This is a genomic window from Pollutimonas rozaliensis (assembly GCF_048751585.1).
GTDB lineage: Bacteria > Pseudomonadota > Gammaproteobacteria > Burkholderiales > Burkholderiaceae_B.
In genome coordinates this window covers 226,581-282,354 of the sequence record NZ_JAZHOB010000005.1, presented here as the reverse complement: position 1 = coordinate 282,354, position 55,774 = coordinate 226,581, and the positions used below count along the sequence as shown (strand labels likewise).

56 protein-coding genes (2 of these 56 only partly in view) are annotated in these 55,774 nt (G+C 60.0%); 36 read left to right on the top strand and 20 right to left on the bottom strand.

Translation table 11 applies throughout. The features are described 5' to 3' along the window. The 3 genes from V0R37_RS11495 to V0R37_RS11485 form a co-directional block, all read right to left on the bottom strand. A protein-coding gene (locus tag V0R37_RS11495) for an MFS transporter (protein WP_420374642.1) crosses the window boundary here: on the bottom strand, positions 1-458 show its start. 742 nt of this gene lie to the left of the window's left edge; only the first 458 of its 1,200 coding nucleotides appear in the window; the start codon lies at positions 456-458; its stop codon lies beyond the left edge, outside the window. Between the two features lie 78 nt (positions 459-536). Continuing rightward, positions 537-1,397, bottom strand: a complete 861-nt coding sequence (locus V0R37_RS11490; RefSeq protein ID WP_420374641.1) for an alpha/beta fold hydrolase — start codon at positions 1,395-1,397, stop codon at positions 537-539. An 18-nt stretch (positions 1,398-1,415) separates the two neighbouring features. Beyond that, positions 1,416-2,762 (bottom strand): NAD(P)/FAD-dependent oxidoreductase, encoded by a 1,347-nt coding sequence (locus tag V0R37_RS11485; RefSeq protein ID WP_420374640.1) that lies wholly within the window; start codon positions 2,760-2,762, stop codon positions 1,416-1,418. Between the two features lie 197 nt (positions 2,763-2,959). On the opposite strand from V0R37_RS11485, the gene V0R37_RS11480 reads away from it, so the two are divergent. The 4 genes from V0R37_RS11480 to V0R37_RS11465 are packed head-to-tail and all read left to right on the top strand — an operon-like array spanning position 2,960 to position 8,545. Next, positions 2,960-3,439 (top strand): TRAP transporter small permease, encoded by a 480-nt coding sequence (locus V0R37_RS11480; protein ID WP_420374639.1) that lies wholly within the window; start codon positions 2,960-2,962, stop codon positions 3,437-3,439. Positions 3,440-3,452: 13 nt separating this feature from the next. Beyond that, a complete protein-coding gene (locus tag V0R37_RS11475) occupies positions 3,453-4,742 on the top strand; it encodes a TRAP transporter large permease (protein ID WP_420374638.1) in 1,290 nt (429 codons plus the stop codon). A gap of 47 nt (positions 4,743-4,789) precedes the next feature. Beyond that, positions 4,790-6,835: a hydantoinase/oxoprolinase family protein gene (locus tag V0R37_RS11470; protein ID WP_420374637.1), complete on the top strand. Its 2,046-nt coding sequence runs from the start codon at positions 4,790-4,792 to the stop codon at positions 6,833-6,835. Between the two features lie 9 nt (positions 6,836-6,844). After that, a complete protein-coding gene (locus V0R37_RS11465; protein WP_420374636.1) occupies positions 6,845-8,545 on the top strand; it encodes a hydantoinase B/oxoprolinase family protein in 1,701 nt (566 codons plus the stop codon). On the opposite strand, the gene V0R37_RS11460 is transcribed toward V0R37_RS11465, so the two are convergent. The 4 genes from V0R37_RS11460 to V0R37_RS11445 form a co-directional block, all read right to left on the bottom strand. Next, the gene (locus tag V0R37_RS11460; protein ID WP_420374635.1) at positions 8,542-9,390 is read right to left on the bottom strand and encodes an IclR family transcriptional regulator; all 849 of its coding nucleotides are present in this window, start codon (positions 9,388-9,390) and stop codon (positions 8,542-8,544) included. The two genes, V0R37_RS11465 and V0R37_RS11460, sit on opposite strands and share 4 nt — an antisense overlap. Next, complete coding sequence (locus V0R37_RS11455; protein ID WP_420374634.1) at positions 9,391-10,635, bottom strand: amidase; 1,245 nt, start codon at positions 10,633-10,635, stop codon at positions 9,391-9,393. Positions 10,636-10,648: 13 nt separating this feature from the next. Beyond that, entirely contained in the window at positions 10,649-11,665 is a 1,017-nt protein-coding gene (locus tag V0R37_RS11450; protein WP_420374633.1) for a TRAP transporter substrate-binding protein, read from the bottom strand. Positions 11,666-12,020: 355 nt separating this feature from the next. Beyond that, positions 12,021-13,004 (bottom strand): Bug family tripartite tricarboxylate transporter substrate binding protein, encoded by a 984-nt coding sequence (locus V0R37_RS11445; protein WP_420374632.1) that lies wholly within the window; start codon positions 13,002-13,004, stop codon positions 12,021-12,023. A gap of 387 nt (positions 13,005-13,391) precedes the next feature. On the opposite strand from V0R37_RS11445, the gene V0R37_RS11440 reads away from it, so the two are divergent. The 7 genes from V0R37_RS11440 to V0R37_RS11410 are packed head-to-tail and all read left to right on the top strand — an operon-like array spanning position 13,392 to position 19,829. After that, the gene (locus tag V0R37_RS11440) at positions 13,392-14,177 is read left to right on the top strand and encodes an IclR family transcriptional regulator (protein WP_420374631.1); all 786 of its coding nucleotides are present in this window, start codon (positions 13,392-13,394) and stop codon (positions 14,175-14,177) included. 54 nt (positions 14,178-14,231) lie between these two features. After that, the gene (locus V0R37_RS11435; protein WP_420374630.1) at positions 14,232-15,518 is read left to right on the top strand and encodes a Rieske 2Fe-2S domain-containing protein; all 1,287 of its coding nucleotides are present in this window, start codon (positions 14,232-14,234) and stop codon (positions 15,516-15,518) included. Then, positions 15,515-16,291 carry an SDR family NAD(P)-dependent oxidoreductase gene (locus tag V0R37_RS11430; protein ID WP_420374629.1) on the top strand — a complete coding sequence of 259 codons (777 nt, stop codon included), beginning with the start codon at positions 15,515-15,517 and terminating at the stop codon, positions 16,289-16,291. Before V0R37_RS11435 ends, V0R37_RS11430 begins: the two co-directional genes overlap by 4 nt. Before the next feature lie 2 nt (positions 16,292-16,293). Continuing rightward, positions 16,294-17,253 carry a dioxygenase family protein gene (locus tag V0R37_RS11425; protein ID WP_420374628.1) on the top strand — a complete coding sequence of 320 codons (960 nt, stop codon included), beginning with the start codon at positions 16,294-16,296 and terminating at the stop codon, positions 17,251-17,253. Beyond that, a complete protein-coding gene (gene hpaH / locus V0R37_RS11420; protein ID WP_420374627.1) occupies positions 17,250-18,032 on the top strand; it encodes a 2-oxo-hept-4-ene-1,7-dioate hydratase in 783 nt (260 codons plus the stop codon). Before V0R37_RS11425 ends, hpaH begins: the two co-directional genes overlap by 4 nt. Before the next feature lie 27 nt (positions 18,033-18,059). Then, the gene (locus V0R37_RS11415; RefSeq protein ID WP_420374626.1) at positions 18,060-19,016 is read left to right on the top strand and encodes a PDR/VanB family oxidoreductase; all 957 of its coding nucleotides are present in this window, start codon (positions 18,060-18,062) and stop codon (positions 19,014-19,016) included. A gap of 24 nt (positions 19,017-19,040) precedes the next feature. After that, entirely contained in the window at positions 19,041-19,829 is a 789-nt protein-coding gene (locus tag V0R37_RS11410; protein ID WP_420374625.1) for an aldolase/citrate lyase family protein, read from the top strand. A 74-nt stretch (positions 19,830-19,903) separates the two neighbouring features. Here V0R37_RS11410 and V0R37_RS11405 read toward each other — a convergent pair whose 3' ends face one another. From V0R37_RS11405 to V0R37_RS11395, 3 genes are all read right to left on the bottom strand, one after another. Then, positions 19,904-20,083, bottom strand: coding sequence for a hypothetical protein (locus tag V0R37_RS11405; protein ID WP_420374624.1), 180 nt, complete (start codon positions 20,081-20,083; stop codon positions 19,904-19,906). 13 nt (positions 20,084-20,096) lie between these two features. Next, positions 20,097-21,293 (bottom strand): MFS transporter, encoded by a 1,197-nt coding sequence (locus V0R37_RS11400; protein ID WP_420374623.1) that lies wholly within the window; start codon positions 21,291-21,293, stop codon positions 20,097-20,099. 101 nt (positions 21,294-21,394) lie between these two features. Next, the gene (locus V0R37_RS11395; RefSeq protein ID WP_420374622.1) at positions 21,395-22,450 is read right to left on the bottom strand and encodes a LacI family DNA-binding transcriptional regulator; all 1,056 of its coding nucleotides are present in this window, start codon (positions 22,448-22,450) and stop codon (positions 21,395-21,397) included. 253 nt (positions 22,451-22,703) lie between these two features. Between V0R37_RS11395 and V0R37_RS11390 the strand changes: the two genes are divergently transcribed. The 7 genes from V0R37_RS11390 to V0R37_RS11360 all read left to right on the top strand — a co-directional run bounded on the left by V0R37_RS11390 (position 22,704) and on the right by V0R37_RS11360 (position 28,938). Further along, positions 22,704-23,387, top strand: a complete 684-nt coding sequence (locus tag V0R37_RS11390; RefSeq protein ID WP_420374621.1) for an amino acid ABC transporter permease — start codon at positions 22,704-22,706, stop codon at positions 23,385-23,387. A 4-nt stretch (positions 23,388-23,391) separates the two neighbouring features. Next, positions 23,392-24,063, top strand: a complete 672-nt coding sequence (locus tag V0R37_RS11385) for an amino acid ABC transporter permease (RefSeq protein WP_420374620.1) — start codon at positions 23,392-23,394, stop codon at positions 24,061-24,063. An 11-nt stretch (positions 24,064-24,074) separates the two neighbouring features. Next, on the top strand, positions 24,075-24,803 hold the full coding sequence (locus tag V0R37_RS11380; RefSeq protein WP_420374619.1) for an amino acid ABC transporter ATP-binding protein: 729 nt from the start codon (positions 24,075-24,077) through the stop codon (positions 24,801-24,803). A gap of 71 nt (positions 24,804-24,874) precedes the next feature. Further along, a complete protein-coding gene (locus tag V0R37_RS11375; protein ID WP_420374618.1) occupies positions 24,875-25,672 on the top strand; it encodes a transporter substrate-binding domain-containing protein in 798 nt (265 codons plus the stop codon). 76 nt (positions 25,673-25,748) lie between these two features. Further along, positions 25,749-26,288 (top strand): VOC family protein, encoded by a 540-nt coding sequence (locus V0R37_RS11370; protein ID WP_420374617.1) that lies wholly within the window; start codon positions 25,749-25,751, stop codon positions 26,286-26,288. A gap of 48 nt (positions 26,289-26,336) precedes the next feature. Further along, positions 26,337-27,608, top strand: coding sequence for a ribulose-bisphosphate carboxylase large subunit family protein (locus tag V0R37_RS11365; protein WP_420374616.1), 1,272 nt, complete (start codon positions 26,337-26,339; stop codon positions 27,606-27,608). Positions 27,609-27,612: 4 nt separating this feature from the next. Next, a complete protein-coding gene (locus V0R37_RS11360) occupies positions 27,613-28,938 on the top strand; it encodes a four-carbon acid sugar kinase family protein (RefSeq protein ID WP_420374615.1) in 1,326 nt (441 codons plus the stop codon). Here the strand turns inward: V0R37_RS11360 and V0R37_RS11355 are convergent. Then, positions 28,935-29,786 (bottom strand): IclR family transcriptional regulator, encoded by an 852-nt coding sequence (locus V0R37_RS11355; protein WP_420374614.1) that lies wholly within the window; start codon positions 29,784-29,786, stop codon positions 28,935-28,937. The genes V0R37_RS11360 and V0R37_RS11355 overlap by 4 nt on opposite strands. A 274-nt stretch (positions 29,787-30,060) precedes the next feature. Between V0R37_RS11355 and V0R37_RS11350 the strand changes: the two genes are divergently transcribed. From V0R37_RS11350 to V0R37_RS11330, 5 genes are all read left to right on the top strand, one after another. Further along, positions 30,061-30,744 (top strand): amino acid ABC transporter permease, encoded by a 684-nt coding sequence (locus V0R37_RS11350; RefSeq protein WP_420374613.1) that lies wholly within the window; start codon positions 30,061-30,063, stop codon positions 30,742-30,744. Between the two features lie 11 nt (positions 30,745-30,755). Beyond that, a complete protein-coding gene (locus V0R37_RS11345; protein ID WP_420374612.1) occupies positions 30,756-31,409 on the top strand; it encodes an amino acid ABC transporter permease in 654 nt (217 codons plus the stop codon). A gap of 112 nt (positions 31,410-31,521) precedes the next feature. Then, positions 31,522-32,355: a transporter substrate-binding domain-containing protein gene (locus V0R37_RS11340; protein WP_420374611.1), complete on the top strand. Its 834-nt coding sequence runs from the start codon at positions 31,522-31,524 to the stop codon at positions 32,353-32,355. 2 nt (positions 32,356-32,357) lie between these two features. Next, positions 32,358-33,104 carry an SDR family oxidoreductase gene (locus tag V0R37_RS11335; RefSeq protein WP_420374610.1) on the top strand — a complete coding sequence of 249 codons (747 nt, stop codon included), beginning with the start codon at positions 32,358-32,360 and terminating at the stop codon, positions 33,102-33,104. A 27-nt stretch (positions 33,105-33,131) separates the two neighbouring features. Beyond that, entirely contained in the window at positions 33,132-33,989 is an 858-nt protein-coding gene (locus V0R37_RS11330) for a fumarylacetoacetate hydrolase family protein (RefSeq protein ID WP_420374609.1), read from the top strand. Between the two features lie 54 nt (positions 33,990-34,043). Here the strand turns inward: V0R37_RS11330 and V0R37_RS11325 are convergent, their stop codons facing one another. From V0R37_RS11325 to V0R37_RS11295, 7 genes are read right to left on the bottom strand one after another with little or no spacing between them, the layout of a single operon-like run. Next, entirely contained in the window at positions 34,044-34,799 is a 756-nt protein-coding gene (locus tag V0R37_RS11325) for an SDR family oxidoreductase (protein WP_420374608.1), read from the bottom strand. Beyond that, positions 34,796-35,599: a FadR/GntR family transcriptional regulator gene (locus V0R37_RS11320; RefSeq protein ID WP_420374607.1), complete on the bottom strand. Its 804-nt coding sequence runs from the start codon at positions 35,597-35,599 to the stop codon at positions 34,796-34,798. The genes V0R37_RS11325 and V0R37_RS11320 overlap by 4 nt, the downstream gene beginning before the upstream one ends. 50 nt (positions 35,600-35,649) lie before the next feature. Continuing rightward, positions 35,650-36,708, bottom strand: coding sequence for an Ldh family oxidoreductase (locus V0R37_RS11315; protein WP_420374606.1), 1,059 nt, complete (start codon positions 36,706-36,708; stop codon positions 35,650-35,652). After that, positions 36,708-37,466, bottom strand: a complete 759-nt coding sequence (locus V0R37_RS11310; RefSeq protein WP_420374605.1) for an SDR family NAD(P)-dependent oxidoreductase — start codon at positions 37,464-37,466, stop codon at positions 36,708-36,710. The genes V0R37_RS11315 and V0R37_RS11310 overlap by 1 nt, the downstream gene beginning before the upstream one ends. 48 nt (positions 37,467-37,514) lie before the next feature. Then, positions 37,515-39,023: a tripartite tricarboxylate transporter permease gene (locus V0R37_RS11305; protein ID WP_420374604.1), complete on the bottom strand. Its 1,509-nt coding sequence runs from the start codon at positions 39,021-39,023 to the stop codon at positions 37,515-37,517. Positions 39,024-39,038: 15 nt separating this feature from the next. After that, a complete protein-coding gene (locus V0R37_RS11300) occupies positions 39,039-39,512 on the bottom strand; it encodes a tripartite tricarboxylate transporter TctB family protein (RefSeq protein ID WP_420374603.1) in 474 nt (157 codons plus the stop codon). Positions 39,513-39,517: 5 nt separating this feature from the next. Further along, positions 39,518-40,486, bottom strand: coding sequence for a tripartite tricarboxylate transporter substrate binding protein (locus V0R37_RS11295; RefSeq protein WP_420374602.1), 969 nt, complete (start codon positions 40,484-40,486; stop codon positions 39,518-39,520). Positions 40,487-40,772: 286 nt separating this feature from the next. Here V0R37_RS11295 and V0R37_RS11290 point away from each other — a divergent pair, with 286 nt between their 5' ends. The 7 genes from V0R37_RS11290 to V0R37_RS11260 all read left to right on the top strand — a co-directional run bounded on the left by V0R37_RS11290 (position 40,773) and on the right by V0R37_RS11260 (position 49,442). Then, on the top strand, positions 40,773-42,317 hold the full coding sequence (locus V0R37_RS11290; protein WP_420374720.1) for a UxaA family hydrolase: 1,545 nt from the start codon (positions 40,773-40,775) through the stop codon (positions 42,315-42,317). Between the two features lie 56 nt (positions 42,318-42,373). Beyond that, positions 42,374-44,101, top strand: a complete 1,728-nt coding sequence (locus V0R37_RS11285; RefSeq protein ID WP_420374601.1) for an IlvD/Edd family dehydratase — start codon at positions 42,374-42,376, stop codon at positions 44,099-44,101. Positions 44,102-44,111: 10 nt separating this feature from the next. Beyond that, a complete protein-coding gene (locus tag V0R37_RS11280; protein WP_420374600.1) occupies positions 44,112-45,077 on the top strand; it encodes a C-terminal binding protein in 966 nt (321 codons plus the stop codon). 28 nt (positions 45,078-45,105) lie between these two features. Beyond that, complete coding sequence (locus tag V0R37_RS11275; RefSeq protein ID WP_420374599.1) at positions 45,106-46,197, top strand: ABC transporter ATP-binding protein; 1,092 nt, start codon at positions 45,106-45,108, stop codon at positions 46,195-46,197. A gap of 65 nt (positions 46,198-46,262) precedes the next feature. Further along, complete coding sequence (locus V0R37_RS11270) at positions 46,263-47,576, top strand: ABC transporter substrate-binding protein (protein WP_420374598.1); 1,314 nt, start codon at positions 46,263-46,265, stop codon at positions 47,574-47,576. 91 nt (positions 47,577-47,667) lie between these two features. Next, entirely contained in the window at positions 47,668-48,567 is a 900-nt protein-coding gene (locus tag V0R37_RS11265; protein ID WP_420374597.1) for a carbohydrate ABC transporter permease, read from the top strand. Further along, complete coding sequence (locus tag V0R37_RS11260; RefSeq protein ID WP_420374596.1) at positions 48,564-49,442, top strand: carbohydrate ABC transporter permease; 879 nt, start codon at positions 48,564-48,566, stop codon at positions 49,440-49,442. The genes V0R37_RS11265 and V0R37_RS11260 overlap by 4 nt, the downstream gene beginning before the upstream one ends. A 59-nt stretch (positions 49,443-49,501) precedes the next feature. Here V0R37_RS11260 and V0R37_RS11255 read toward each other — a convergent pair whose 3' ends face one another. Both V0R37_RS11255 and V0R37_RS11250 read right to left on the bottom strand, forming a co-directional pair. Then, positions 49,502-50,215, bottom strand: coding sequence for a DUF2238 domain-containing protein (locus V0R37_RS11255; protein ID WP_420374595.1), 714 nt, complete (start codon positions 50,213-50,215; stop codon positions 49,502-49,504). A gap of 10 nt (positions 50,216-50,225) precedes the next feature. Then, positions 50,226-51,434: an MFS transporter gene (locus tag V0R37_RS11250; protein ID WP_420374594.1), complete on the bottom strand. Its 1,209-nt coding sequence runs from the start codon at positions 51,432-51,434 to the stop codon at positions 50,226-50,228. Positions 51,435-51,562: 128 nt separating this feature from the next. Between V0R37_RS11250 and V0R37_RS11245 the strand changes: the two genes are divergently transcribed. The 6 genes from V0R37_RS11245 to V0R37_RS11220 form a co-directional block, all read left to right on the top strand. After that, positions 51,563-51,988, top strand: a complete 426-nt coding sequence (locus tag V0R37_RS11245; RefSeq protein WP_420374593.1) for an ACP-like domain-containing protein — start codon at positions 51,563-51,565, stop codon at positions 51,986-51,988. A 106-nt stretch (positions 51,989-52,094) separates the two neighbouring features. After that, on the top strand, positions 52,095-52,772 hold the full coding sequence (locus V0R37_RS11240; protein WP_420374592.1) for a response regulator: 678 nt from the start codon (positions 52,095-52,097) through the stop codon (positions 52,770-52,772). Continuing rightward, the gene (locus V0R37_RS11235) at positions 52,765-54,225 is read left to right on the top strand and encodes a sensor histidine kinase (protein WP_420374591.1); all 1,461 of its coding nucleotides are present in this window, start codon (positions 52,765-52,767) and stop codon (positions 54,223-54,225) included. Before V0R37_RS11240 ends, V0R37_RS11235 begins: the two co-directional genes overlap by 8 nt. Positions 54,226-54,354: 129 nt before the next feature. Further along, positions 54,355-55,320, top strand: a complete 966-nt coding sequence (locus tag V0R37_RS11230) for a Bug family tripartite tricarboxylate transporter substrate binding protein (RefSeq protein WP_420374719.1) — start codon at positions 54,355-54,357, stop codon at positions 55,318-55,320. A gap of 3 nt (positions 55,321-55,323) precedes the next feature. Further along, positions 55,324-55,761, top strand: a complete 438-nt coding sequence (locus V0R37_RS11225; protein ID WP_420374590.1) for a tripartite tricarboxylate transporter TctB family protein — start codon at positions 55,324-55,326, stop codon at positions 55,759-55,761. Then, positions 55,758-55,774, top strand: the beginning of a protein-coding gene (locus V0R37_RS11220) for a tripartite tricarboxylate transporter permease (protein ID WP_420374589.1). 1,507 nt of this gene lie beyond the right edge of the window; only the first 17 of its 1,524 coding nucleotides appear in the window; the start codon lies at positions 55,758-55,760; its stop codon lies beyond the right edge, outside the window. The genes V0R37_RS11225 and V0R37_RS11220 overlap by 4 nt, the downstream gene beginning before the upstream one ends.

The window sequence follows — 55,774 nt, the reverse complement described above, 5'->3', positions numbered from 1 at the left end:
ATGGTGGCGACCGTAAGGCCCAGGAACATGCGGCCGACAGCCTGGTTGCGCTTGTTCAGCGGTACGAGCGATACCGCGACCAAAGCACCGACGCCGAAGTACGCCCCATGGGGCAAGCCGCTAAGGAAACGCAGGGCGAGCATCCATTCGTAGCTGGGGGCGAAAGCGCATAGGCCATTGAATAATGCGAACATGGCCATCAGCCTGATGAGCATGGTTCGGCGTGGGACGCGGGCGCCCAGTACTGTGATGATCGGCGCACCGACAACGACCCCCAACGCATACGCGCTGATGACATGTCCGGCGGTAGGGGCGTCGACGCCAAGGTCTTTGGCGAAATAGGGCAGCAGACTCATGGTGGCGAATTCTGTCGTCCCAATGGCGAATGCCCCCACGGCCAAGGCGAACAGCACCCAGCCGGGGGAGGTAGGCTTGTTTATTTTCCGGGACTCGGCCATGGTGAAGTCGGTGCGCACCGTTCAGGGTAAACCCTTATTATACGGGTGCGCGTTACCGGTGCTTCCATGGCCGATCGATTACCTCTTGCGGGCAATGAAATCCATGACGTCCGCCGCTACCCGCTCGGGCTCAAGAAATGCGATGCCATGCCCGTAGTCGGAATAGATCTTGAGCTCGCAATCGGGAATAAGGTTGCGTATGCGCTCTTGCTGCTCGACTGGGCAAATGCCGCTGCGATCGCTGCTTAAAAGCTGCACAGGGACTTTCATTCCCGGCAACTGGTCTGTCAGATCGGCCAAGGACTGCCACTTCCAGTGACCAATATAGGAATGCGTGGCGATTTTCTTTCGCTCTTCCTTCTGCCAGGCTTGGAAACGTTCGTTTCCTCGCTTGGGGTCCGTGACCCAGGTAGTCCCAATTCGCTCGTAATAATCGGCCATTCCGTATTTTTCTATTGCCGTCGCTGGATCCTTTTCTCCGGCCGCCCAGGCTTTCTCGAAGTCGGCGGGTATCTTGACCAGCGGCGCCTGTATGCAGGTCAAGGTGTGTACCCGCTCCGGGAACATGAGGGCGAAGTTGGCCCCGGTGATGCCACCGCTGGAGTCGCCTACCCAGTGGATTTTCTTGATGCCGAGATGATCCATGACGCACAGAGCGTCTCGAGCATAACGCTGCACCACGGTTACCCCATCATCCACAGGGGCGCCGGACAATGTCGAGCCGGGCGGAGGCGCCGTCGATGCTCCGCGTCCGCGTTGATCCCAGCGCAATACCCTGAATTTGCGGCCAAGGTATGGCACCATTGGAGCGTAGAATTTTTTATTCAATGTCGACCCGTGAAGCAGGCCTATGGTTTCGGCCTCGTCGTCCCATGGGTTCGTGAAGTCATCAAATTCGTAATCAATCTGTATGCCGTCATCGGTCGTTACGGTAGCCATCTTTTTTCCTCCTAGTGATTAAAGTGCTTCCAGTTTGTCCTTGAGCTTGTAATACGCCGTCCCAGCTTTTAGCAACGGCAAGCGCAGTCCTTTGAAGGGGATCGGTTTGAAGGCCCCTTCAGACATGGCGCCCAGTGAGCTTGTGTCTCCGGTAATTCTTCTAGCCAGGTATTTGCCCAGCAAATGTGTTAGTGCGACGCCTCGTCCGCCGTAGCCAATGGCGTAGAACACGCGTTTGCCGATGGCGCCAATATGTGGAAAGTTATCACGAGTGATTCCGACGACCCCCGTCCATCTGTAGTCGATTTCGATGTCGGCGAGATTCGGAAAAACATGAATCATTTCATCCCGCAATCGTTGATGGTTCTTTGGGTGATCCTGGTATGCGGGTTCGCCTCGACCGCCGAACAGCAACCTTCCGCCATCGACAAGCCGGTAGTAATTAAGCAGGTTTTTGGTATCTGTGACCAGATGGTTCTGCGGCAGTATGGTTGCGCGCAATTCGGATGGCAAAGGCGCGGTTGCCACGACAGCCACGGTAATCGGCAAGATGCGGCGTTCGATGTCCGAAGCAATGGGAAGCCCGTCCGTGTATGCATTGGTGCAAATCAGCGCATGCTTGGCGCGCACTTCTCCTTGCTCTGTGGTAACCACAACGCCTTCCGATTCGGCCACGATGTTATCGGCTGCCGTCCCTTCAAAAAAAATCACGCCTCGTTTCGCCAGCGCTGCTTTCAGGCCTTTACAGTAATTGAGTGGATGCAGGCCCGCCGACCGAGGATCAAAATAGGCGCCAGCATAGAGTTTGCTGCCGATCAGCTCGGCTGTTTGCTGCTTGCCGACAAGCTTTATCCGGGTATCTCCGATTTGGCTTTTCAACCAGCCGGCGTCAGCCTCAAGCCGCTGCATCGCACGGGCATGGTAGGCCGCCGTCAGATGCCCATAACGGGAGAATTCGCAATCTATACCGAACGAATCGACGTTCTGTTCCAGGCTGTCTACAGCTTCGTGGATGTAGCCGTATAGCTGCTTTGTGGCCGCGTTGCCGAATTGCGCGGCCATTTCGCTCCAGGATGACTTGTAGCGAAGTACCGCCATTCCTCCGTTACGGCCGCTTGCCCCCCAGCCGACGCGTCGCGCTTCCAGCACTATGCAAGACAGGCCAAGCCGCAGCGCCTCGGCGGCGGCGTTCAGCCCGGTAAACCCCGCGCCAATGATGACGACGTCGGCTATTTGCGTGCCGCTGAGGGCGGCATGGGCTTCACCCTCCAAGTTCGGCAGCGGCGTGTCTGCCCATACAGAGGCTCCATGCGTCGGTAAATCCGCATCATGGCGGTGGGCTGCAATGTTGTTTGGCGCTTTCATTAAAGAGCGCCTTTTTTGTTCTTGGGTAACGACACAGGATTGTCTCCATAAGTATTTATGTATCGATATTCAATTTGCTTGCATCGATAGTCGATAGTATGTCATACTCCATCAACAGCTGCAATACCGTTGCGACAGCAGCCTAGAAAGATCAAAAAACAACAGGAGACAAGCTTATGAATCGAATTCGGCGCATAGTGCATGCCGTCAGCTTCGGCATGGCGATATTGAGCGCAGGGGCAATTGCCGCGATGCCGCTGCTCATCGGCTATTCCACGGTCATGCGGTATTTCGTAGGCAGCGCGCTTTCCGTCACGGAAGAGCTATCAAGTTTTCTGCTGGTGTCGTGCGTTTTCCTGGGCCTGCCCTATGCGGCGCTTAAAGGAAGGCACATTGCAATTTCAGCGCTGGTCCCGCTGCTAAGTCCCGGCTTGCGCATCCTGATGACGGTGCTTGTCCACTTGACGACCCTCTTGTTTCTTGGGCTTCTTGCCAAGCTAACCTTTGATTTTCTGGTATTGGGTTATCAGCTTAATTCGCACAGTGAAACCGCATATATTTACGAGCCTCCCTGGCGAGCCGTGATGGTCGTGAGCACCGCATGGCTGGCTGTTGTCGTTGTGTATCAGCTGTGCGAGGAAATTTTCTTTCCCGCCCACGCTGACAACCAAGTTTGAACGGGGCGGCATCATGTCGACACTAGCAACCACATACCTGCTGATAATCATGGCCGGCGGCCTCTGGATGGGAGTCGGCCTGGGCATAGCCGGCCTCATCATTCTGTATTTCTTTGGCGGCGGAACGAATTCCTTCCAGATTGCCACTGTCGCAATCTGGAACATGCTGTACAGTTTCCCTTTGGTGGCCTTGCCGCTATTTATCTTGCTGGGCGAGCTGCTGGTCCAGTTCGGATTAAGCATTCGCGTGTATCGTGCGCTGACTCCTTTGTTTGAGCGCCTGCCTGGAAAGCTGCTGTTGTCCAATGTCGTGTTGTGCTCCCTGTTCGGCGCAACCAGCGGCTCGAGCATGGCCACCGCCGCGACGGTCGGTTCCGCAGCCTATCCCGAGCTGCGGGCGAAGGGCTATAACCGCTCCGCCCTGCTGGGCAGCCTGGCCGGCTCGGGAACATTGGGTATTCTCATTCCGCCCAGCATTCCCATCATCATCTACGCATCCCTGACCAATGTATCGGTCGGAGCCAGCTTCGTCGCCGCAGTCATTCCCGCCGCCATTGCAGTCTCTTTGTTTCTGGCCTTTGTCATGCTGCAGGCCAAGTTCCGGCCCGAATACACCCCCTCCGCCGGTGAAGTATTGCCATTGCGGGAAACTTTGCCGGCCCTGGTCAATCTGTTGCCCGTAGTGGCGCTGATCGGTTGTGTGATGGGGACGATTTATTTTGGGCTGGCCACGGTAACGGAGTCGGCCGCCCTTGGCGTCCTGGCGTCTGTGGCCATCGGTTTGATGTACAAGGCCTGCTCGTTCAAGCGACTTGGCCGCGCCTTGATGGGAACCAGTGTCACCTGCGCATCGATAGGCTTCGTGATGATGGGCGCGATGATCTTTTCCATGGCTCTCGCGGTGGTAGGTCTTCCCCGGGAAATAGTCGCATATGTCCAGGATCTCCAGATGTCGCCCTGGATGCTCTTGATTGCCATTTATATCTTCTACTTCATTTTCGGCATGTTCATCGGCGCAACCGAAATGCTGGTCACCACACTTCCGTTCACCTTCCCTTTGATACTCGCTTTGGGGCATGACCCCGTTTGGTTTGCTGTCGTGATCGTGATCCTGTGCGAAGTCGGCCAGATCACGCCGCCTGCGGGCTTTGTGCTGTTCATACTAAAGGGAATAGCAGGCAAGGACACTACGATGGGCGAGCTGGCGCGTGGTTCGATACCTTACATCATCCTGCTTTTGACGGTGCTGGCCTTGATCACGGTTTATCCGCAGCTTGCAACCTATTTGCCCAGCGCCATGTAGCCCATAGCTAAGGCATCAGGTCATATGTCGATTAGAGGAAAATCAGAATGATAGAAATTGGAGTGGACATCGGTGGAACGTTTACCGATATCGTGTGCAGGGATGACGGCAAACCGCTGCATGTGGCCAAGGTTCCCACATCGCGGCCCGACCCCAGCCAGGCGGTACTGACGGCGATCGAGCCGCTGTGTCAAGAGTGGGGGATTGCTCCGGAAGGCATACAGCGTTTCATTCATGGCACCACCGTCGCCACCAACGCGGTTATCGAGCGTCGCGGCCCGCGTACAGGGTTGGTCGCCACCAAGGGATTCAAAGATATCCTGGAACTGGGCCGGCAAATGAGAACCTCCGTCTATTCGGTCAGGCTGGAGCCGGAGGTTCCTTCCTTTCTTGCGCCGGGAGAACTCCGTGTCGAGGTTCCCGAAAGAATCTCCGCGCGCGGAGAGGTTATTACAGAGCTGGATGAGGCGGCATTGCTGGAAGCGGTGGCTTCCCTCGTCGATAAGGGCGTAGAAAGCATAGCCGTATGCTTTCTGTTTTCCTTCCTGAATCCTGTACATGAGCGCCGGGCGGCGGAACTGATCCGTCAGGCCTATCCAGCCGTGTATGTCTCGATATCGTCTGAAGTGGATCCAACATTTCGCGAGTACGAGCGTACGGTCGTTACGACGCTGGATGCCTACATCAAGCCTGTGGTGAATACCTATCTGTCAGACCTGGAGTCCGGATTGGCGCAGCGCGGCGTTAGCGCCCCGTTGCAGATCATGCAGTCGCGGGGCGGCATCTCACTGGCTGGCATCGCCCGTGAACGGCCGGTCCGGCTGTTTCTCTCAGGGCCGGCTGCGGGAGTCATCGGCGCCCAGCGCATGGGCACGATTGAAAAGATCGAAAGCATCATTAGTGTCGATATAGGTGGCACAAGCTCGGACATTGCATTGATCCGGGCCGGAGAGCCCTTGATTCGCTCACAGGGACTGGTGGCGGGATATCAGGTGCGGGTGCCCATGGTCGACGTAAACGCCATCGGCGCCGGCGGGGGAAGCATGGCCTGGATAGACGGGGCTGGGGGATTGCGGGTGGGACCGCGATCGGCGGGCTCCGTCCCCGGCCCGGCGTGCTATGGCCAAGGAGGAACCGAGCCCACTGTGGCGGATGCTTCCATTGTGCTGGGTTATATAGATCCGGATTACTTTGCGGGCGGCCGATTCCCATTGAAGCCCGAGCTGGCGCATTCGGTAATTGCGGAAAAGATAGCCGGGCCATTGGGAATATCCGTTCGCGAAGCGGCTCTGGGCATACATCGTGTCGTGGCTGCGCAAATGGTGGAAGGAATCCGGCTGGTTTCCATACGGCAGGGTTTCGACTCCCGCGAATTTACCTTGATGCCCCTGGGTGGCAGCGGCGGCATTCACATATGTGCATTGGCGGCTGATCTTGGTACGTCCCGGATTCTGCTGCCTCAGCATCCCGGCGTTCTTTCGGCATTGGGCATGTTGATGGCGCCGATCGAGCACGAGGTATCCATGGCCTTTCCGACGCCGCTGGCTTGTGCCGACCTTGCCGATATCCAGAAGGCCATTAGCGAACTCGATGAACAGTGCGCAACGCTGATGTCGCACGAGACCACGGACGCCGAGCGCGTGACGATTCAGTACTTCGCCGACGTGTGCTACATAGGCCAGGCGCATCACATAGAGGTGCCGTTCGAGCTCCGCGTGGATACCCTGCTGCAGTTGCGCGAAGGGTTCACGCAGGCGTATCGGCGGGTTTTCGGCCATAGTCCCGGAACAGCCGAGAAAATCGTGAATCTACGCGCGATTCATCGGCTGGAGCCCGAAACCGGCGATATGGCGCCCATGTCCTTGAAAGGCGGTTCCGACCCGGCGAAGGGGGTGCGTGAGATCTCGGTCATTGGCCATGAGGAACCCATGGCGGCCAAGGTTTTGGCCAGGCATGAGCTTGCGGTCGGAGCGAGATTCGACGGACCTGCCATCCTGGAGCAACCCGATTCGACGACGATAGTCTATCCCGGTTGGAGCGCAAGTGTGCAAGAAAGCGGAAATATCATCCTTACTAAACCTGAAGTGCAATAGGGCGGTCTCATGACACAGCAACTTGATCCCATAACTATAGAGGTCGTGCGTAATAAGCTTGAGGGCATCGCCAATGAGATGCAGATGACGCTGTTTCACTCGTCGTTCTCTCCTATTGTTAGGGAAGGCCTGGACGCATCCGCGAGCCTGTTCACCATTGATGGCGAAACCCTGGCTCAGGCTGTGGCCATTCCCATACACCTGGCAACGCTGATCCCGGTTGTGAAAAGGATTATTCAGGAATTCCCGTTGGACACCATGCGCGATGGCGACGTCTACATGATGAACGATCCCTATCTCGGCGGAACGCACCTGCCCGATATCGGTATTGTCATGCCCATATTCTGCCAGGGTGAACTCATTGCCTTCAGCGGCTCCATGACGCATCATCAGGATATCGGGGGGATGACCGCGGGATCGGTGCCCACGAACGCCACCGAGATATTCCAGGAGGGGCTAAGGCTTCCCCCGCTGCAGTTGCGTAGCGGGTCGGAGATGAACGAGAGCATTGTGAAGATCATGCGCCTGAACAGCCGGATACCGGATGTCTTCATTGGCGATATCCACGCACAAATCTCGGCATGCACTATTGGCCTTAATCGCTTGAAGGACTTATCGGAAAAATTCAGTGCCTCGCTGCTTCGAATGATATTCAGCGATTTGCTCGACCGATCCGAACGCATGACGCGCGATGCGCTTCTGGCTATCCCCGAAGGCACGTATCGCTACGTCGATTACAACGATAACGATGGCATAGAACTGGACAAGCGGATCCGGATAGAAGTGGCTGTCACGATCAAGGATGGCCAGTTTCATTGTGACTTCACGGGTTCCAATCCCCAGGTCCGCGGGCCGTTCAATGTGGTGCCTTCGGGATCCATGGCGGCAGCCTACTTTGCAAGCCGCGTTATAACGGGAAGCGACATCCCGACCAATGGGGGGTGTTTCAGGCCTGTGTCCTTGCATTTGCCGGCTGGCAGTATCGTCAATCCATCCGAGCCTGCTCCGGTGAACGCCAGGACGGCTACGATCAAGCGCATAACCGGAGTTATCCTGGGGGCGCTTCGTCAGGTCGCCCCCGAGACCATCGGAGCCGATGCCGCTGGAGAAATGCTGCTGCTTTCGTTCGGCGGCCACACGCGGGACGGCAAGGCATTTGTCGTGGGCGAGCTGATCGCCGGCGGCAGTGGCGCGGGCCATGATGGCGATGGAGTCGACGTCATCGAAACCGACGCCACAAACTGCATGAACCTGCCGGTCGAGGCGCTCGAGTCGGATGCCCCGATTCGGGTGCATCAATCCGCGCTGCAGATCGATTCGGGCGGCGCGGGCCAGCAGCGCGGCGGGTTGGGCATCGTACGCGAATACGAGATACTGGAAGGCGAAGTAAGTTTCACTCACCGAGGGGAGCGGCACTACTGTGCGGCTTCAGGGGCAAACGGCGGTTCGTCGGGTGCGATGGCGCAGACCATCATCACGCGAGCAACGGGCGCCAAAGAGATAGTCCCTTCCAAGCTGGTGACTACCTTGTTCAAGGGCGATCGTATACTGATCAAGACGGCGGGCGGCGGGGGCTATGGCGACGCCGGGCTGCGCCAGCGGCAGTCGCTTGAGGCGGACATCCGCAACGGAAAAGTCAGTGAGGAAGCCGGGGCTACGCTGTATGCACCGAATAGTTCGGGGAATCTCGCCGGCAGCGTTGACAGCTAGCCTGCGGATGGCGGCGCCTTGCCGGCGCCGATGGCAAAGGGTTCCAGTTCGGCCGGGCTAGGATCGCGAACCGATATCAGCCGGGCCGTTTCCATAACCAAAGGAGCCAATTGCCGCCTCAGGTCGGACAGGCTCCAGCGCGTTTCAGGGGCGGAGATCGACACGACGCCTATCGGCACGCCGCTGGTGTCCAGCACCGCGGCGCTGACATTCATGTCGCCGGCATAGTATTCGCCATTGGCATAGGCATAGCCCGAGTCGGCGGCTTCGTCGCACAGCTCCAGGAGCTTATCGATATCAGTCACTGTAGTGTGCGTATAAGGCACACGTTCTGATGCCGTCAATATTTCCTTGCGTTGCTGAGCCGGCAGGCGGGACAGGTATGCCCTTCCCGCGGAAGTGCAGTACATAGGAAGCCGGCGGCCCAAGGGCATATGAACCGGCGTCCTTCTGCTGGTTGGAAATCGTCCGACATACACCATGTCGCTGCGGTCGGGCTCTGAATAATTGACGGTTTCACCGCAGGTAAGGTTCAGATCCAGCAGAAAGGGATTTGCGCGTTCAACGTTCTGGTTGACCAGCAAATAGCGATACCCCAATGCAAGCGTTGAGACGCGCAGGGAATATCGCTTGTTGATCGGGTGCTTCTGTAAATAGCCCAGTGCCTCAAGGGTGTAGGTGAAGCGTTGCGCGGCGCTACGGCTGATGCCTGTAGCCTTGGCTATGTCCGACAGGTTCATGGTCCGCATGTCGGGACTGAAAGCCAAAAGAATCGCCAGGCCCTTTTCAAGCGACTGGTTGAATAAGCCATTCCCGCTGTGATCATTATTTTTTTTTGTCGACACTTAAATCCATCCGTAGGGAAAATCGGCATGTGTTTTATCATACCCCGGTGTGCGCGCTGGATCGCCAGTTACATGCATTTTCATTTTAGCAAACAACCGTTGGCTGCCCGCTTGCTGCAAACAGCATGCCAAGTCCAGCAAAGCCAGGTCGGTACCGGGCGGGCCCAGGATCGACAGCCCGAACGGGGCGTTATCGATGCTTGCCACCGGCAATGTAATTTGCGGCATTCCCCCGATGCTTGCGATGCAGTTCAACTCTATCAGGCTCTGGCGATGCTCGATTAAATTCGCTTCGGCTGAAGTTCGCCAAGGGGCGATATCATGGGTCGTAGGCAATGCAACGACCGTGTCTTGCCCAACATGGCCAAGCAGGCGGACTGCCAGGCTTTCAATACTCTTGCAGGCCGCTTGCGCCTCGTCCTTCGTGATAGAGCGGGCATACTCAATACGCTTTCTCAGGCTTTCTCCCAGAAAAGAATCCATCCCGTCCAGCATTGGTATCAAACCGCCTTTGATTTCCGCCGCCTGGTAGACGCGGAATGCGGACGCGGCATGCTGCAGGCCTTCTGGAATTGGAACTAACGGAAGCTGTTCCGTTCTGGAAATATGCTTTGCCAGCAAAGCCACCCATGGCTGGAGTGCTCGCCTGTGCCGGGTCGATATCTTTCTGAAAGCGTCTTCGGCGATAAGAAGCCGGGAGTACGTCGATTTACTTCCGGGAGGCAGTAGCGCATGCCCTATTGCGCGAAGCAAATGCGCATCCCGGGCCATGAACCCGACCGTGTCCAGGCTTGGGGCAAGAGGCATGACGCCTTCCATTGAAATGGCTCCGTGCGAGGGCCGCATTCCAAATAGCCCGGTAAAGGCAGCCGGAATGCGGACCGAGCCTCCTGTGTCGGTGCCTAGTGCGAAGTCGGCTAGTCCTTGCGCTACCACCGAGGCGGAGCCGCAAGACGAGCCGCCGGCCAGGCGATGGGGAGCGGCGGGATTGATCGGCGCTCCGTAGTGGGGGTTGTCTCCCGCGGCGCTCCAGGCGAACTCGTCTGTAATGGTTTTGCCGCGGAAAACGGCTTCTTCTTTGATCAGCCGAGATACTACCGTTGCGCTTTTACCGCTGACTTTCCGACGGCGAGCCCACTCGGGATTGCCGCAACCGGTCGGCCAACCTTCAACGTCAATGTTGTCTTTCACCGCAAAGGCAAGCCCGGAGAGGGGCTTGCCTTGCATGCTCGAATGGGTTGGCACTGCTGCGTCCCGTTTAGCCGTTGCGCAGCTTCATCAGTGCGTCTTCCATACGCTTTTGCACTTTTTCCGCCTCTCCACCGACTTGCGCGGCGCGCGCCCGCCAGGCGTCGATGGCTGCACGGCTCAGTTTCTCGCGGTCGGCATCGGAGAAGTCGGGGAGGCGTTCCACCTTATGCTCTTTGGCCCATTCCAGGTGGCGTTGTTCTTCCATGCAGTCCGTGCCTGCGTCAGCGGCCCATTTTTTCCTATGCTCGTCCGATGCCTTCCGTACAATTTCCTGCAGGTCGGCGGGCAAGGCATTAAATGCACGCTCGCTAATTCCTATGCCCTGCACGACCGGCACCGGCTGCAGCAAGGAGAAGTATTTGGCATCTTCCGCGAGCGACAAGGTTCGAAGGGCTTCGGGATAATGCACGATGGCATCGATCATGCCTGTCTTGAAGGCAAGGTATATATCGTTTTGCGGCACGACTGTGCCCACGACATCAAGGGCGCGTAGAGAATTGACTTGTTGCGCTTCCCAAACGCGCACGCGCTTCCCTTTCAGGGAATCCATGGTATTGAATTTTTCTTTGCCGATGATTGCAATATGGCAGGTGGATGTCGGCCACATGCTGGCAATATTGATGTCCCACTCCGAGTAGAGATCGGCATAGGCCGCATAGGCGGCAGGAAGGATGTCGAGAAACTCTGCGCGCGTATTGAAAACCATCTGAGGCAGGACCAATGGCAGAGCGGGTTGGGTGCGGCCATAGTAGCCAGCATATATGTAGCTGCTTTCAACCAGTCCGTTTTTCAGGGCGCCAAGCATGTCGCTTTCTTTGAAGCCAAGTGATCCGCCGGGATAGACCTTGATCTTTAGCCTGCCTTTGGAAGCTTCGTTGATCATGTTGGCCCAATCCGTTTCCAGCTTGAAGACATCGCGATCAGCGGTATGTGCCGTGTAGTAGCGCCACTCAATAGGCTTTTCCTGGGCGGGCGCGGCACTGCTTAAACCCATCGCGGCCATCGCAAGCAATAGGCTTGGCATAAAATTTTGTTTCGTAAAGCGTTTCATTGTCTGCTCCTTGTATTTATCGGTGTGTCCGACTTTTCCGCCTGAAAGACGTCTAATTTGAATGGTATGGTATATCGATTATCGGGTCAATACTATCGATATTCGATATAACCTTGAGTGAATAGGCAAAGATCGGCTTCCGGGAAGCCGCGCGGGCATGCGACCCGTCTCGCAGCCCAAGGCGGCGAGACGGGTCGGGTTGCGTGGTGAGCTTGCGGGGTGGGGGGGCGAGCGGCGTATTCGCCGGGCCGAGTGTCGGCCTTGCCTGGATGCGCTTTTCGTCAGAATCGGTTGGGGGCATGTGCGGGACACGCCCCCAACGCCGTGCTTATTGAGCGCTTATGCCGCGCGCCTTAATGAGGCGGCCGAGCGCCTCGTGTTCTTTGTTCAGGTATGCGGTGAAGTCTTCCTGCGAGCTCATTACCGGCTCCGCATTCAGTTGTTCGAGCCTGGCGAGCACCTCCGGAGCCTTTAGCGCCTTGGCAAATTCGCTATGTATACGCGCTACGACTTCCGGTGGAGTGCCGCTGGGCACGAATAGGCCCGTCCATTGTTGAGGCTTGAAGTCGGGAACTCCGGCCTCGGCGAAAGTGGGTACATCGGGCAATTGCGCCAGCCGCGTTTCACTGGTAACCGCCAGCGCCCTTAACTTGCCGGATGCCGCCTGCGGCGCCGCAAGCGTGCTGGAAATCAGCAGTGCCTGGATATGGCCGCCCAGAAGATCCGTAATCGCAGGGCCGCCACCCTTGTAAGGTACGTGCGGCACGTCCATTCCTACAATCTCCTTCAGCACCTCGAAAGACAAGTGGTTGCTGGTGCCCACGCCGGGGCTGCCGTAGCTTACGTTTTCCCCTGGCGTTTTGGCATAGGCAATGAATTCCTTTACTGTCGTTGCCGGCACCTTATTATTCACCAGCATGACGAGCGGAATACGAGCAAGCATGCTGACCGGCTTCAGATCCTTGAAGCTGTCGTACGGCAGATTTGGCATCAGATGCGGGTTGGCCGGCACGCTGTCGGCGCTTATCAGGATGGTATAGCCATCGGCGGGCGACTTGGCCAGCACTCCCTCGGCCACGGTGCCGCCTGCGCCGGGCCGGTTCTCGACCACCACCGACTGTCCGAATCCCTTCTGCAGCTCCGGTTGCAGGGCGCGTGCGATCAGGTCGGTGAGTCCGCCAGGGGCGAAACTGACCAGAACGCGGATGGGCTTGGAGGGATAGTCCTGCGCCGCGGCGGGCGAAGCGACCAGGGCGCAAAGCGTCGCGGTCGCGACGGCGCCCGCACGTCGCAGGAATCTGCGTTTGAACATAATGTCTCCTGTGGGGTGATGCCCTATCAACAAAATAAGGCATATTGTCCGTATGACGGACAGTTGTTTCTATTTTCGCGGGGTTAAGTCCACAGTGGCAACAGGGTTTTCCCGTAAATTGACTAAACTGAGGTTAAAAACCGACGGGTTGGCGGCAATACTGACGAGGTGCTCTCGGCGCATCGCTTGCTTTTGGTCAATACTTGATGTGTTTCCACCGGAAAACCTGCCGCCGGAGGCTGTGTATGTGTTCAGATTCTTCTATGATCCAGAGGCGTGATGGCTCGCAAGCTGCCCGGATAGAACCATAAAAGGGCGCGGCCCACTGCGCGATTACTGCGGAAGACCTGCCACTCCCGCGCCACTTGCAACCTACTCTGAAAGCTTATGGAACAGAAGAAAGCAAAAATCGATCAACAGGAAAAGAGCGGGGAGGGCGTGCGGGCCGTTGACCGGGCGCTGGATGTGCTTGCCGCCTTTGAGCCGGGCGACAGCGAACTGCTGGTGGCTGACCTGGTGAAGCGCGTCGGCTTGAGCCGGCCCACCCTGTACCGATTGCTGCACACCCTGGAAAACAAAGGTTTTGTCGCCTCATCGGGTGAGCCTCAGCGTTTCCGGCTTGGGCCCGCCGTGGCGCGCCTTGCCCATGTCTGGAGCAGCACTCTGGACCTTAGCGAAATTGCCCGCCCAGTAATGGCCGAGGCATGGACTTTGACGGCGGAGACCGTTGCGCTGTTTGTGCCGCGCGGGGACATGCGTCTGTGCGTTGCGGAAATGCAGAGTCCTCAGCCTATCAGCTTCCGGCGCGGAGTCGGTTACAGCGAGAAGCTGGTTCGGGGAGCCAGCGGCCGGGCCATTCTTGCCTTTACACCCTTGAAGCCGGGCCAGTTGGAGGCATACGCGGCGGGAACGAATACCGACCTGGGCTGGCTGAAGGACCAGCTAAGGGTAACGCGCGAACGCGGCTATGCCATGGGCCACAACGAATTGATACAAGGGGCGTATGCCGTTGCGGCGCCATTCTTTGACCGTAGCGGAGCAGTGGCCGGTTCGCTGGGCGTCTTTGGGCCCGACGTAAGGCTCACGGAGGCCAGAATGCACGAATTCGGCTTGGCGCTTTGCGGCATGGCGGATCAGCTTACGAAAAATCTGGGAGGCCAGCCTCCCTCTTGACCCGATTTATGTCTGTCCGTACAATGAACTCATTTATCAGACAGTGGACAGACTATGAAGGACATGATGAAGACGCTGGTACGCAGCGGTCCGGGCACGCCGACCGGCAAACTCCTGCGCCGTTTTTGGGTACCCATCCTCCTTTGCAGCGAGATCGCCGAAGCCGACTGCCCGCCGGTCCGTGTGCAGATTTTGGGTGAAAAGCTGCTTGCGTTCCGCGACACGCAGGGCCGGCCCGGCCTTATCAGCGAGTTTTGCTCGCACCGGGGCGCTTCTCTCTATTTCGGCCGCAACGAGGACAACGGCATCCGCTGCAGCTACCATGGCTTGAAGTTCGATGTCGACGGCAAATGCGTGGATGTGCCCCAGGCGCCGCAAATGTGCGAGAAGATGTCCATCACCGGCTACCCTTGCATGGAGCGAGCAGGCATTCTTTGGGCTTACCTGGGACCCAAGGACAAGCAGCCGGAAGGCCCGGGCGTCGAGTGGGCCAATCTGCCCGATAGTCATGTGTTCGTGTCCAAGCGGATGCAGGAATGCAATTACATGCAAGCCATGGAAGGCGGGATCGACACCAGCCATGTTTCCTTCGTGCACAAGTTCGAAGTCGACAATGATCCCTTCCACCAGGGCACCAAGGCCAATGAGTACATCAAGAAAGACGGCAACGTCACCTTCGAGATCGAAAGGCACGATGGCGGCCTGACGCTGTTCGGCCGCCGCAACGGAGAAGCCGATTCGTACTATTGGCGCGTCACCCAATGGATTTTCCCCTGGTACAACCTGATTCCGCCGTTCGGGGATCATGCTCTGGGCGGTCACGTGTGGGTGCCGATCGATGATCACAATTGCTGGGCGTGGAGCATCAATTTCCGTCCCGACCGGCCTCTGTCGGCCGAGGAGCGCCAGCATCTGGAAGAGGGCCGGGGCGTGCACTGCGAGTACGAGCCCGGCACCAATGTGCCCGGCGGCACATGGCGGCCCAAAGCCAACAAGGACAATGATTATCTGATCGACCGCCAGGCTCAGAAAGAGAAGCGCTCGTTCAGCGGCGTGTTCGGCTTCGCCGCTCAGGACGCTTCGCTGCAAGAAAGCATGGGGCCGATTCAGAACCACGGCGCCGAGAAGCTGCTGCCTTCGGACCGGGCGATCGTCATGGCGCGCCGGATGCTGTTCGAGGCGACCGAGGGATTGGAGCAGGGCCGGGAGCCCAGCGCTACCCAATCGCGCCCACAGGCCGTGCGTGCCGCCGGCGTACTGCTGCCGCGAGACCAGAAGCCGCAGGAATGGGCCAAGAAGCATTTGGTCTATGGCGAAAACCAGCCGGTGTACTCGATATGAGCGGCCGTCTGAAAGGCAAGGCTATCCTGATTACCGGAGCCGGGGGCGGGATAGGAGCGGCGACCTCGGCGCTTTTCTGCGCCGAAGGGGCCGCCGTGCTGCTGGTGGATCGCGACGCCCAGGCGCTGGCGCGCACTGCCGCGGCCATCCTGCAGAAAACGCCCGATGCTTCCCTTCAGACGCTGTGTGCCGAAGTCGCGGACCCAGGCGCGGCGGAACAGGCTGCGGCTCAATGCGTCCAGGCGTTCTGCGGTATCGACGTGCTGGTGAACAACGCCTCCATGCGCAATTACTCCGCCTTTGCCGATGCCACTTCGCAGGAATGGCAGGAGGTGGTGGGCGTCAACATGGTGGGCAACGCCAGTTTCTGCCGTGCCGCATTGCCTCATCTGCGCCGCTCAGGCAAGGGAGCGATCGTCAACGTGTCTTCCTGCTATGCGGTCAAGGGCCGCAAGGGCATGGCCTTGTACGACGCAACGAAAGCAGCCATGGTCGCCATGACGCGCACGCTGGCCTTCGAGGAGGCGGAGCACGGAATCCGGGTCAACGTTATATGCCCCGGTTCGACGCTGACCGACTTTCATGTCAATCGGACCAAGGCCGCCGGCAGGAGCGTCGAGGAGCTGAAGACTCAACGCCAGGAAACATCGCTGCTGGGGCGCTGGGCCGATCCCATTGAAATCGCATATCCCATCCTTTGGATGGCTTCCGACGAATCGTCGTTCATCACCGGCACTACCCTGGTGGTCGATGGCGGGTTGCATATCAAATAGCCATGATCGTAGAAAATCAGATGGATCTTACCCGGGCGGTGCTGGCCGAGGTCGACCGCACTCCGGACCCGCGCTTGCGCCGCCTGCTCGCATCGGCGGTTCGGCATCTGCACGAATTCGTGCGCGAAACCGAGCTGACCGAAGCGGAATTCCGGCAGATCTGCGGCGTGGTGGCAAAAGCTGGCCAATTGACCACCGCCTCCCACAACGAAGTGGTGCTGGCGGCCGGATCGCTTGGTGTTTCCGCGCTGGTTTGCTTGTTGAACAATGGCAAGCCGGACCAGCACGGAACCACGGCCAATTTGATGGGGCCTTTCTGGCGCAAGGGCTCCCCTGTTACGCCGCAGGGCGGTTCGATCGTGCGTTCGCCGACTCCCGGCGACCCGGTATTCGTCACGGCCTGGATACGCGATGGCAACGGACAGCCGGTGTCCGGTGCCGAGGTGGACGTCTGGCATGCATCGGCGGACGGCTACTACGAGAACCAGGACCCGGAACAGGCGGACATGAACCTTCGCGGCAAATTTCGCACGGACGCGGATGGTTGCGTGCGCTTTCGCACAGTCAAGCCTTCAGGTTATCCGATACCCGTGAACGGCCCTGTCGGCGCTTTGATCCGGGCGCAAGGCCGGCACAATATGCGTCCGGCCCACATTCACTTCCTAATCCACAAGCCGGGATACAAGACGCAGTTCTCGCAGCTCTATTCCAGCGACGATCCGCACTTGGAGACCGATGTGCAGTTTGGCGTGACCAGCGCCCTGGTGGGCGACTATCGGGCACACGAAAACACGTCCGCACCAGACCCCGACGTAGCGGGGCGATGGTATTCGCTGGAGCACACCTTCACGATAGTGCCCGGCGATGACGCGCTGCCCCCGCCGCCCATCACCGGCAAGGCGGAAGGACCGCGACCGTCGCTCGTCATGCTTGAAAGAACGAAACCAGGAGAAACCCAATGATCAGCCAGAAGGAACGGCAGCAGGCCGCGGAAGCCCTTTTTGTGGCAGGCAATACCAGCAAGCCCATCGCTCAGGTAAGCAAGACCTGGCCGCAGATGGAGATAGAAGATTCCTACGCTGTGCAGCAAATGTGGGCGGAGAAGCGTGTACAGGCCGGCGCGCGGGTGATCGGCCATAAAATCGGCTTGACCTCCCGTGCCATGCAACAGGCTTCGAAGATGACCGAGCCGGACTACGGTGTTTTGCTGGATGACATGACTTACGCGGACGGCGCGCGCATTCCCGCCTCGCGCTTTTCCGCGCCGAGGCTCGAAGTGGAGCTCGCGTTCGTGCTGGGCAAGCGGCTGGGCGGCAAGAATGTGACGATCTACGACGTGCTCGATGCCACAGCCTATGTGACGCCGGCAATGGAAATCATCGACTACCGTACGGAAGTGCCCAGGGCCATCGTCGATACCATCGCGGACAATGCCGCCGCTGCGGGCATGGTGACAGGCGGGCGGCCTGTGCGGCCCATGGATGTGGACCTGCGCTGGTGCGCGGCCACGCTGTCGAAGAACGGGATTATCGAAGAATCAGGCGTGTCGGCCGCCATCATGGGCCACCCCGCCATGGGCATCGTATGGCTGGCGAATCGGCTTGCGCGGCATGACATCATGCTTGAGCCGGGACACATTTTGCTGGCCGGGTCTTTCACACGGCCTGTGGATGTGGCCGCGGGCGATGTGATCCATGCCGACTTCGGACCACTGGGTTCGATCGGCGTGTCTTTCTGTTGATCAGTCCGTAGCGAGCGACAGAAAAGTATGTCAATGATTCAAGTGCGAGTCCGCCGCAAATTGCAGGAAGCGCAGGACATCGCCTCCTTCGAACTGGTCCGGCCGGACGGGGCGCCGCTGCCCCCTTTCAGCGCCGGCTCACATATCGATGTGCGCCTTCCCGATGGCATGGTCCGGCAATATTCGCTGTGCAATGATGATGAAGATAACGGCCATTATCGTATTGCCGTCCTTAGGGATGCGCATTCCCGGGGCGGCTCGCGCGCCATGCATGACATCATTGGGCAGGGCGATCTGATGGAAATCAGCTCGCCGCGCAACCACTTTCCACTGGTTGATGCCCGGCGAACGATTTTGCTGGCGGGCGGCATCGGCGTGACGCCATTGCTGTGCATGGCCCAGCGCCTGGCAAAGGCCCAGGCGGATTTCCAGCTTCACTATTGCGTACGGACCCCGGAGCGGACCGCGTTCCGGGAGGAGATCGCATCTTCCGGCTTTGCCTCTCGCGTGCGCTTCCACTATGACGATGGGCCGTCCGACCAGAGGCTGGATCTGGCCGCCGTCCTGGCCGATTCCGGGCCGCATGTTCACGCCTACGTTTGCGGGCCTCAGGGTTTCATCGACCATGTCACCGCCTCCGCCCGCCTGCAAGGATGGGGCGAGGAACAATTGCATGTCGAATATTTCCAGGCCGCGCCGACGGACGCTGCCGCGGACAGCGCTTTCCGTGTCCAGATCGCCAGCAGTGGGGACATCTATGAAGTCCCCGCCGGGCAGACCGTGGTGCAGGTTCTTGGGGAAAAGGGCATCGAGATTCCGGTGTCTTGCGAGCAGGGAATCTGCGGCACATGCATCACGCGCGTGCTGGAAGGCCAGTGCGATCACCGCGATCTTTATTTCACCGACGAGGAAAAAGAGCGCAATGACCAGTTCACGCCTTGCTGTTCGCGAGCCAAGAGCCCGTTGCTCGTCCTCGATCTTTGATTTTCACCTTCCCATATGCCGATCATGACGCCTTCTTCCCGCCCCAACCGATTCCTGACCAGCTTGCACGAACCGTCCATCCCCGCGCAGTGGGGGCTGTGGTGCAGCATTCCAAGCCCTGTGACCGCCGAGCTGTGTGCCGGCGGCGGCTTCGACTGGCTGCTTTTCGACATGGAGCATGCGCCTGCCGACATCAAGGACATTTATGGAGCCCTTCAGGCGGTTTCGGCATATCCGCTTAGCCCCATGGTGCGGCCGCCCTCCAACGATCCCGTCGCGATCAAACGCCTTTTGGACATCGGCGTCCAGAATCTGCTTATTCCTTTTGTGCAGACGGCAGAGGAAGCGCAGGCCGCCGTGGCGGCGGCTAGCTATCCGCCTGATGGATTCCGCGGCCTGACGCTTACTTCACGCGCCAACGCTTTCGGCCGCAACCCCGATTATTTGACGGAGGGAGCGCGGCAGATTGCGATCGTCGTCCAGATCGAAACGCGCATGGCCTTGCAAAACCTCGAAGCGATTGCCGCGGTGGACGGAGTGGCAGCCGTTTTCCTGGGGCCTTCGGACTTGTCGGCGGATTTGGGCCATCTGGGAAAGCCCGAAGCGCCGGAAGTGCGTCAGGCCATTCTCGATGCGGCCGCCAGGTTGCGCGTCATCGGCAAGCCCTGGGGCATTCTGGTGGGGTCGGCCGATTCCGCGCACTTCTATACATCCCATGGCGCCAGGTTTGTTGCGGCAGGCAGCGACCTTGGGCTGTTGCGCGCATCCAGCGACGCTTTGGCGGCGCGCCTGAAGCTTGCTCCCGCAGCTTGATGGCCGGCGGGCCCGATGTGGGGCCTGCGAATCAACGCTGCGGAGACGGCGTACCGATCAGGCTGGCTTCGCGTTCAGAACCCGCAAAGCGCCGCAAAATTCGCCCATTGCACCCGCATCTCAGGCGATAGGTAGCCGGCGAATGCCAACCCCATCACCACCAGCAGGGCCGCGAAGCCCGCGTAGCGCCAAGGCCCTCGTTTTGGCAGAGGGGCTTCGGGGGTTTCAGTCGATGGGCTGTCGCGGTCGAGCATGGCTGGGCTCCTTTCAGGCCGGCACGGGCACGGCCCGGGCCTGTTCCTTGATCGGCAGGCAAAGAACGGCTGCAACGACAGCCAGGACGATACCGGCCCACCAGACTATTGTATAGCTGCCTGTCGTCTGGTAGACATAGCCGCCCATCCAGACGCCAATGAAACTGCCGATCTGATGTCCCAGGAAGACGATGCCGGACAGTGTGGCGGCGTATCGCAGGCCGTATATCTGTCCGATCAGTCCTTGCGTCAGCGGAACGGTGCCCAGCCAGAATATGCCCATCCATGCCGCGAAGATATAGGCGACTGTGGGCGTCAAGGGAACCGCGAGCAGGAAGAGAATGCCGAAGGCGCGCAGGAAATAAACGCCGGCCAGCAGCGTTTTCTTGCTGAGCCGCTCGCCCAGCTTGCCGGCGTAGAAGCAGCCCAGGACGTTGAACAGTCCGATGAAGGCGATGGCCGTCGCGCCGTGGGTGGCGGTCAGCCCGCCGTCGATCAGGTAGGCCGGCAGATGCAGCGTAATGAAGGCCGTGTGGAAGCCGCAGACGGCATAGCTCCAGAACAGGAAGTGAAATGAGCGGTCGGCCACCGCTTGCCGGACGGCGCTTTTCAGGCTGTGTTCTCCGGCCTTGACATCCGGACGCCCCCTAAGGAATACCGAAAGCGGGGCGCCAATCGCCACGAACAGGGATAGCATCCATAGCGCACCCGTCCAGTCCATTTGGGAAATCAGCAATTGCCCGGTTGGGACGACGGCAAACTGGCCCAGCGAGCCGCCCGCGCTTGCAATGCCCATGGCGGTGCTGCGGTAGGCGGCCGGAACGACGCGGGCCACAACCGGAAGAATCACGGGAAAGGTGGTGCCTGCCTGTCCCAGGCCTACCAGCACGCCCGCGGACAGATATAGCGACATCTCGTCGTGCGAGAAACGCATCCCTATCATGCCCAGTGCGTACAAGGCCGCGCCCAGCACGATGGTGCGAGCCGAGCCGTAGCGATCGGCCAGCATGCCCGCGAATATGCTGCCTACGCCCCAGACCAGGTTCTGGATCGCGAAGGCCATCGAGAAGACATCCCGCCCCCAGCCTTGATCCGCTCCCATGGGTTGCATGAACAGGCCGAAAGTGGCCCGCACTCCCATGGCAAGAAGCACGATGAACGCACCCGCGTACAGCGTGCGCAAATAGGATGTCGAGGAAGATGAGGACATGATGCGCTTTAACCCGCGTCAGCGCCGAAAAGGCTGCCGCTTGGTGGTGGAAAACGCTGAATAGTAGCACCGGCGCCGCCTTTGCGGCGCAAAGATTCTTGTCAGGGCAGATTCTCGTTCAGTACCACGCTGATCTGCATGGATTCGACACCCGCCATGGCCTCGCGGCCTTCACGCAGGTTGGCAAAAATACGCACACTGTTCGTAATGGTGGAGTGCAGGTTCTGGTTCAGGATGGCATCCAGCGAACCATCGACCAGCAGCGCGCGGGTATCCGGCGTCAGCCCGTGGCCGATGAACACCGTGCTTTGATCCCGGCGTGCCTCTTTAAGCGCCTGCGCCACCCCGTCGGAAGCGCCGCCTATGTTGTAGATGCCCACCAGGTCGGGATACTGGTCCAGCAGTTGCCTGGACTGCCGGTAATTGGTTTGCGCGTCGTCATGGCCTTCGCGCAAGCCCACCATCTGCAGCGCCGGAAATTTCTCTTCCAGGATATGTTGAAAGCCCATTTCGCGCTCTTCGTGTCCGCGATAGTGGCGGCTGCCCGCGATCATGGCAACCTTGCCGGAGCGCGGTCCGATGAAGCGGCCGAGCAGCAGGCCGGCCGTGCGTCCCGCGGCCCGGTTGTCCAGGCCCACATAGGCCGCCCGGCGCGAGCTGGACAGATCCGAAATCAGCGTAAGCGTATGGACATTCTTTTCGGCCAGTGTGTTGACGGCTTCCCGAACCAAAGGATGCTCCAGCGCCATGAAGGCGATGCCGTCGGCGCGCCGGCCTTCGCGCAGCAGATTGTCGACCAGGACCTGGGGGTTGAATCCTTCGATGTAACGGCAACGGCATTGCACATTGAAAGGCTCCAACTGCTCGCGCGCTACATCCACATAGTCGCCCAGCATGTTCAGGTAGCGGTTGGTGCCGGCGGGCAGCAGGAAAACAAGCCGCATGGGCTGCGGACGCAAGGCTTTGTACAGATCGTCCTGAGGCAGGTAGCCCAGGCTGGCGGCGGCTTTCAACACGGCCTGCACGGTTGCCGGCCGTACGCCGGGACGGTGGTTCAGTACGCGGTCTACGGTAGCGGTGGATACCCCTGCCTGCCGGGCAACGTCGGCAATCCCGATGCGTGGGGATACGCTGCGCCGCTTGTATGAGTTTTCCATGGGACACGCCGAATCGCTGTTGTGGGATTGAGGGCCGAACTTGATGAATCATTGAATGATGGAGTTTATTATTACATCAAATCAAATCACGTGGATAATAACGATTTATAAGTATTTGGATTTTATGCCGCATATATAATGAATATACGGGAAAACCCGTATTATAAATCAATCAAAATACATCATTAACTATGCTGGACATAAGCCGGGCGGCACAGATACCATGTCGCCAGAGACATAGGTAATAGAAAGAATGATCTACGAATTCGACTTCTCAAGCGTGCTGGCGGAATGGCCACAGTTCCTGGCCGGGGCCTGGCTGACCATTCAGTTGTCCTTTCCGGCGACTGTGCTGGGCTTGTGCATAGGAACCCTTTGCGCCATCGGCCGGCGCAGCTCTATTCGCCTGTTGTCCCGCGCTTGCGGTTTCTATGTGGAGATCATCCGCAATACGCCGCTGCTGGTGCAGATATTCCTGGTCTTTTTCGGCCTGGCCAGCCTGGGATGGCATGTGTCGGCGTTCGGCGCCGCGCTGGTTTCGCTGGTGATCAACGTTGCCGCCTATACCTGCGAGATCATGCGCGCCGGTATGGACTCCATACACGACGGACAGATCGAAGCGGCGGAATGCCTGGGTTTGAGCAAAGCTCAGGTCTACTGGCATGTCATTCTTTTGCCGGCCATGGAGAACGTCTATCCGGCCTTGACCAGTCAGTTTGTACTGTTGATGCTGGCGTCGTCCATCACGTCGCAGATTTCGGTCGAGGAACTGACGGCGGTTGCCAGTCATGTGCAATCCGATACTTTCCGGCCGTTCGAGGCTTACATCCTGGTGGCTGTCGCCTATCTGGCGCTTTCGCTCTTGATGCGCATAGGCATCTGGGCATTCGGACAGATGGTGTTCGCCCGCCGGCGCAAGATCAAGGTAATGGGGTGATGCGATGATATCCGGCGGCTTTAACCTCAATCACCTTTATTTTCTGCTGGACGGCGCGGTATGGACAATCTGTCTGTCCCTTATCGCCTTTGTCGGCGGCGGCCTGGCGGGCGGCATCGTGGCTCTGTGCCGCATCAGTCCGGTCGGGCCCATCCGTTGGCTGGCCTATGTTTACGTGCAATTGATACAAGGCACACCGCTGCTGGTGCTGCTCTTCGTATCCTATTTCGGACTGAGCATCGCCGGACTTACCTTGTCCGGCCTGGTTGCGGCCGGGATATCGATGATCATCTACGTCAGCGCATACCTAGGCGAGATATGGCGCGGCTGCATCCAGTCCGTGGCCAAAACCCAATGGGAGGCCGCCGAATGCCTGGCGCTTACGCGCGCCCAGCGTCTGCGGCTGGTCATACTGCCCCAGGCGGTGCGCATTGCAACGCCGCCCACGGTGGGCTTCATGGTGCAGATCGTCAAGAACACGTCGCTGGCCTCCATCGTGGGCTTTGTCGAACTGGTTCGCGCGGGGCAGTTGATCAACAACTCGATTTTCCAGCCCTTCCTGATCTACCTTCTGATCGCGGGTATCTACTTCGCGATGTGCTATCCGCTCTCCGCGTGGAGCCGCAAGCTGGAAGGGCGGCTGCAATACAAAATGCGCCCGCAGCCGAACACCTGAAAGGAATTGAAATGTCGATTGTTGTTGAATTGAATAACGTCCATAAAAGCTTCGGTGCGAATACCGTCCTGAAAGGGGTGTCCTTCGCTGTTCCCAAGGGCCAGGTGGTGGCCATCATCGGGCAAAGCGGTTCGGGGAAAAGCACGGCCCTGCGCTGCATCGACAGGCTGGAAATCATAGACGACGGGCAAATCCATGTATGCGGCCATCAGGTTCATGGAGCGGACGTGGATCTGCGCGCCTTGCGCACCGACGTGGGTATCGTTTTTCAAAGCTATAACCTGTTCCCGCATCTGACGGTCGAGCAGAACGTGATGCTCGCGCCCCGTGCGGTCAAGAAAAGAAGCAAGGTCGAGGCGGCCGAAATCAGCGATCGGGTGCTGCGGCAGGTAGGCCTGCTGGAGAAAGCCCAGTCCTACCCGGAACAGCTGTCGGGCGGGCAGCAGCAGCGGGTGGCGATTGCGCGTTCCCTGGCGATGGAACCCAAGGTGATGCTGTTCGACGAGGTCACCTCGGCGCTCGATCCCAAGCTGACCGGCGAAGTGCTGCGCGTTATCGAAGCGCTTGCGGCCGACGGCATGACCATGGTCCTGGTCACCCACGAAATGGAATTCGCGGCCAAGGTGGCCGACACCATTATCTTCATGCATCAGGGCAAGGTCTGGGAGACCGGCCCGGGAAGCATGTTGCGAGATCCCCGTACGCCGGAACTCAAAGAGTTCCTGGCCTATGGGCTTTGAGTGCCGCAGCGGGCACGTTCACCTAGCCATTCCCCTTGAATTCATATACGCGATAACTCACGGAGACAACCATGTTATTGAAGAAAGCACTGTATTTCACGCTAGTTGCCGCATGTCTTGGCACCTTCGCCGGCACCGCCTCGGCCGATGCGTTGTCCGACATCAAGGCCGCCAAGAAGATACGCGTGGGTATCGACCTGGGCGCGCCTTTCTACGGCTATGTCGATGAAAAAATGCAGCCGGTCGGTTCGGATGTCGAGGCGGCGCGCTTGTTGGCAAAAGACCTGGGCGTCGAACTCGAAATCGTGCAAACGACCAACTCGGCTCGCATTCCCAACCTATTGTCCAACAAGGCCGACCTGATCATTTCATCCTTGTCGATCACGCCGGAGCGTGCCAAGGCGGTGGACTTCTCGATTCCCTATGGCGCTATTCAGGCGGCCGTGGGCGCGCCCAAAAGCCTGGCCCTCAAAGGCATGGACGATCTGGCCGGGAAGGCGGTCGCGGTGACTCGCGGCGGTCCGCAGGACAAGCTGATCAGCGAAGGCGCGCCCAAGGCCAAGGTGATTCGCTTCGACGACGAAGCCGCTTCGATAACGGCCGCAGCCACCGGCCAGGCCGATATCGTTGCCATTACCCCGCCCATCATTCATGCGATCAGCAAGCGCAATCCCGAACGCCAGTTCGAGGTCAAGTTCGTGATCCAGTCTTATCGGCTGGGGGTGGCGATGCGCAAGAACGAGCCTGCATTGAAAGATTGGGTGAATGGCTGGATACGCACGAATCTGAAGAACGGCAAGCTTAACGAGATTCACCTGAAGTACGCCGGCGTGCCGATTCCTGAAGAGATCATCGCCGGCGCGAAGTAGCGCGGCGAGCCGGACCGCTGCGCGGCCGCGGCTTGCCGCGTGCGCGGATGAATGCCATGTGTTTATAGGAGCAGGGATGAGCAAGTTTTTTGGCGAAATTCGTCAATTGGGATATGTCGTCAAGGATATCGAAGCGGCAATGGAGTATTGGAGCGGCACCCTGGGTGTCGGTCCCTGGTACTACAACCCCAAGGTGCCGATTGAGAACTATCAATATCGGGGCGAGCGCCATGAACCGCACAATTCGGTTGCGCTGGCCAACTCGGGTTTCGTGCAGGTGGAACTGATCCAGTGCCGCAACGACGTCCCTTCGATGTACCGCGACTTCTTGCAGGCCGGCAATACGGGATTGCAGCATGTTGCTTACTGGACAGGCAGCTATGACGCCGACCTTGCGCGGTTGACCGCGCAGGGCTTTCGCCCGGTCATGAGCGGCGAGGTGGGCGAGCGGGGCCGTTTCGTCTATTTCGACACTGAATACCATCCCGGCACCGTCATCGAGCTGTCCGAAGTGGCTGGGCCGAAAGGCAAGTTGTTCGATCTGATCCGGTCCGAGTCGCAGGGATGGGACGGCAAGGATCCCGTGCGCGCCTTTCCCGACCTTGCCACGCTTTGAGTTCCCTCAGCCCGATCCTCGCCTAACCTTTGTTGTTGAATCGCCATCATGAGTCCTGACCGTTTTTACGCAAGCTACCTGATCGAAACGCCGGTCGATCCCGCCCGGGTGGCGGAAATCATGGCGGGCGAGCAGTCTTGCGGCACGTTTACCCGTGTGCAGGGCGAGACCGATGAGCTGCGCCAGCGGGCCCGGGCCACTGTGGAGAGCGTCGAGCTGCTGGACCTTGCCTCACAGCCTTCCTTGCCCAATGCCTGGCTGGAGCGGCAGGGCAGCCGGGGACCTTGGCGGCGTGCGCGTGTGCGGATTTCCTTTCCGGTCGGCAATATCGGCGCCAATCTGCCTACGCTGGCATCGACCGTTGCGGGGAATCTGTATGACTTGGGCGAAACGACAGGCCTGCGGCTGGAAGAGCTGCACTTGTCCGCTGAATACAGGCGGCGCTTCGATATGCCGCAAGTGGGCATAGCGGGTACGCGTAAATTGACCGGAGTGGCCGAAGGCCCCCTGGTGGGAACCATCATCAAGCCCAATGTGGGCTTGTCGCCGTCGCAAACAGCGGAGCTGGTGGACCGGTTGTGCCGGGCCGGTGTGGATTTCATCAAGGACGACGAGGTCTGCGCCAATCCCGTCCATGCGCCGCTGGCCGAGCGTGTCCCGGCTGTCATGGCCGTGGTGCGCGAGCACCGGCAACGCACAGGCAAGGCGGTGATGGTGGCGTTCAACATTACCGATGAAACCGACGCGATGCGCCGGCACGCCGAGATGGTGGAGCGCGAGGGCGGCAATTGCGTCATGGCCAGCCTGAACGCTTGCGGCTATTCCGCCATACAAAGCCTGCGCCGCAGCACGCCCTTGGCCTTGCATGGGCATCGCAATGGCTATGGGGCCTTGTCGCGCCATCCATTGCTGGGTATTTCGTTCCAGGCCTATCAGACGCTATGGCGCCTGGCCGGCGTGGATCATATGCATGTTCACGGCTTGCAAGGCAAATTCTCGCAAAGCGACAAAGAGGTCGTGGAATCGGCGCGCGATTGCTATGCGCCTTTGGCGGAGGGGCTGGACGACGCGGTCTTGCCGGCCTTCTCGTCGGGGCAGTGGGCCGGTACAGTGCCGGTTACCTGGAAAGCCGTGGGCAATGACGACCTGTTGTTCATGTCGGGGGGCGGCATCCTGGCCCATCCCGATGGGGCCGCCGCCGGCGTGGCCAGCCTGCGGCAGGCATGGCAGGCTGCCCGCGATGGAATTGATCTGGCGCAGTATGCGAAGCAGGCGTCCGAATTGCGCCGCGCCCTGGATTTCTTTGCGCGCAAGGACTGACGCGATGACCCTGTCCGCGCCCAGGCTGGCCTTCTACGGCGATGATTTCACCGGCGCCACCGACACCTTGGCGACGGTATCCGCTGCTGGCCTGCGCGCCATGCTGTTTTTGCGGCCACCCACGGATGGGCAGCGCGCGGCCGCGGGCGCGCTGGATTGCCTGGGCATTGCCGGCGCGGCACGCTCCATGCGCGCGTCCGAGCAGGAACGGGAACTGGACGGCATAGGGCGATATTTTGCGCAGTTGGGCGCGGCCGTGACCCATTACAAGACCTGCTCCACCTTCGATAGTTCTCCGGACATAGGCAGCATAGGGACCGCTGTCGGCATCCTGGGCCGGTACCTGAATGCGTCGCCCTTCATGCCCATCGTCGGCGGCCAGCCCAACCTGAACCGCTACTGCGTGTTCGGCAATCTATTTGCGGCATTCCGCAGGGGCGAGGGGGCTTATCGGCTTGATCGGCATCCGACCATGAGCCGCCATCCGGTCACGCCCATGCACGAATCCGATCTGCGTCTTCATCTGGCCGGGCAGGGCCTGGAGAACATCGCTTCCATCGAGTATCCAAGCTACGACCTGCCGCCCGATGAACTGGACGCGCTGATCGACGCTCGCGTGGCGGGCGGTGCCCGGGCAGTCCTGTTCGACGTGGGCCATGACATGCACTTGCCCATAGTCGGGCGGGCTATCTGGCTGCGTGCTTGCCGGCATCCTGTGCTGGCGGTCGGAGCCAGCGGCGTGGCGCAGGCCTTGCTTGCGCATTGGCGCGAAACAGCAGGGTTGGAAACGGAATCCGCGCACGGTGAAAGCAAGCTTGCTCCGCCCGATGGGCCGGTTTTTGTATTGTCGGGCAGCATGTCGCCGGTGACCGCCAGGCAGGTAGAGGCATCGGTGTCCTACCAGCGCATTGCCGTGGATGCGGATGCCTTGATGGCGGGGAACTCCACCCGGATCGATGCAGTGCTTGCCGACGTGCTGCGGGCGATGTCCCAAGGACGCCATGTGCTGGCCTATATCGCCGGACCGTCCAGCGGGATGATTCAGCCTGACATCCCGGCGGCAGCCTTGGCAAAGGCTTGCGGCGTCTTCCTTGCTCGGGTGCTCCAGTCGGCAAAGCCGCGCCGCATGGGTGTGGCGGGAGGCGATACATCCAGCCATTGCGTGCGCCATCTGGACATCTGGGGCTTGTCCCATCTGGCGCAACTGGATTCAGGCGTCGCCTTGTGCGGCATGCATTCCGACCAGTCTCACTTGACGGGGGTGGAAGTCATGCTGAAGGGCGGGCAGATGGGTTCCGCCGATGTGTTCGAGCGATTGCTGGGGCGTTAAGGCCGGCCCTGGCCCAGCGCTGCATTGTCTTCCAGGCTGGCGTCGTAGCCGATGCGGATCGACAGGCGTCCGCAGATGTCGGCCAGTATGTCCGTAATCTGACTGATATCGGGACGGGGCATGCCGTCGATGCGCGCAATATGCGGCACGTTGATGGCGGCCACCACGCGCCCGCCCATGCCGCGCACGGGAAAGGCGATGTTGGTGACTCCCTGGATCTGGATGCTGGGCATGAGGGAATAGCCGTTGCGACGCACATCCTTCAGCAAGGTAAACAGCTGGCCCGGATCCATGGTCTGCTCGCCTTCGACGCGGATATGACTGCTTAGCATGCGCGTCCGCTCCACTTCGTCCTGATAGGCCAGCAGAACGTGGCCCGACGATGTGTCGGTCAGGCCCATCACCACACCCACCTTCAATCCGAAAGACCAGCGCTCCGGGCTATCGACCTGCGCAATGACGACCACGCGGCCGCCTTGGTAAATGGCCAGATGGCAGGATTGCCGCGCCCGCTCCGACAATTCGTGCAACAGAGGCAACGCCGATCCGACCAGAGCCTTGATGGGTTGCTGGCGGTTGGCCAATTGGAACATGGTCAGGGTCAGGGTATACCGGTCGTTCGGGTCGGCCTGTATATAGCCCCTGCGCTGCAGGGTGACGACCATGCGGAATATTTCGTTGACGTTCCGGCCCAGCGCCTGCGCCAATTCATTGAGCGTATAGCCGTCGGTGCTTGCACTGAGCGCCTCCAGGATATCAAGGCCTTTTTCCAGCGCCGGCGCGGCATAACGGACGGTGCCTAGTTTGGCCGTTGCTGTTTTATCCCTGTTTTCTGCTGTCGTGCTCATAGTCTGAGAAGTAAATAATTTTATATACAAAATATAATTTTTATCCTAGAAAATGTCCAGCCCGGAAATGCCGACCCATCAATAGACTCTTCTAACGAATACAGTGCTTTCTTCAGGGATATCCCTAGCCATGGAACCCCACATACCCATTGACCACTGCTACGGTATTGGCATAGGATAAATTGAATATATATCAAAATAATTTTTATCCATAAAATATGCATCTCTTGTTCGGGGCAGGCCGCCGCGAACAAGCACCCATGCGGGAAAATCCATGAACTACCAGTTCGATTTCGAAAGCGTGCTGTCGTATTGGCCCATGTTCCTGGAAGGGGCGGGAACCACGCTGCAGATGTCGTTCTGGGCAACGCTGATCGGCTTCGTGCTGGGCGTCCTGTGCGCGGTGGCGCGCAGCAGCGGTCCCGCCTGGCTGCGCAAGCTGGTGGGCGGCTATGTTGAGGTGATAAGAAATACGCCGCTGCTGGTGCAAAGCTATTTCCTGATCTTCGGCATGTCCAGCATTGGCTTGCGCATGCCCATCATGGTGGGCGCCATCCTGGCTCTGGTCATCAACATCGGCGCCTATACCTGCGAGATTGTGCGCGCCGGCATCGAATCGATACACAGGGGCCAGCTTGAAGCCGCCGAATGCCTGGGTCTGACGCCAACACAGGTGTACTTGCATATTATTCTTCGGCCGGCCATCGAGCGGGTCTATCCATCGCTGACCAGCCAGTATGTATTGCTGATGCTTGTGACCAGCATCTTGTCGGCGGTGGGCGCCAACGAGCTGTTCGGCGTCTCCAATTCGGTGCAGGCAAATACCTTCCGCAACTTCGAAGTATTCATCGTCCTGTGGGTGGTCTACCTGGCATTGTCCGCGCTGGTCCGCGCCGTGTTCTGGCTGGTGGGTCAATGTGTCTTCGTGCGCCGGCGCAAGCTGGGTACGGCCTTGTAAGGCGGCCGCGCATGAATATCCAGCAGTTCGAATATCTGGTCCAAGGCGCCTGGGGCACCTTGCTGCTGTCCTGCCTGACTTTTATTTTTTCGGGCGTGCTCGGCATGGCGGTTGCCTTGGCCAGGGTCTCGCCGCTCAAGCCGGTCCGGCGTGCCGCGTCGTCCTATATTCAGCTGATCCAGGGCACGCCGTTATTGGTACTGATGGGCGTCTGCTTCTATGGCCCGAACCTATTGGGCATGAACAGCGTGCCCGCGCTGTTCGCCGCGACGCTTGCGCTGACCATACAGTCCAGCGCTTACTTCGGCGAAATCTGGCGCGGCTGCATCCAGTCGGTGGCGCGCAATCAGTGGGAAGCGGCCGAGTGCCTGGGGCTCAGCCGCTTCCAGCGCATGGTTCTGGTCGTACTGCCGCAAGCCTTGCGCATCGCGACGCCGCCCACGGTCGGATTCATGGTGCAGATCGTCAAGAACACATCGATCGCTTCCCTGGTAATCGGCTATGCGGAACTGTCGTACAACGCCAAGATACTCAACAACTCCACGTTCGAGCCGTTTCTCTATTTTGGATGCGCGGCGGCCCTGTACTTTGCGATCTGCTATCCCATGTCCATGTGGAGCCGCAAGCTGGAGAGAAAACTGAACACTGCTCATGGCGCGGTATGACAGGGCGCCGGATGCTGGGCGGCTGAGCTGATGGAGGATGTAGTTGCAGGTAGTGGCTTGTAGCCGGCGGCGTCGACGCCTTGCCGGCCCAATGAAACCAGGAGACAGGAAAATGAACTTACACACTACGGTAAAGGCCGGCGGCAGCGCGCCATGGCGCCTATTCATGGTGGGCGCCATGGCATGCGTTCTGGGATTGGGCGCTGCGCCCGCGCAGGCCAACGACCTGGCCAAAATAAAGGCGGACAAGACAATACGGGTAGCCATCGACCTGGGTGCGCCGCCTTTCGGCACCAAGGACGATACGCTTAAACCCATTGGGTCGGACGTTGAAACCGCCCAACTGCTGGCACAGGATTTAGGCGCAAAACTCGAAATCGTGCCAACCACCGGTGCAAACCGCGTGCCCTTTTTGTTGACCAATAAAGCCGATCTGGTCGTGGCCAGTTTTTCTATTACGCCCGAGCGCCAAAAGGTCGTGGCGTTCTCGGTGCCGTATGCCGCAATACAGGCAGTGGTCGGCGCGCCCAAAGACATGAACATCACCAAGCTGGAAGACCTGGTCGGCAAGACGGTGATCTCCACGCGCGGAACGACCAACGACATCGCAATCACCAAGCAGGCGCTGCCCGGAACCAATATTCTGCGTTTCGACGATGATGCAACCTCGATTACAGCGGTGTCCAGCGGCCAGGGCGACATCTTCGCGACGGCGCCTCCCTTGCTGAAGGCCATCAACAAGAAAACGCCCGGGAAAAACATGGAGCCCAAGATCGTGCTGTCGACCGCCATGCTGGGCATAGGCCTGAACAAGGAAAGCACCGAGCTGAAGGGCTGGGTGGACAACTGGGTTCGCGCGAACCTGAAGAACGGCAAACTGAACGATATCTATCAGAAGTACCATGGCTCGCCGCTACCTGAAAATGTCTTGAGCGCGGGTAAATAATCATGAGCGGACGCTTGGCGGGAAAGACCGCGCTGGTGACGGCGGCGGGGCAGGGAATAGGGCGGGCCACGGCCGAACTGTTCATTCAAGAGGGGGCGCAGGTTATTGCCACTGACATCGATCCGGGCCTGCTGGCGAGCCTGGATGGTTGCAGAACGCGGCAACTGGACGTTACGCGGCCGGCCCAGATTCAGGCCTTGGCCGACGAGCTGGGCGCCATCGACGTGCTGTTCAATTGCGCCGGCTATGTCCACGACGGGTCCATACTGGATTGCGACGACGATGCCTGGCGCTTTTCTTTCGAACTGAATGTGGCGTCGATGTACCATACGATGCGGGCCTTCTTGCCCGGCATGCTCAAGCAGCGGCGTGGCTCCATCGTCAATATGTCGTCGGCCGCGTCCAGCGTCAAGGGAGTTCCGAACCGTTTCGTCTATGGCGCGACCAAGGCGGCGGTCATCGGCATGACCAAATCGGTGGCCGCCGATTTCGTTGCCCAGGGCGTGCGCTGCAACGCAATCTGCCCCGGCACGGTGGAGTCCCCATCACTGGGGAACCGGATCGCCGCGCAGGCGGGCAAGTATGGCAAGTCCCAGGAGCAGGTGCGCGCCGATTTCATCGCGCGCCAGCCCATAGGGCGCGTAGGCCGGCCACGGGAAGTCGCCGCGCTGGCGCTGTACCTGGCATCGGACGAATCATCATTTACAACGGGTGCATTGCACGTGATCGACGGCGGTTGGTCTAACTGACACGCCACTAACCATAGAGAGCAATTTATGAAACTACTACGTTACGGACCGATTGGACGCGAGAAGCCAGGCTGTCTTGATCGGGACGGCAAGATCCGGGACCTGTCGGGCGTGTTGCCTGACATTACGGCGCAAACCCTGCAGGCGGACCAGTTGAAGTCGCTGGCCGCGACGGATATATCCTCGCTGCCGGTGGTCGAGAATCCCGGCCGCTTGGGCACCCCCTACAGCGGCATGGGCAAGTTCATTTGCGTGGGCCTGAACTACAGCGATCACGCGGCGGAAACCGGGGCGGACATACCCAAGGAGCCCATACTGTTCAACAAATGGTCGGCACCGACTGGCCCCAATGATCCCGTGGTCATGCCGCGCGGCTCGCAAAAGACAGACTGGGAAGTCGAGCTGGGGGTCGTCATAGGCCGCAAGGCGCGCTATGTGGACAAGGCTCGGGCGCTGGACTTTGTTGCCGGCTATTGCGTGGTGAACGACGTGTCGGAGCGCGAGTACCAGATCGAGCGCGGCGGCACCTGGGACAAGGGCAAGGGCTGCGACACCTTCGGCCCCGTTGGGCCATGGCTGGTGACGGCCGACGAAGTGGCCGATCCGCAAAACCTGGCAATGTGGCTGGACGTCAATGGCAAGCGCTTCCAGGACGGCAGCACCCGCACCATGATCTTCGATGTGGCTCATCTGGTGCACTACATAAGCCAGTTCGTCACCTTGAATCCGGGCGACTTGATCTCCACCGGTACCCCTCCGGGCGTGGGCCTGGGCCAGAAGCCGCCCCTGTACCTGAAGGCGGGTGATGTCATGCGACTAGGCATCGAAGGCCTGGGCGAGCAGGAGCAGAAGGTATACGCTTGGGATGCAAGCCTGCTGGATTGACGGCGGGCAGCCTCCGCCTGGTGGAGCGCGGAGGCTTTGCCGCAAGGCAAGAGGTCAGCCGCGGCCGATATAGGGCATGTTGGTTGCCATGACGGTCATGAACTGCACATTGGCGTCCAACGGCAGGCTGGCCATGTAAAGCACGGCGTCGGCCACGTGCTTGACATCCATAAGGGGTTCGGGCCGGGTCGAGCCGTCGGCCTGCAAGACGCCGCTGCTCATGGCTTCCGTCATTTCGCTGGCGGCGTTGCCGATGTCGATCTGGCCGCAGGCGATGCCGTATTTGCGGCCGTCCAGCGACGTGGCTTTGGTCAGCCCCGTGATGGCGTGCTTGGTCGCGGTGTACGACACGGCATGAGGGCGCGGCGCATGGGCCGAGATCGATCCATTGTTGATGATGCGCCCGCCGCGCGGTTGCTGTTCCTTCATCAGGCGAAAAGCGCCTTGGGTGCAAAGGAAGGCGCCGGTCAGATTGATGTCCACGGCCGCCTTCCACTGTTCGTAATCCAATTCTTCAAGCGAGACGGAGCGAGCGAAGATGCCGGCATTGTTGAACAGGAGGTCCAGGCGGCCGAACTGTTCCTTTATCTTGCCGAACAATTGATTGACCTCGTCGGGGTGGCTGACATCGGTCGGCACCACCAGGGAGCGCGCGCCGTGGGCGCCGCCTTCCCGGGCGGTGGCCTCAAGGGGTTCTTTGCGGCGCCCGGCCAGCGCGACCGAGTAGCCGTTTTGCATCAGGGCCAGCGCAATGCTTTTTCCGATTCCCGATCCCGCTCCTGTGACGAGTGCGAATTTTTCCGTAGTCATTTCATCAATTCCTTTTTCTTGCTTGTCTTGGCCGCCTTGGTCTTTGCGGCGGCCTTGGCATTGATCGGCCCGCGCGGAACCGCCGTCCTGCGGCGCTTGGGCGTTTCCGTCAGGCTGGAAGTCAGGCGCTTGAACGCAACCCCCATATGTTCCTGCATGGCAATACGCGCCTGCTCCGGGTCTTTGGCTCGCAAGGCTTTGAGTATCTTGCGATGCTCGGCGATGGCCTGGGGCCATACATCGCCGGATTCGAAATGGCTGTGCAACTGATCGAAGAGCGGGCCCATGCGCAGGTCGAAAAGCTGTTTTACCACGCCCACGAGCACACTGTTTCCGGTGGCCTCGGCGATACGCACATGGAACAGCTGATCGGCTTCCAGGGGGACGAGGCCCGATTCGGTGTCGGCAGCCATGATGTCGATGGCTTCGTCAATGGCATCGAAGTGCGCTTTGCGCCCGACCTTCGCGGCCGTTGCCGCCACTTCGCCTTCCAGCAGCGCGCGTGCCCGTATGACTTCCAGCGGGCCTTCCTCTTGGGACAGATCATACTTCGTCGAGGGTTGCGCCGGTGGATTGCACACATAAATACCCGAACCCATATGGACTTCGATATAGCCCTGCACTTCAAGAGAGATCAGGGCTTCGCGCAGCGAAGGGCGGCTGACGCCCAACTGCACGGCAAGGTCGCGCTCGGCAGGAAGGCGCGAACCCGGCGGGAATTCGCCGGCCACGATCAGCGTGCGAAGCTGCTCGCTGATTTGGCGGTACAGGCGTTGGGGTTCGATGATCTTGATGGGCATGGGCTGATGTTTCCTGGCGCGCATTATACGTTGAGCCTCCGCGCGGGGTTCTAGCCAGAGGCTTGGGGAAACGGCAGGCCATAGCGGGCTGCGCATTGGGTCAGCATTGCGGGGATCGTGGGGTGCAGGGCGATGCCGTTCTGTTGTTGTTCGGATCGCAGCGCCAGGCCGCGGTCGCCCGGCATGCGGACTGCGGCGCCCCCGGGCCTGGGAGGATTGTCGCGGCATATCTGGCCAATGTGGTCGGTCTGCCGTGCAAACGCGCTTGAGCCGCCGAAGGCTTCAGGGTCGTGCAGGCTAAGGAAAACCGTTGCTCCCCAGCCTTCGGGCGGATCCGTCCTGCCATGGCCAGCCAATCCGCCTGTCAGCGCTTCTATCATCAGGGCCATGCCGAAACCCTTGTGGCCCGCTGTGGTGCCGCCCAGCGGCATGATGGTGCCGGGAGGATCGGCCGACAGCACGGCGGGATCGCGGCTGGGGCGGCCTTGCGCATCAAGCAGGCATTCGTCGCCGAACTGCTGGCCCGCTTTTTGCAGGCGGCCGCACATACCGTTGGTGACTATGGACGCCGAGATGTCCACCAGGAAAGGCGTGCCGGATGTGGGAATGCCCATGGCGATGGGGTTGGGTGTAAAGACGGCTTGAGTGCCGCCGTACGGAGCAACGCTGGCTCCGTTGGGATCGGAACTGGCCAGGGTGATAAGCATGCCGTTTTCAGCCGCACGCAGCAGGTAGGCGGCCAGGCAGGCAATATGATGACTGCGCCGTATGACCAGGGTGGCGGTGCCGAACTCGCGTGCACGCGGAATAAGGATGTCTATGCCCTGCCGGACCAGCCAGGGGCCGGGGAGTCGCCGACCGTCCCATAGCAAGGACGCGCCCCGGTCGGACAGCGTTTCGGGCATGCCGGCCACTTCCATGGTCTTGTTTTCGATTTCTTTTATGTAGGGAGCCAGCAGGGCCAGGCCGTGGGTATCGTGGCCCAGCAAGTCGCCTTCAACCAGGGTGTCGGCGACGGCCTCGGCGGGGGCGGCGGCCATGCCGGCCGCTTGCAGCAGCCCCTGGGAAAAATCGCGCAGCGCCTGGGCGGAGTATCGTTGCGGGTCCATTAGTAAGTAGCCCTTCCGCCGGATATATCGAAGGTGGCGCCTGTGGAAAACGAACAGTCCTCGGAGCAGAGCCAGGCTACCAGCGCGGCGATCTCCTCGGTCTTGCCGAACCGGTTCATGGGTATTTTCGACAGCATGTAATCGATATGTTCTTGCGTCATCTGGTCGAAGATGGCGGTGCGCACGGCGGCGGGCGTTACGCAGTTGACCGTGATCCCGGTTTTGGCAAGCTCTTTGCCCAGCGATTTGGTCAGGGCAATGACGGCGGCCTTTGACGCGCTGTAAGCCGATGCATTGGGGTTGCCTTCCTTGCCCGCCACGGAGGCGATATTCACGATGCGCCCGTAATTCTTGGAGCGCATGTACGGAGCGATGGCGCGGCAGCAAAGAAAAGGTCCGCGCAGGTTGACGCGCATGACCCGGTCCCATTCGGCCACGGGGTATTCCCAAACGCTGGTGTTGGGACCGGTGATGCCCGCGCTATTGACCAGGATGTCGATGGCGCCAGCGGCTTTGGCGGTGGCGTCGGCCGCCGACTGAACGGATGCCTCATCGCTGACATCGACTTGTTCGACGCGGGCATGCTGCGCTCCCAGCGCGGCTTGCGCCGTTTCAAGTGCTTGCTTGTCGCGGTCCCACAGGCTGACGGTGGCCCCGCCTTCCACCAGGCGGGTGGCAATAGCCAAGCCGATGCCCGCCGCTCCCCCGGTGATGGCAGCATGGCGGCCCGAGAAGTTGTAATGATTGTGAACCGCCATGCGATCTCCTTTTTCAATATGGTTGAAGCGACTTCGGTGGCTATTCATTTACTGGCCAGGAAGAATGTGAAGCGCCTGTTTTTTTCTGAAATGGCGCATAAACAGCGGGAGCAGCCATATCAGTATGGTGATGACACCCAGTGTTCCCGCAATGGGCCGGTCAAAAAATGCGATGATGTTGCCGTCGGACTTGATGACGGAACTGATGTAGTTTTCTTCCAGCATGGTGCCCAGGACGACGCCCAGTATGGTGGGTGCGATGGGGAAGCCGTTCTCTTCCATGAGGTAGGCCAGTACCCCGAAGGTCAGCATGACGCCGACGTCGAAGATGCTGTTATTGATGGCATAGGAGCCGACGATGCAGAACAGCAGAATAAGCGGCATCAGGATATTGCGCGGCGTGCGCAGTATGTGCTTGGACAGCTTGATAAGCGCATAGCCCAGGGGCAGCATAAGCAGGTTGGCCAGGATGAAAACAATGAAGATGGAATACATGGACACCGGGTTGTTGATGAAGATCATTGGCCCGGGGTTCAGGTCTTTCATATAGAGGACGCCGATCACGATAGCGGTGATGGAGTCGCCGGGTATGCCGAACACCAGCGCCGGAATCCATGCGCCGGCCAGCGAGGCATTGTTTGCGGAACTGGCTTCGACGATGCCCTCAGGGTGCCCAGTGCCGAATTTTTCGGGCTCTTTGGAGAACTTCTTGCTGATCGCGTAAGACATATACGCCGCGATATCGGCCCCCGCGCCGGGCAGGGCGCCCACGACTGTACCCAGCACGCTGCCGCGCATGACCGACTTGGGATACTTGGCGACGAGCCTTAGGGTGCCTGAAAAGACCTTGTCTATGCTTCCGGTGAAATTTCCACTTTCCTTGGCGGAGTTGACGGCATAGCGCAAAACCTCGGATACCGCGAACATGCCGACCATGACGGGTACAAGCGAAAGGCCACTAAGCATGGCATCGCTGCCAAAGGTGAAGCGCGGATAGCCAGTGGGGTTACCCATGCCCACGCAGGTAATCATTAGCCCCAGAAAAAGCGAGACAAATCCCTTGAGCGGGTCGGCCGAGGCAATGAAGATCGCGCAGGTCAGGCCCAGCAGTACCAGCCAGAAATACTCGTATGAGGAAAATTGGAGAGCCAATTCGGCCAGGGCTGGCGCCGCGGCGATGAGCACGGCTGTGCCGAACAGACCGCCTATGCAGGAACAAACAAGGCCGCCGCCCAGGGCCAGTTCGGTCTTGCCTTTTTTGGTCAGTTGATAGGCTTCATCGGTATAGGCGGCCGAAGCCGGGGTGCCAGGTATGCGCAACAGGCAGCCCGGGACGTCGCCCGAAAAAATAGCCATGGCGGTGGCTGTGACCATGGCGGCAATGGCGGGAACCGGCGGCATGAAAAAGGTGACCGGCACCAGCAAGGCCACAGCCATGGTGGCGCTTAGCCCGGGGATGGCTCCGACGAACAAGCCGTAGGTGGCCGAAAGAAAGATGACTAACAGGACATGCAGTTCAAAGACCTGTCCGAAGGCGGCAATGAGGTTTTCCAGCATGAGATTGGTTTCCTTCTACCAGGCGATCGAGTCAAGAATGCCCCAGGGCAGGGGCACTTCCAGGAGCTTGTAAAAAAGGAAATGAATGACTAGCGCGCCTGCGATGGCTACAGGTATTGCTGTTCGAAGGCGAACGCGAAATACAAGATACAGTGCCAGCTGCAGAAGGAAGGCGGCTGGAATGAAGCCCAGGCTTTCCGAGAACCATACGTACAGAATCAGCGAAGTCGGCACCAGCAGAAAACCCGCCAGGGTCCGCGCATGGCGGAACTCTGGCGGGAAGCTCAGCCAAGGAGATCTTGCAGGAGCGCGCAGGTCGCGCCGCGCGAGCAGCACGGCGCAAATGACCAGGCCGGCCCCGATCAGGGTGGGAAACATGCCTGGCCCGACATCCTGACCAGGCATGAGCGGCAGGGTCTGCGCATACCAAATAATGGCAATCCCCGCCAGGCCTATCAATAGGCCTGCGAGCAAGTTGCTGATTTTCATGGCGCCTACTTGGCCAAGCCCAGTGTGCGCAATGTTTCGCCCATGGCGGCATCGCCATCGTCCATGAACTTGGCGAAACCGGCGCGATCGGCATAAGCGATACCGAATCCGCGCTTGCTCATGAACTCTTTGAATTCCGCGCTTTCATTGATTTTTTTCAGGGCCGCTTCCATTTTGACCTGGACATCTTCGGGCAAACCCTTGGGCCCGGCTATGCCGCGCCACACGCCCATTTTCCAGTCACTGCCGGTAGCGGCTTTGAGCGTTGGAACCTTGGGATAGAGCGCGGATGGGCCTTCGGCCATGACGACTAGCGGCCGGGCCTTGCCGGCATCGATCATTGCGCGAGCTTCGGGCAGTGCGGCGGGGACGATGTCGATGCCGCCGGCGGCCAATTCCAGCATGGCCGGCGCGGCGCCATTGGATGGGACGAAAGGAACGGCGTTGATGTCGATGTTCAGGCTTTTAAGCATGCCGGCCAGCGCAATATGCCAGATGCCGCCTTGGCCGGTGCCCGAGGCCTTGAGCTTGCCGGGGTTGGCCTTGATGGCCTTGAGCAGGTCGTCCATGTTTTGATAGGGCGATTCCTGGCTGACGGTGATCGCCGCCGGACCGATATTCATCAAGCCCAGGGCGGTGTAGTCCTTGGGCGTGAGCTTGGTAAGGCCCTGGTGATGCATCATGGAAATTTCCACAGTCAGCATGCCCAGGGTGTAGCCGTCGGGCTTGGCGCTGGCTATGGCCTGATGGCCGACCACGCCATTGCCGCCGGCGCGGTTGACGACGTTGACCGGGTTGCCCAATTCCTTTTCAAGCAAGGTGCCCACAATGCGCGCCGTGGCATCCGTACCGCCGCCCGCCGCCCATGGGACGATGATGGTAATGGGCCGTTCGGGCCAGGCGGCGCTGGCGATGCTCGATGCAAAAATGGCTGCGGCGGCAGCCGTGAATTTTATGGTGGTTTTAATGCTCATCTTGTCGTCCTCCGGGGGTGGTTCTTTTATAGGGAATGGCACTGGAGCTGCAGAGTGAAGCGTCGTTCTACTTGTTTATTGTTATGAGTCTCGGTAAGGCGGCCTGACCGATAAGGCGTAGAGTTTCATACCGAAAAAAAACTGTCAAGCTATTTTGGTATTACCACTTTACCTGTCGAATTTTATGTAATAGACTGCTTTCACATTGCCGCGAAAAGGCAGCCAGCGAACCTTCGGGCCGCTGTCATAGAACCAAGCAGGAGACAACGTGGTCCAAGAAACCGTGGTGCCGGCCGGGTCCATCGGCCGATCCAATTCCGCGCAGCTGGCAATACGCCTGAGCCCTAATGACGATGTCCTGATTGCAACCCGCGACATCAAGCCGGGCACGGCCATACCGGGCGAACAGCTTGTTTCTACCGATGCCATTCCGGCGGGGCACAAGATGGCGGTGCACGCCATCGCAAGCGGCGCTCCCGTGCGCCGCTACAACCAGATCATAGGCTTTGCCACGCGCGACATCGCCGCTGGCCAGCACATTCATCTGCACAACATGGCCATGCACGATTTCCAGCGCGACTACGATTTTTGCGCCGACGTGCGTCCACAGCAAGCTCCCGCGGAAGCGCTTACCTTCAATGGCATTGTCCGCGCAGACGGGCGCGTGGCCACGCGCAACTACATCGGCATCGTCAGTAGCGTGAACTGTTCGGCCACGGTCTGCCGCCAGATAGCCGACGCTTTCCGCGGCGATGCCCTGGCCGATTTCCCCAATGTCGACGGCATCGTTTCCATTACTCATAAAACAGGCTGTGGAATGGCCTCGGCCGGTGAAGGCATAGACCTTCTTCGACGGGTCATCGCCGGCTATATCCGCCATCCTAATTTTGCCGCCGTGGTATTCATCGGCCTGGGCTGCGAGTCCAACCAGATTTCATCGCTGCTTGGCGCCGAGAACCTGCACGAATCCGAACGCCTGCACACCATGACCATCCAGGACATGGGCGGCACACGCAAGACCATAGAAGAAGGGGTTCAGCTTATTCGCAGCCTGCTGCCGCGGGCCAATCAGGTATCGCGCCAGCCGGTGCCTATCAGCCATATCACCGTGGGCTTGCAATGCGGCGGGTCCGACGGCTATTCGGGCATCAGCGCCAACCCCGCGCTGGGCGCGGCCATGGATATCCTGGTACGGCATGGCGGCACCGCCATTCTTAGCGAGACCCCGGAAATATATGGGGCCGAGCATCTGTTGACGCGCCGCGCGATAACGCGGGAAGTGGGCGAAAAACTGGTGCAGCGCATCCACTGGTGGGAAGACTATACGCAGCGCCTGGGCGGCGAGATGAACAACAATCCATCGCCGGGAAACAAGGCCGGCGGCCTTACGACCATACTGGAAAAATCGCTGGGAGCGGTCGCCAAGGCGGGCACCAGCAACTTGTCGGACGTGGTCGAATACGCGCAGCCGGTGCAAAGCCACGGATTGGTTTTCATGGACACGCCGGGATACGACCCGGTGTCCGCGACCGGACAAGTGGCCGGCGGCGCCAACGTCATCTGTTTCACGACCGGCCGCGGCTCGGTATACGGCTGCAAGCCGTCGCCATCCATCAAGCTGGCCACCAATTCTCTTATGTATCAGCGCATGAGCGAAGACATGGATATCAATTGCGGGCAGATTCTCGATGGCGGCAAAACCGTCCAGGAAATCGGCCAGCAAATATTCCAGCGCATCATCGAGGTTGCATCGGGCAGCCGCAGTAAAAGCGAAGAGCACGGATTCGGCGAAGACGAATTCGCGCCTTGGGTACTCGGCCCCACCATGTAGTGCCGGCCGGAAAAGATAGCGGTATCTGATGATTATTCGGAAAAGGGAGCATGGCCTTGAGCAATAAAGAACGTCCGGTGCGCCGCAGCCAGGCCTGGTTTGGCCGGCAGGATCGCGATGGCTTCATTTACCGGTCCTGGATGAAGAATCGCGGCATTCCCCACGATCAGTTCGATGGCCGGCCGGTCATTGGCATTTGCAACACCTATTCCGAACTGACGCCCTGCAATTCGCATTTTCGAGGCTTGGCCGAACAGGTAAAGATAGGCGTCTGGGAGGCCGGCGGCTTTCCGCTGGAATTTCCCGTCATGTCGCTGGGCGAGACGCTGTTGCGGCCCACCGCCATGCTGTTCCGCAACCTGGCCAGCATGGACGTCGAAGAGTCCATACGCGGCAACCCCCTGGACGGCATTGTTTTGCTGATGGGCTGCGACAAGACCACGCCCTCTCTGCTCATGGGCGCGTCGTCCTGCGACCTTCCCACCATAGGCGTGTCGGGCGGACCCATGCTCAACGGCAAGTACCGGGGCGGCGAACTGGGCTCCGGCACCGATGTCTGGAAAATGTCCGAGGACGTCCGGGCGGGCAACATGAGCCAGGAAGAATTCTTCGAAGCCGAAAGCTGCATGCATCGCTCGCATGGGCATTGCATGACCATGGGAACGGCTTCGACCATGGCCAGCATGGTCGAAGCGCTGGGCATGAGCCTGCCGGGCAATGCGGCCATTCCGGCCGTGGACGCGCGCCGCAATGTGCTGGCGCGCGCCTCGGGGCGGCGCATTGTCCAGATGGTCAAGGATGATCTGGTCATGTCCCGCATCCTGACGCGGGCGGCTTTCGAAAACGCTATACGGGTCAATGCCGCCATAGGCGGGTCGACCAATGCGGTCATCCATCTGTTGGCCATCGCGGGCCGCATAGGCGTGGACCTGACGCTGGACGACTGGGACAAGCTGGGCCATGGACTGCCCTGCCTGGTGGACTTGCAGCCGTCCGGCCGCCATCTGATGGAAGATTTCTATTATGCGGGCGGCCTGCCGGCCGTCATACGCGAACTGGAATCCGTCATCGACCGCGGTGCGCTGACCGTCAACGGCAATACCCTTTGGGACAACTGCAAGGACGCGCCCAACTGGAATCGCGAGGTCATTCGCGCTTTCAACGAACCTTTCAAGCCCGATGCCGGCATCGCCGTCCTGCGCGGCAACCTATGCCCCGATGGCGCGGTGATCAAGCCTTCAGCCGCCACGCCGGCCCTGCTCAAGCATACGGGCCGCGCAGTGGTGTTCGAGAACAGCGATCACATGCATCAGCGGCTCGATGACGAAAGCCTGGATGTCGACGAAAACTGCATTCTGGTCCTGAAAAATTGCGGCCCCAAGGGCTACCCGGGCATGGCCGAGGCCGGCAATATGCCGCTGCCGCCCAAGGTGCTGCGCAAGGGCATCACCGACATGGTGCGCATTTCGGACGCCCGCATGAGCGGCACCGCGTATGGTTCGGTGGTGCTGCATGTGGCTCCCGAAGCCGCAGCCGGCGGTCCCTTGGCGCTGGTCCAGGACGGCGATATGATCGAACTCGACGTGCCCGCCCGAACGCTGCACTTGCAAGTGTCCGATGCCGAACTCGATCGCCGCCGCGCCGCATGGAGCCCGCCGCCCGCGCCGATGCACCGCGGCTGGGTCAAGCTGTATGTGGACCACGTGCAGCAGGCCGACAAGGGCGCCGATCTGGATTTCCTGGTCGGCAAGAGCGGCGCCGGGGTCCCCAAGGATAGTCACTAGGGATGCACGCATGAAGGTACTCATTACCGATTACGACTTTCCCGACCTGGAACTCGAACAGTCCCTGTACGGCGCGGCCGGCATCGAATTGATCGTGGCCCAATGCCGCAGCGAAACCGACGTCATCGACGCCTCGGCGGGCTGTCAGGGTCTGCTGGTCCAGTATGCGCCCGTCAATAAAAGGGTATTTACGGCTAGGCCGGATATCCGTATAGTCAGCCGCTATGGGGCCGGCTACGATACCGTTGATGTGGCCGATGCCCGGGAACACGGGGTGTGGGTCAGTAATTCGCCCGATTACGGAGTGGGCGAAGTGGCCACGCATGCCTTGGCCATGATGCTTGCGCTGCTGCGGCATATTGCCTTCTACGATCGCGACGTCAAGGCCGGAAAATGGCATTTCACGTCGGCGGGGACGATGCGCCGCGTATCCGACATGACGCTGGGCATACTTGGCTTGGGCCGCATCGGCAAGCGCATGGCTTATATTGCCGGCCCCAGTTTCAAGCGCGTCATCGCCTGCGATCCCCACATTATCGATGGCGATTTCCCGGCTAATGTGGAACGGGTCGGGTTGCAAGAGCTTTTTTCCGCCAGCGATGCGCTTACGCTGCATGTGCCGCTTACGGCCCAGACGCGCGGCATCGTTGGCTCTGATCTGCTGGGCTTGATGAAGCCGGGCAGCGTGCTGGTCAATACGTCTCGCGGGCCCGTGGTCGATACCGGCGCCTTGCTCGATGCGCTCGACCGGGGTGTGCTGGATGCCGCGGCGCTGGACGTGCTGCCTGTCGAGCCTCCGAAGACGGACTCGCGCATCGTTCAGCATCCCAGGGTGCTGCTGTCGCCCCACGCCGCTTTTTATTCCCAGACGGCCGAGCGCGAGTTGCGGCGCAAGGCGGCGCAGAACCTGATCGATTGGGCCCACACAGGCAGGCCCACTTATGTTGTGGCAGAAGGAAGGAGCAGTCATCCGTAAGTAGCGCAAACACACAAAGGAACGACGCATGGCATCAGTGCAGATACGGGCAATACAGAAGTATTTCGGCGGCACGCAGGTCATACGGGGCGTGGACATCGACATCGAGGACGGCCAGTTCGCCGTGCTTGTCGGCCCTTCCGGTTGCGGCAAATCCACCCTGCTGCGCATGCTTGCGGGCCTTGAACAAATCACCGAAGGCGAAATCCTGATCAACGGGCGGGTGGTCAACGACGTACCGCCCAAAGAGCGCGACATCGCCATGGTGTTCCAGAACTATGCCCTGTATCCGCACATGACGGTGTTCGACAACATGGCCTTTTCGCTCATGCTGGCCAAGATAGACAAGGAAACCGTGCGGCAACGCGTTGATCGCGCCTCCGAAATTCTTGGCCTGGGCGAGCTGCTGCATCGCTACCCGCGCCAGTTGTCCGGAGGCCAGCGCCAGCGCGTGGCCATGGGCCGGGCCATCGTGCGCGACCCTCAGGTCTTTCTGTTCGACGAGCCACTGTCCAATCTGGATGCCAAGCTGCGCGTGCAGATGCGGGCCGAGATCAAGGCGCTGCATCAGCGCCTGCGCACCACATCGGTATACGTCACCCATGACCAGATCGAAGCCATGACCATGGCCGACCAGATCCTCGTCATGCGCGACGGCATTGTCGAACAACGCGGAAAACCCCTGGATCTCTACGACCGTCCCGACAATCTGTTTGTTGCTGGCTTCATCGGCTCGCCGGCCATGAACTTGATTCCGGCTGTGTTGCGGCGGGACCAGGGTGACGGTGCCCAGGTCGAGTTCACCGATGGTACGCGCCTGCCCGCGCCGCGACGCGGCGGAGCCGTCGGGGGCCAGGATGGCCAGGCTGTAATTTACGGTGTGCGGCCCGAACACCTGTTTATCGATAGTACGGGCCAGGGCATGAAGACCGAAGTCGGTGTGGTGGAGCCGACGGGCGCCAATACGGAAGTCTATTCCCGATTCTGCAATACGGACCTGATATCCATTTTTCGCGAACGGCACGATTTTTCCGCCGGGGACAGTCTGCGGCTCATGCCCGATCACGAGCGCACGCATCTGTTCGACGCCGAAACCGGCAAGGCGCTGGTCAGCAGTTGAAGTAGGTAATTCGAAGTGTAGGCCGCTTTATACGGAACTTGTTCCATCAACCAAGGAGTGGAGACATGACAAAACTTACAAGACGCGATTTCCTGGTGTCTACGGCATCGGTCGCGGCAGCATCGGCATTGGGCGGCGGTAGCGCCCACGCCGCGGAAACCCTGAACATCCAGCCCGAGAAAGACGCCAAGCTGCGCGTGCTTCGGTGGAAGCGTTTCGTGCAGGGCGACGAAGAACTCTGGATGGCCAATACCAAGAAGTTCACCGACAAAACGGGTATCGAGGTCCGTGTCGACAATGAAGGCTGGGAAGATCTTCGGCCCAAGGCCGCCGTTGCCGCGAACGTGGGCAGCGGACCCGACATCGTCATCGGCTGGTTCGACGATCCGCATCAGTATCCCGACAAGCTGGTGGACCTGTCCGACGTGGCCAACTACCTGGACAAAAAGTACGGCGGCTGGTACGACGTGTGCAAGCGCTACGGCATGCGCGGCGACAGATGGATAGCCATGACGCTGGGCGTCGTGGGCAATGCGCTGTGCTATCGCGAAAGCCAGGTCAAGGCGGCCGGCTTCGACGGCGTGCCCAAGGATACGGCAGGCTTCCTGAAGCTGTGCCAGGCGCTGAAGGCCAAGGGTACGCCTTGCGGGTTTGCGCTGGGCAAGGCGGTGGGCGACGGCAATAACTGGGCGCATTGGCTGCTGTGGTCGCATGGCGGCATGATGGTCGATACCAAGGGCAATGTGGTCATCGATTCGCCCGAGACCATCGCGGCACTGGAATATGCCCAGGAACTTTACAAGACCTTTGTGCCCGGCACACTGTCGTGGCAGGATCCGTCCAACAACAAGGCGTTCCTGGACGGGCAGGTCAGTATGACCGCCAACGGAATCTCGGTGTATTACGCAGCCAAGAATTCCAAGGATCCGAAGATGAAAGCGATGGCGGACGACATCCAGCATGCGCACCTGCCCATCGGACCCATCGGCAAGCCCACCGAGCTTATGCAGATCACGCAAATGATGCTGTTCAAGCACTCCAAGTATCCGAATGCGGCCAAGGCTTACATGCAATTCATGATGGAAGCCGATCAGTACAACCCCTGGATGGAAGCAGCCATTGGGTACGTCAGCCAGCCGCTGAAGGCCTACGAGGCCAACCCGATCTGGACCGCCGATCCCAAGCACACGGTATACCGCGACGCGGCGGCGCTCATGCTGGACAACGGCCATGCGGGACCGCTGGGCACAGCATCGGCGGCCGTGATGGCCGACTATGTCGTGCTCGACATGATCGCCAATGCGGCCAGCGGAGCCAAGACGCCCAAAGAGGCGGCTGCGCAGGCGGCGGAACGGGCCAAGCGCTACTACAAGACCTAAGGGCCGATGCCCGGGTGGCCGGGCGCTTCGGCTTCCTGCCTGCTTCGGCGATGCCGGGGCGGGCAGGGCGGCCTTCAATCCGGGAAAGAACATGCTTTCACGCGTAATGAACAACAGCAATGTCCTGGGGCTGATCTTCATGCTGCCCCTGGTCATTATCCTGGTGCTATTCCTGACTTACCCCTTGGGATTGGGAATCTGGCTGGGTTTTACCGACGCCAAGATAGGGCGGGCCGGAGAATGGATAGGCCTGGGCAACTATGCCTACCTGATAGGCGACTCGGTCAGCCAGTTGGCCCTGTTCAACACCATCTTCTATACGGTGATTGCCAGCATACTGAAATTCATACTGGGCCTGTGGCTGGCGCTGCTGCTGAACAAGAACCTGCCTTTCAAGGCATTCTTTCGTTCCATCGTGCTGCTGCCCTGGATCGTGCCCACCGCCCTGTCGGCGCTGGCCTTCTGGTGGATATACGATGCGCAGTTCTCCATCATCAGCTGGACCCTCGTCAAGCTGGGCCTCATCGATACCTACATCAATTTCCTGGGCGACCCCTGGATGGCACGGTATTCGACCATATTCGCCAATGTGTGGCGCGGCATTCCGTTCGTGGCCATTACTCTGCTGGCCGGCTTGCAGACGATCTCGCCGGCGCTGTATGAAGCGGCCTCGATCGACGGCGTGACGCCGTGGCAGCAGTTCCGCTATGTGACCCTGCCCTTGCTCACGCCCATCATCGCGGTGGTCATGACCTTCTCGGTGCTTTTCACGTTCACCGATTTCCAGCTTATCTACGTGCTGACGCGAGGCGGTCCCCTGAACGCCACCCACCTGATGACGACCCTGTCCTTCCAGCGCGCCATACCGGGCGGATCGCTGGGCGAAGGCGCCGCATTGGCCATCATGATGATTCCCTTCCTGCTGGCGGCCATCATGTTTTCCTACTTCGGGCTGCAGCGCCGCGCCTGGCAACGGGGAGAAGACAAATGAAGAAACGCAAAACGCAGGACCTGGACCAGCAGGGCATGGATTATCTGCAATCCTTGCCGCGCCGCTGGGTCACCATCTACATCCCCTTGGGCATCTTCATTTTCGTGCTGCTGTTTCCGTTTTATTGGATGGCCATGACGGCATTCAAGCCTAACGAGGAGATGCTCAGCAGCGTCAATCCCTTCTGGGTCGTCGCGCCCACGCTCAGTCACTTCAAGCATTTGCTGTTCGATACCCCCTTCCCCGGCTGGCTATGGAATACCGTCATCGTATCGACGGCCGCCACCATCATTTCGCTGGCGGCCAGCGTATTCGCGGCCTATGCGATTGAGCGCCTGCGCTTCCAGGGATCCAAGCAGGTCGGTCTGGGCATATTCTTCGCGTATCTGATTCCGCCTTCCATATTGTTCATCCCGCTGGCGGCGATTGTGTTCCAGCTAGGCCTGTTCGATACCCGCATGGCCTTGATCCTTACCTATCCAACCTTCCTAATACCATTCTGCACCTGGCTGCTTATGGGCTATTTCCGATCCATTCCTTACGAGCTTGAAGAGTGCGCGCTGATCGACGGCGCCACACGCTGGCAGATCCTGATCAAGATCATCCTGCCGCTGGCCGTGCCGGGCCTGATTTCGGCCGGCATCTTCGCCTTCACCTTGTCATGGAACGAGTTCATCTACGCCCTTACCTTCATTTCCTCGTCGGAAATCAAGACCGTGCCGGTGGGTATCGTCACCGAGCTGGTCGAAGGCGATGTCTATCATTGGGGCGCACTGATGGCGGGCGCATTGCTGGGGTCCCTGCCGGTGGCCATCGTCTATTCCTTTTTCGTCGAGTACTACGTCTCGGGCATGACCGGCGCCGTCAAGGAATAAAAGAATGGCGGGGCCGTAAAGCGGGCGCGCCATGCACAAGCGCGGGGGGCCGCCGCGCCTTAGCGGCCGGAGGCGGGCTTTTTCATGGTGTGCGACCATTCCCAGGCCAGATCGCGCCGCAGCCGCAAGTTGATTGCGGCAGCCGCAAGCATGGCTATCAATGCGCCCAGGGCGGCCAGCCCCATGTCCTTGTGCGCGTCCCAGATATCGCCCTGGGTTCCCAGGTATTGCATGCCTAGGTTGCCGCCGAACAGCATGGCCGCTCCCCATTCGATCAGCTCATACAGCGCGGAAGTGCTCAGGGTGAAATCCAGCGGCAGGAAGTAGGCCCAGAAACCGCGCACCTCGACGATGCGCAGGAAAAATTCCCGGATGGGGTAGGCCAGCAGCAGTCCGTAGGAAAAATGGACCAGCCGGTCGTAGTGGTTGCGCTCCCATCCGAAGACACTGTTCAAGGTGTGGCCGGTAAGCGCCTGCCACCATCGGTCGTAGGGCACTTCGGAATAGGTATAGTGCGAACCCAAGGTATGCAGGGCCAGGAACAGCAGGATCAGCAGCAGCGAGACGTTTGAAAAACGGAATAGCCGCCGTATGAACCAGAGCAGGCCGAACAGGCCCGCGACCAGCATGTTTTCCAGCAGCCAGGCGGGACGATCGATGGGTTCGATCGCCAGGGCCAGCCATAACAGGAAGTAGGCCGCGGCGGCCAGCTTCACCGCGATGCGGCCCGCAGGACGTTGTTCCGGCAAGGCCTGAATGGGCTCCGCAGTCATCCGTATGCTCCTAAGGCAGGATTTTTCTTGCCAGCCAGGCCAGCGCGGTCAGGGCCAGCACGGCCAATACGCTGAAAATAATAACAGCGGGCGCCAAACCCCAATGGTCGGCCAAGCGGCCCACGGCAATGACCGGGACGGAAGCGCCAATATATGCAATCGAAAAATAGGTGGCCATGTTGGCGCTGCGCCGGCTTTCGTCGGAATTCTGTCCGGCGATCAGGGTGCTTGCCATGAAGCATAGGCCCTGGCCGGACCCGGCCAGTATCATGGCGATCAGAAAGGCCCAGGCGCTGTCCGCCCAGATCCCTATGCAAAGGGCGATCAGGAAGCCGGCCAGCGTCAGCAGGCCAAGGACCAGTCCCTTCCTGGGTGCGATATTGCGTTGCGAAAGTTGCGTGGCAGCGGAGGCCGCCGAAAGAATCAGGAAAGCGATGCCGGGTACGGCCGGGCCTTTCCATGGCAATAGGTTGTACAGGAATGATGGCACCAGGGATGCCAGCAGACTGCCCGCCGCAAATTGCGTAAAGGCGGCGGCGCTCGCCAGAAGAAAGGGAGCTCGAGTCGCCTTGCTTGGCAGAGCCAGCTTGGGGGTGATAGACAGGCGCGCCCGGGCGCCGGAGCGCGGCGCGAAGGTATGGCGTGACCGCCAGGTAAGCCAAAGATTGCCCAGCGCCAGTGCGGCGACGACGAAGTAGGACAGGCGCAGCGGCGCAATCCCTGTCTGCGCCAGCAGGCCGCTTAGCAATGGACCCAGGCCCACGCCAACGGCGATCGAGGCCGACGTTGTGACCGAGGCGATACGGCGATCGTTCCTGGGGTGCGTGTCCACCAGCGCAAAAGCGCCCGCTGTGGTCAATAGGCCATTGGCCAAGCCGATGATTCCCCGTGCAAAGAGTAAGGCGTTGATACTCGATGCTACGCCTGACAGCAGCAGGCCCAGCGTCATCAGCATCAGGGAGGAGCAAACCACTGTGTATCGGCTCAGTGTATCCGAGAGTCTGCCCAGGCACAGCAGGGCCGTCAGCACGCCCACCATATACAGCGAATAAATATAAGTCAGCTCGCTGGGCTGCAGCCGCCAGTCCGCCTGGTACAAGGGGTATAGCGGCGAGGGCAGCGAACTTGTCGCAAAGCCCATGGTCAGGGCAAAGGCAACAGCCATGAAGCCGCCCCAGCGATTCAGGAAGGGGGGAAACCTGGCGGCGGCGGGATGCATATGAATTATTTGCTTAAGATAGTTGTAGCAAGCGTTAATTTGATACGGGCGCTTACAGGCCGGCCGTATGGCCGATGGTATAAAAAAAACAGGAGCAGGCGCTACGCCTGGAACAACAAGGACTATCCATGACCCGTAATTTAACAGCAATAGCAGGCGTGATGATGTGTGTTGGATTGGCTGCTTGCTCGACACCCAAAGACGCCCGGGAACTTTCGCAGAAAACCGTGGAATACGGCTGCGGGCCCGGCTCGGACCAGCCGCTGACGGTGCAGTACACCTTCCAGGGCGATGAGCCCTTGGCCGCCAAGGTCATCTACCAGAATCAAGCCGTGGACCTGACCCGCGCAACCACCAGCAATGCGGATATGGTGGGCAATACGTTCCGTGGCAATGGCTATACCTGGACGACCGAAAAATTCACCCGTGAAAACGCCGGTCAGGTGAATGGCAATATGCTGACACAGGAAACGCGGCAGACGGTCAGCGGTACGAATTCCTCGGTCGGCAATGTGCTGGTCAAGGACTGCAAGGCGCAATCCGTAGCGTCATGATCTTTCGCTAGCCGTGCCGGGGCGCCCATTGGGGTAAGGCGCCATGGAGCCGTCCGGGCTTACAGGATAAACTTTGACATCCTGTAAGCCCGGACGGCTGTTATCAATGCGCATACTACTTGTGGAAGATGAAAGCGAACTGGCACACTGGCTGACGCGCAGCCTGGCGCGGCATGGAGGCTTCGTCGCCGATTGGGCCGATGACGCCGAACTGGCCGAACGCCGGCTTGCCCTGGAAGAGTTCGATGCCATCATTCTGGACCTGGGCCTGCCGGGCATGGATGGGCACACATTTCTGGCCCGGTTAAGGGCGCGCGACGACCGTACGCCGGTATTGGTCCTGACGGCCCGCGACTCGCTGGCCGAGCGCATCGATACCTTGCATGAAGGCGCCGACGATTTCCTGCGCAAGCCGTTTGTCATCGAAGAGCTGGAAGCGCGCCTCGTTGCGCTGATCCGCCGCAGTCGAGGGCGCGAGCATCCGCGGCTGGCGCTGGGGGATCTCAGCCTGGACACCTCGGCCCAGCGGTTCACTGTGGCCGGCCAGCCGCTGGCGCTGTCGCCGCGCGAGTTTGCCGTGTTGAAAGTGCTTATACAGCGTAGCGGCGAACCCATATCGAAGCAGCAGATACTTGACCGCATCGCATCCGACGACCGCGAGATCAACCTGGAGGCGGTCGAGGTGCTGGTGCATCGCTTGCGCAAGAAGCTGATAAACACCGGCACGCAGATCGAAACGCTGCGCGGCATGGGCTACTGCCTGGAAGCGGCGAGCCATGTTTAAGTCCTTGAAGGGCCGCGAGCCTGGACTTAAATCGATACTGCTATGGTGGCTGGTGCCGGCCCTGGTGGTTTTCATGATGACGGCCTTGTGGCTGTCCAACCACATGCTGCGGTCCCAGATCAATATTGCCTATGACCGTTCGCTGGCTGGCGCCTTGCGCTCCATAGATCATCAGATATCGACCGCAAGCGGAGGGCTGTCGATAGAGCTGCCTTATCTGATGCTGGAGTTCTTCGAGCTGACGGCCAACGAAAACGTGTACTACCGGGTAATGACCGAGGACGGCCTGGCCGATATCGGCAATCAGCAGCTGCCTTTGCCCGAGCGCACGCTCGTGTCCGGGGTGCCCCAGTATTACACAGCCGAATACCTGGGCGAAACCGTGCGCATCGCCGCCTTGGCCAGAGCCATGGACCCACCCTTGTACAACAACCGTGGGGGGCGGGTCATAGTGCTTGTCGGCGAGGACATCGATACGCGCGAAGCCTTCATCCAATCCATGCTATTGCGCTCCATAGGGCGCGACCTGGTGACCGTGGCCCTGGTGATACTGATCGTCGTATTCGGCGTGCTTTTCGCCGTGCGCCCCTTGTCCCGGTTGCGCCAGGAGGTCGAGGGACGCCATCATGACGATCTGCGCCCCATCGAGGCGCGGGGCATTCCCGCCGAAGTGCAGCCCCTGGTTACCGCCATCAACCTGCACATGGAGCGCTATGCGCAGCAGGCACGGCTGCAAAGCCAGTTTCTGGACGATGCGTCGCATCAGCTGCGCACGCCGCTGACCGTCCTGCGCGCGCAACTGGGCTATGCCTTGCGCGAATCCGATCCGCAGGAAATCCGCTCGGCCCTGCTGGCCATGGGGGAAGGCCTGGACAGGGCGGTGCGTACCGCCAACCAGATGCTCTCGCTGGCCAGGGCGCGGGACAACATATCTTTTGAAACCGGCGAGGGCCTGGAGCAGGTCGATCTCTTGCAATTGGCGCGCGGCATACTGAAAGACGTCTACCCGATAGCGCGCGCCAAGCGCCTGGATCTGGGCTTGGAAGGAGGGGATGAGCCGGTGCTCATCTGGGGGCTGGAATGGCAGGTACGGGAGGCCATCGTCAACCTGGTCGACAATGCCTTGCGCTATACGCCCAACGGAGGCATCATCACCGTCGGCGTCAGACGGGAGGGAGCCAACGCCATGGTCGTGGTCGAGGACAACGGCGCCGGGATGTCGCAGTCCGACATCGATCGTGCGGGCCTGCGCTTCCGGCGCGGCAAGGCAGGCAAGAATACCGCGGGAGCCGGTCTTGGCCTGGCTATCGTCCAGGCCATCATGCAGCGCCATCGCGGCCGCTTTCATCTTGAATCCTTGCCTCAGGGTTGCCGTGCGACATTAGTGTTTTCCCTTAATTTTCCCACGGACGAGGCCTTCGAAACCCATAATCCGAAAACTGAAAGCCTTTAGAAAGGAAAGCTTTCGTACGCTTGCCTCCTGAACCGTAATGCACAGGGCCACATATAGGCCTGGCATGTATTTTTTCTAATCAGGAGACTTGGAATGAACAAACTTTGGATCTGTAAGCAGCTTGCGGGCATGCTGGTGGGTGTGTGGGCCTTGGCCGCCGTATCGGGCGTGGCGTCGGCGCAAGAGCCGCGCCGGCCGGAATGCATTGCGCCGGCCCAGCCCGGCGGCGGATTCGACCTGACCTGCCGCCTGGCGCAGGAAGGCCTGAAGGCCGCCGGCCAGTTGAAGGCGCCCATGCGCATCATCTATATGCCGGGCGGCATCGGCGCCGTTGCCTACAACCATGTGGTGGCCCAGAAGCCCGACGATGGCGGCAGCATCATCGCTTTTTCCGGCGGTTCCCTGCTGAACCTGGCGCAAGGCAAGTTCGGCAAGTACAACGTCAATGACGTACGCTGGCTGGCCGCCGTGGGTTCGGATTTCGGCGTGGCGGTGGTGCGCGACGATTCCCCATATAAAAACCTGAAGGATTTGATGGCCGCGTTCAAGGCCGACCCCAGCAAGATCGTGCTGGGCGCCGGCGGCACCGTGGGCAGCCAGGACTGGATGAAGGCCGCCCTGACGGCGAAAGCGGCCGACGTCGATTACAAGAAAATGCGCTTCGTGGCATTCGAGGGCGGCGGCGAAGCCATCACGGCATTGCGCGGCGGGCACATCCAGGCCTATATGGGCGACGCGGCGGAAGCCTTCACCATGCTGGAAGGCGGCGCCCCCATACGCGTGCTGGCAGTGTTCAACAGCGAGCGCCTGCCGGGCAAGCTGTCCAGCGTTCCGACCGCCAAGGAGCAGGGCTTCGACATCGATTGGCCCATTATTCGCGGTTTCTATGTAGGCCCCAAGGTTTCCGACGAGGACTACAACTGGTGGGTGCAGGCATTCAAGAACACGCAGGCCAGCCCCGAGTTCGCCGACCTGCAGAAGAAGCAGGGCCTGTTCCCGTTCAACAAGACCGGAGCCGAGCTTGATGCCTACGTCAAAGAGCGCGTCAAAGCGTATACCGAGCTGGCGAATTCCTTCGGCCTGATCAAGAAGTAAAGCATGAATGATCGGATACTAGGCATGGCCGCCTTGGTCTTCGCGGCGCTGATGGCTTGGTTCGGATGGGGCCTGCAAGCGCCGTTTTCCTACGAGCCAGTAGGCCCCCGCGCCTTCCCCATGCTGCTGGCGGCCATCATCGCGCTTTGCGGCGCGTGGCTGGCATTCAAGGGACGCGGGCAGGCCGAACCCAATCCCCCCGGCGCCAACGGCCGCATTGCCCTGATGGTGGTGTACTGCTTTCTGTACGCCTTGCTCTTCGAGACGCTGGGCTTCATCGTCGCCACCACCGCCATGACGATACTGGTGGGCCGCCTGTTCGGCGGCGCCTGGGTCAAGGTGGCCGTGGGCGGCGTGGTCATGAGCATATTGTTTTTCCTGCTGTTCGATCGCGCGCTCGACGTCGTTCTTCCGTTGGGCATTCTGGAGAATTTGCTATGAACGATATCCTGGC

Excerpts from the sequence above, each read along its gene's own strand:
- V0R37_RS11315 (WP_420374606.1), bottom strand. The coding sequence starts at position 36,708 with ATGGACCCGCAACGATACTCCGCCCAGGCGCTGCGCGATTTTTCCCAG.
- V0R37_RS11390 (WP_420374621.1), top strand. The coding sequence starts at position 22,704 with ATGATCTACGAATTCGACTTCTCAAGCGTGCTGGCGGAATGGCCACAG.
- V0R37_RS11280 (WP_420374600.1), top strand. The coding sequence starts at position 44,112 with ATGAAGGTACTCATTACCGATTACGACTTTCCCGACCTGGAACTCGAA.
- V0R37_RS11395 (WP_420374622.1), bottom strand. The coding sequence starts at position 22,450 with ATGGAAAACTCATACAAGCGGCGCAGCGTATCCCCACGCATCGGGATT.
- V0R37_RS11300 (WP_420374603.1), bottom strand. The coding sequence starts at position 39,512 with ATGAAAATCAGCAACTTGCTCGCAGGCCTATTGATAGGCCTGGCGGGG.
- V0R37_RS11245 (WP_420374593.1), top strand. The coding sequence starts at position 51,563 with ATGACCCGTAATTTAACAGCAATAGCAGGCGTGATGATGTGTGTTGGA.
- V0R37_RS11430 (WP_420374629.1), top strand. The coding sequence starts at position 15,515 with ATGAGCGGCCGTCTGAAAGGCAAGGCTATCCTGATTACCGGAGCCGGG.
- V0R37_RS11490 (WP_420374641.1), bottom strand. The coding sequence starts at position 1,397 with ATGGCTACCGTAACGACCGATGACGGCATACAGATTGATTACGAATTT.
- V0R37_RS11275 (WP_420374599.1), top strand. The coding sequence starts at position 45,106 with ATGGCATCAGTGCAGATACGGGCAATACAGAAGTATTTCGGCGGCACG.
- V0R37_RS11320 (WP_420374607.1), bottom strand. The coding sequence starts at position 35,599 with ATGCCCATCAAGATCATCGAACCCCAACGCCTGTACCGCCAAATCAGC.
- V0R37_RS11470 (WP_420374637.1), top strand. The coding sequence starts at position 4,790 with ATGATAGAAATTGGAGTGGACATCGGTGGAACGTTTACCGATATCGTG.
- V0R37_RS11360 (WP_420374615.1), top strand. The coding sequence starts at position 27,613 with ATGACCCTGTCCGCGCCCAGGCTGGCCTTCTACGGCGATGATTTCACC.
- V0R37_RS11265 (WP_420374597.1), top strand. The coding sequence starts at position 47,668 with ATGCTTTCACGCGTAATGAACAACAGCAATGTCCTGGGGCTGATCTTC.
- V0R37_RS11305 (WP_420374604.1), bottom strand. The coding sequence starts at position 39,023 with ATGCTGGAAAACCTCATTGCCGCCTTCGGACAGGTCTTTGAACTGCAT.
- V0R37_RS11230 (WP_420374719.1), top strand. The coding sequence starts at position 54,355 with ATGCTGGTGGGTGTGTGGGCCTTGGCCGCCGTATCGGGCGTGGCGTCG.
- V0R37_RS11485 (WP_420374640.1), bottom strand. The coding sequence starts at position 2,762 with ATGAAAGCGCCAAACAACATTGCAGCCCACCGCCATGATGCGGATTTA.
- V0R37_RS11330 (WP_420374609.1), top strand. The coding sequence starts at position 33,132 with ATGAAACTACTACGTTACGGACCGATTGGACGCGAGAAGCCAGGCTGT.
- V0R37_RS11250 (WP_420374594.1), bottom strand. The coding sequence starts at position 51,434 with ATGCATCCCGCCGCCGCCAGGTTTCCCCCCTTCCTGAATCGCTGGGGC.
- V0R37_RS11350 (WP_420374613.1), top strand. The coding sequence starts at position 30,061 with ATGAACTACCAGTTCGATTTCGAAAGCGTGCTGTCGTATTGGCCCATG.
- V0R37_RS11415 (WP_420374626.1), top strand. The coding sequence starts at position 18,060 with ATGTCAATGATTCAAGTGCGAGTCCGCCGCAAATTGCAGGAAGCGCAG.
- V0R37_RS11340 (WP_420374611.1), top strand. The coding sequence starts at position 31,522 with ATGAACTTACACACTACGGTAAAGGCCGGCGGCAGCGCGCCATGGCGC.
- V0R37_RS11375 (WP_420374618.1), top strand. The coding sequence starts at position 24,875 with ATGTTATTGAAGAAAGCACTGTATTTCACGCTAGTTGCCGCATGTCTT.
- V0R37_RS11435 (WP_420374630.1), top strand. The coding sequence starts at position 14,232 with ATGAAGGACATGATGAAGACGCTGGTACGCAGCGGTCCGGGCACGCCG.
- V0R37_RS11235 (WP_420374591.1), top strand. The coding sequence starts at position 52,765 with ATGTTTAAGTCCTTGAAGGGCCGCGAGCCTGGACTTAAATCGATACTG.
- V0R37_RS11405 (WP_420374624.1), bottom strand. The coding sequence starts at position 20,083 with ATGCTCGACCGCGACAGCCCATCGACTGAAACCCCCGAAGCCCCTCTG.
- V0R37_RS11450 (WP_420374633.1), bottom strand. The coding sequence starts at position 11,665 with ATGCCAAGCCTATTGCTTGCGATGGCCGCGATGGGTTTAAGCAGTGCC.
- V0R37_RS11310 (WP_420374605.1), bottom strand. The coding sequence starts at position 37,466 with ATGGCGGTTCACAATCATTACAACTTCTCGGGCCGCCATGCTGCCATC.
- V0R37_RS11440 (WP_420374631.1), top strand. The coding sequence starts at position 13,392 with ATGGAACAGAAGAAAGCAAAAATCGATCAACAGGAAAAGAGCGGGGAG.
- V0R37_RS11240 (WP_420374592.1), top strand. The coding sequence starts at position 52,095 with ATGCGCATACTACTTGTGGAAGATGAAAGCGAACTGGCACACTGGCTG.
- V0R37_RS11225 (WP_420374590.1), top strand. The coding sequence starts at position 55,324 with ATGAATGATCGGATACTAGGCATGGCCGCCTTGGTCTTCGCGGCGCTG.
- V0R37_RS11380 (WP_420374619.1), top strand. The coding sequence starts at position 24,075 with ATGTCGATTGTTGTTGAATTGAATAACGTCCATAAAAGCTTCGGTGCG.
- V0R37_RS11385 (WP_420374620.1), top strand. The coding sequence starts at position 23,392 with ATGATATCCGGCGGCTTTAACCTCAATCACCTTTATTTTCTGCTGGAC.
- hpaH (WP_420374627.1), top strand. The coding sequence starts at position 17,250 with ATGATCAGCCAGAAGGAACGGCAGCAGGCCGCGGAAGCCCTTTTTGTG.
- V0R37_RS11345 (WP_420374612.1), top strand. The coding sequence starts at position 30,756 with ATGAATATCCAGCAGTTCGAATATCTGGTCCAAGGCGCCTGGGGCACC.
- V0R37_RS11295 (WP_420374602.1), bottom strand. The coding sequence starts at position 40,486 with ATGAGCATTAAAACCACCATAAAATTCACGGCTGCCGCCGCAGCCATT.
- V0R37_RS11370 (WP_420374617.1), top strand. The coding sequence starts at position 25,749 with ATGAGCAAGTTTTTTGGCGAAATTCGTCAATTGGGATATGTCGTCAAG.
- V0R37_RS11475 (WP_420374638.1), top strand. The coding sequence starts at position 3,453 with ATGTCGACACTAGCAACCACATACCTGCTGATAATCATGGCCGGCGGC.
- V0R37_RS11270 (WP_420374598.1), top strand. The coding sequence starts at position 46,263 with ATGACAAAACTTACAAGACGCGATTTCCTGGTGTCTACGGCATCGGTC.
- V0R37_RS11255 (WP_420374595.1), bottom strand. The coding sequence starts at position 50,215 with ATGACTGCGGAGCCCATTCAGGCCTTGCCGGAACAACGTCCTGCGGGC.
- V0R37_RS11445 (WP_420374632.1), bottom strand. The coding sequence starts at position 13,004 with ATGTTCAAACGCAGATTCCTGCGACGTGCGGGCGCCGTCGCGACCGCG.
- V0R37_RS11465 (WP_420374636.1), top strand. The coding sequence starts at position 6,845 with ATGACACAGCAACTTGATCCCATAACTATAGAGGTCGTGCGTAATAAG.
- V0R37_RS11355 (WP_420374614.1), bottom strand. The coding sequence starts at position 29,786 with ATGAGCACGACAGCAGAAAACAGGGATAAAACAGCAACGGCCAAACTA.
- V0R37_RS11260 (WP_420374596.1), top strand. The coding sequence starts at position 48,564 with ATGAAGAAACGCAAAACGCAGGACCTGGACCAGCAGGGCATGGATTAT.
- V0R37_RS11425 (WP_420374628.1), top strand. The coding sequence starts at position 16,294 with ATGATCGTAGAAAATCAGATGGATCTTACCCGGGCGGTGCTGGCCGAG.
- V0R37_RS11410 (WP_420374625.1), top strand. The coding sequence starts at position 19,041 with ATGACGCCTTCTTCCCGCCCCAACCGATTCCTGACCAGCTTGCACGAA.
- V0R37_RS11325 (WP_420374608.1), bottom strand. The coding sequence starts at position 34,799 with ATGACTACGGAAAAATTCGCACTCGTCACAGGAGCGGGATCGGGAATC.
- V0R37_RS11400 (WP_420374623.1), bottom strand. The coding sequence starts at position 21,293 with ATGTCCTCATCTTCCTCGACATCCTATTTGCGCACGCTGTACGCGGGT.
- V0R37_RS11335 (WP_420374610.1), top strand. The coding sequence starts at position 32,358 with ATGAGCGGACGCTTGGCGGGAAAGACCGCGCTGGTGACGGCGGCGGGG.
- V0R37_RS11365 (WP_420374616.1), top strand. The coding sequence starts at position 26,337 with ATGAGTCCTGACCGTTTTTACGCAAGCTACCTGATCGAAACGCCGGTC.